The 55,035-nt window shown below is 55.6% G+C and carries 60 protein-coding genes and 1 other RNA gene; 30 read left to right on the top strand and 31 right to left on the bottom strand.

Features of this window, described 5'->3' with window-relative positions; all coding sequences use genetic code 11:
- Window positions 1-379 precede the first annotated feature (379 nt).
- The 5 genes from nrdF to C1Y41_RS09555 all read right to left on the bottom strand — a co-directional run bounded on the left by nrdF (window position 380) and on the right by C1Y41_RS09555 (window position 4,692).
- Window positions 380-1,339, bottom strand: a complete 960-nt coding sequence (gene nrdF / locus C1Y41_RS09575; protein ID WP_039385618.1) for a class 1b ribonucleoside-diphosphate reductase subunit beta — start codon at window positions 1,337-1,339, stop codon at window positions 380-382.
- A gap of 7 nt (window positions 1,340-1,346) precedes the next feature.
- Window positions 1,347-3,485 (bottom strand): class 1b ribonucleoside-diphosphate reductase subunit alpha, encoded by a 2,139-nt coding sequence (nrdE, locus tag C1Y41_RS09570; RefSeq protein WP_104085320.1) that lies wholly within the window; start codon window positions 3,483-3,485, stop codon window positions 1,347-1,349.
- Complete coding sequence (gene nrdI / locus C1Y41_RS09565; protein ID WP_039379768.1) at window positions 3,464-3,868, bottom strand: class Ib ribonucleoside-diphosphate reductase assembly flavoprotein NrdI; 405 nt, start codon at window positions 3,866-3,868, stop codon at window positions 3,464-3,466. Before nrdI ends, nrdE begins: the two co-directional genes overlap by 22 nt.
- Window positions 3,869-3,872: 4 nt before the next feature.
- Entirely contained in the window at window positions 3,873-4,115 is a 243-nt protein-coding gene (gene nrdH / locus C1Y41_RS09560; protein ID WP_094111733.1) for a glutaredoxin-like protein NrdH, read from the bottom strand.
- 262 nt (window positions 4,116-4,377) lie between these two features.
- On the bottom strand, window positions 4,378-4,692 hold the full coding sequence (locus tag C1Y41_RS09555; RefSeq protein WP_039379764.1) for a DUF883 family protein: 315 nt from the start codon (window positions 4,690-4,692) through the stop codon (window positions 4,378-4,380).
- Between the two features lie 148 nt (window positions 4,693-4,840).
- On the opposite strand from C1Y41_RS09555, the gene C1Y41_RS09550 reads away from it, so the two are divergent.
- From C1Y41_RS09550 to C1Y41_RS09535, 4 genes are all read left to right on the top strand, one after another.
- Entirely contained in the window at window positions 4,841-5,179 is a 339-nt protein-coding gene (locus tag C1Y41_RS09550) for a DUF2002 family protein (protein WP_039379762.1), read from the top strand.
- Window positions 5,180-5,311: 132 nt separating this feature from the next.
- The gene (mmuP, locus tag C1Y41_RS09545) at window positions 5,312-6,724 is read left to right on the top strand and encodes an S-methylmethionine permease (RefSeq protein ID WP_039379760.1); all 1,413 of its coding nucleotides are present in this window, start codon (window positions 5,312-5,314) and stop codon (window positions 6,722-6,724) included.
- Window positions 6,714-7,646 carry a homocysteine S-methyltransferase gene (mmuM, locus tag C1Y41_RS09540; RefSeq protein WP_104085319.1) on the top strand — a complete coding sequence of 311 codons (933 nt, stop codon included), beginning with the start codon at window positions 6,714-6,716 and terminating at the stop codon, window positions 7,644-7,646. The genes mmuP and mmuM overlap by 11 nt, the downstream gene beginning before the upstream one ends.
- A 99-nt stretch (window positions 7,647-7,745) precedes the next feature.
- On the top strand, window positions 7,746-8,168 hold the full coding sequence (locus tag C1Y41_RS09535) for a hypothetical protein (RefSeq protein ID WP_104085318.1): 423 nt from the start codon (window positions 7,746-7,748) through the stop codon (window positions 8,166-8,168).
- A 205-nt stretch (window positions 8,169-8,373) separates the two neighbouring features.
- Here the strand turns inward: C1Y41_RS09535 and speG are convergent, their stop codons facing one another.
- The 6 genes from speG to C1Y41_RS09505 form a co-directional block, all read right to left on the bottom strand.
- Window positions 8,374-8,919 carry a spermidine N1-acetyltransferase gene (gene speG / locus C1Y41_RS09530; protein WP_039379754.1) on the bottom strand — a complete coding sequence of 182 codons (546 nt, stop codon included), beginning with the start codon at window positions 8,917-8,919 and terminating at the stop codon, window positions 8,374-8,376.
- 105 nt (window positions 8,920-9,024) lie between these two features.
- Window positions 9,025-9,690, bottom strand: a complete 666-nt coding sequence (locus tag C1Y41_RS09525) for an ABC transporter ATP-binding protein (protein ID WP_039379752.1) — start codon at window positions 9,688-9,690, stop codon at window positions 9,025-9,027.
- Entirely contained in the window at window positions 9,683-10,516 is an 834-nt protein-coding gene (locus tag C1Y41_RS09520; RefSeq protein ID WP_104085317.1) for an ABC transporter ATP-binding protein, read from the bottom strand. Before C1Y41_RS09520 ends, C1Y41_RS09525 begins: the two co-directional genes overlap by 8 nt.
- On the bottom strand, window positions 10,506-11,363 hold the full coding sequence (locus C1Y41_RS09515; RefSeq protein WP_039379748.1) for an ABC transporter permease: 858 nt from the start codon (window positions 11,361-11,363) through the stop codon (window positions 10,506-10,508). The genes C1Y41_RS09520 and C1Y41_RS09515 overlap by 11 nt, the downstream gene beginning before the upstream one ends.
- Window positions 11,360-12,412, bottom strand: coding sequence for an ABC transporter permease (locus tag C1Y41_RS09510; RefSeq protein WP_104085316.1), 1,053 nt, complete (start codon window positions 12,410-12,412; stop codon window positions 11,360-11,362). The genes C1Y41_RS09515 and C1Y41_RS09510 overlap by 4 nt, the downstream gene beginning before the upstream one ends.
- Window positions 12,412-13,980, bottom strand: a complete 1,569-nt coding sequence (locus tag C1Y41_RS09505; RefSeq protein WP_094111730.1) for an ABC transporter substrate-binding protein — start codon at window positions 13,978-13,980, stop codon at window positions 12,412-12,414. The genes C1Y41_RS09510 and C1Y41_RS09505 overlap by 1 nt, the downstream gene beginning before the upstream one ends.
- A gap of 799 nt (window positions 13,981-14,779) precedes the next feature.
- Between C1Y41_RS09505 and mgtA the strand changes: the two genes are divergently transcribed.
- Together mgtA and C1Y41_RS09495 are read left to right on the top strand one after the other, a co-directional pair.
- Window positions 14,780-17,491: a magnesium-translocating P-type ATPase gene (gene mgtA / locus C1Y41_RS09500; RefSeq protein WP_104085315.1), complete on the top strand. Its 2,712-nt coding sequence runs from the start codon at window positions 14,780-14,782 to the stop codon at window positions 17,489-17,491.
- Window positions 17,492-17,646: 155 nt separating this feature from the next.
- Window positions 17,647-18,324, top strand: coding sequence for an SDR family oxidoreductase (locus C1Y41_RS09495; protein WP_104085314.1), 678 nt, complete (start codon window positions 17,647-17,649; stop codon window positions 18,322-18,324).
- 14 nt (window positions 18,325-18,338) lie between these two features.
- Here C1Y41_RS09495 and C1Y41_RS09490 read toward each other — a convergent pair whose 3' ends face one another.
- Together C1Y41_RS09490 and C1Y41_RS09485 are read right to left on the bottom strand one after the other, a co-directional pair.
- Window positions 18,339-18,998, bottom strand: a complete 660-nt coding sequence (locus C1Y41_RS09490) for an epoxyqueuosine reductase QueH (RefSeq protein ID WP_065648639.1) — start codon at window positions 18,996-18,998, stop codon at window positions 18,339-18,341.
- 121 nt (window positions 18,999-19,119) lie between these two features.
- The gene (locus C1Y41_RS09485) at window positions 19,120-19,476 is read right to left on the bottom strand and encodes a hypothetical protein (RefSeq protein ID WP_065650428.1); all 357 of its coding nucleotides are present in this window, start codon (window positions 19,474-19,476) and stop codon (window positions 19,120-19,122) included.
- Window positions 19,477-20,338: 862 nt separating this feature from the next.
- On the opposite strand from C1Y41_RS09485, the gene C1Y41_RS09480 reads away from it, so the two are divergent.
- Window positions 20,339-21,709 carry an FRG domain-containing protein gene (locus C1Y41_RS09480; RefSeq protein WP_104085313.1) on the top strand — a complete coding sequence of 457 codons (1,371 nt, stop codon included), beginning with the start codon at window positions 20,339-20,341 and terminating at the stop codon, window positions 21,707-21,709.
- Window positions 21,710-21,792: 83 nt separating this feature from the next.
- Here the strand turns inward: C1Y41_RS09480 and C1Y41_RS09475 are convergent, their stop codons facing one another.
- From C1Y41_RS09475 to C1Y41_RS09445, 7 genes are all read right to left on the bottom strand, one after another.
- Window positions 21,793-22,659 (bottom strand): hypothetical protein, encoded by an 867-nt coding sequence (locus C1Y41_RS09475; protein WP_233207417.1) that lies wholly within the window; start codon window positions 22,657-22,659, stop codon window positions 21,793-21,795.
- A 479-nt stretch (window positions 22,660-23,138) separates the two neighbouring features.
- Entirely contained in the window at window positions 23,139-25,454 is a 2,316-nt protein-coding gene (locus C1Y41_RS09470; RefSeq protein WP_104085311.1) for a primase-helicase zinc-binding domain-containing protein, read from the bottom strand.
- A gap of 9 nt (window positions 25,455-25,463) precedes the next feature.
- Complete coding sequence (locus C1Y41_RS09465; RefSeq protein ID WP_104085310.1) at window positions 25,464-25,811, bottom strand: DUF5375 family protein; 348 nt, start codon at window positions 25,809-25,811, stop codon at window positions 25,464-25,466.
- Window positions 25,801-26,067: a hypothetical protein gene (locus C1Y41_RS09460; RefSeq protein WP_104085309.1), complete on the bottom strand. Its 267-nt coding sequence runs from the start codon at window positions 26,065-26,067 to the stop codon at window positions 25,801-25,803. Before C1Y41_RS09460 ends, C1Y41_RS09465 begins: the two co-directional genes overlap by 11 nt.
- The gene (locus tag C1Y41_RS20445) at window positions 26,064-26,588 is read right to left on the bottom strand and encodes a host cell division inhibitor Icd-like protein (RefSeq protein ID WP_104085308.1); all 525 of its coding nucleotides are present in this window, start codon (window positions 26,586-26,588) and stop codon (window positions 26,064-26,066) included. The genes C1Y41_RS09460 and C1Y41_RS20445 overlap by 4 nt, the downstream gene beginning before the upstream one ends.
- 13 nt (window positions 26,589-26,601) lie before the next feature.
- Window positions 26,602-26,850 carry a hypothetical protein gene (locus tag C1Y41_RS09450; RefSeq protein WP_104085307.1) on the bottom strand — a complete coding sequence of 83 codons (249 nt, stop codon included), beginning with the start codon at window positions 26,848-26,850 and terminating at the stop codon, window positions 26,602-26,604.
- Window positions 26,847-27,104, bottom strand: coding sequence for an AlpA family transcriptional regulator (locus tag C1Y41_RS09445; protein ID WP_104085306.1), 258 nt, complete (start codon window positions 27,102-27,104; stop codon window positions 26,847-26,849). The genes C1Y41_RS09450 and C1Y41_RS09445 overlap by 4 nt, the downstream gene beginning before the upstream one ends.
- Window positions 27,105-27,220: 116 nt before the next feature.
- Between C1Y41_RS09445 and C1Y41_RS19900 the strand changes: the two genes are divergently transcribed.
- From C1Y41_RS19900 to C1Y41_RS09425, 5 genes are all read left to right on the top strand, one after another.
- Entirely contained in the window at window positions 27,221-27,409 is a 189-nt protein-coding gene (locus tag C1Y41_RS19900) for a hypothetical protein (RefSeq protein WP_146065233.1), read from the top strand.
- A gap of 215 nt (window positions 27,410-27,624) precedes the next feature.
- Complete coding sequence (locus C1Y41_RS09440; protein WP_104085305.1) at window positions 27,625-28,335, top strand: hypothetical protein; 711 nt, start codon at window positions 27,625-27,627, stop codon at window positions 28,333-28,335.
- Window positions 28,332-28,583, top strand: a complete 252-nt coding sequence (locus C1Y41_RS09435) for an ogr/Delta-like zinc finger family protein (protein ID WP_104085304.1) — start codon at window positions 28,332-28,334, stop codon at window positions 28,581-28,583. The genes C1Y41_RS09440 and C1Y41_RS09435 overlap by 4 nt, the downstream gene beginning before the upstream one ends.
- A gap of 366 nt (window positions 28,584-28,949) precedes the next feature.
- On the top strand, window positions 28,950-29,876 hold the full coding sequence (locus tag C1Y41_RS09430) for a ParA family protein (RefSeq protein WP_104085303.1): 927 nt from the start codon (window positions 28,950-28,952) through the stop codon (window positions 29,874-29,876).
- 2 nt (window positions 29,877-29,878) lie between these two features.
- On the top strand, window positions 29,879-30,274 hold the full coding sequence (locus tag C1Y41_RS09425; protein WP_104085302.1) for a hypothetical protein: 396 nt from the start codon (window positions 29,879-29,881) through the stop codon (window positions 30,272-30,274).
- 238 nt (window positions 30,275-30,512) lie between these two features.
- Here the strand turns inward: C1Y41_RS09425 and C1Y41_RS09420 are convergent, their stop codons facing one another.
- The 3 genes from C1Y41_RS09420 to smpB form a co-directional block, all read right to left on the bottom strand.
- A complete protein-coding gene (locus C1Y41_RS09420) occupies window positions 30,513-31,709 on the bottom strand; it encodes an integrase domain-containing protein (protein ID WP_104085301.1) in 1,197 nt (398 codons plus the stop codon).
- A gap of 183 nt (window positions 31,710-31,892) precedes the next feature.
- Window positions 31,893-32,272, bottom strand: a transfer-messenger RNA (tmRNA) gene (ssrA, locus tag C1Y41_RS09415).
- A 43-nt stretch (window positions 32,273-32,315) separates the two neighbouring features.
- A complete protein-coding gene (gene smpB, locus C1Y41_RS09410) occupies window positions 32,316-32,798 on the bottom strand; it encodes an SsrA-binding protein SmpB (RefSeq protein WP_065648644.1) in 483 nt (160 codons plus the stop codon).
- Between the two features lie 160 nt (window positions 32,799-32,958).
- On the opposite strand from smpB, the gene C1Y41_RS09405 reads away from it, so the two are divergent.
- Together C1Y41_RS09405 and C1Y41_RS09400 are read left to right on the top strand one after the other, a co-directional pair.
- On the top strand, window positions 32,959-33,393 hold the full coding sequence (locus tag C1Y41_RS09405; protein WP_039379733.1) for a type II toxin-antitoxin system RatA family toxin: 435 nt from the start codon (window positions 32,959-32,961) through the stop codon (window positions 33,391-33,393).
- Window positions 33,383-33,676, top strand: coding sequence for an RnfH family protein (locus C1Y41_RS09400; protein WP_199181690.1), 294 nt, complete (start codon window positions 33,383-33,385; stop codon window positions 33,674-33,676). The genes C1Y41_RS09405 and C1Y41_RS09400 overlap by 11 nt, the downstream gene beginning before the upstream one ends.
- A 54-nt stretch (window positions 33,677-33,730) precedes the next feature.
- Here the strand turns inward: C1Y41_RS09400 and bamE are convergent, their stop codons facing one another.
- The 3 genes from bamE to nadK form a co-directional block, all read right to left on the bottom strand.
- Window positions 33,731-34,081, bottom strand: coding sequence for an outer membrane protein assembly factor BamE (bamE, locus tag C1Y41_RS09395; RefSeq protein WP_104085299.1), 351 nt, complete (start codon window positions 34,079-34,081; stop codon window positions 33,731-33,733).
- A 185-nt stretch (window positions 34,082-34,266) separates the two neighbouring features.
- Entirely contained in the window at window positions 34,267-35,928 is a 1,662-nt protein-coding gene (gene recN / locus C1Y41_RS09390) for a DNA repair protein RecN (protein WP_094111712.1), read from the bottom strand.
- A gap of 85 nt (window positions 35,929-36,013) precedes the next feature.
- Window positions 36,014-36,892, bottom strand: a complete 879-nt coding sequence (nadK, locus tag C1Y41_RS09385; protein WP_065648649.1) for an NAD(+) kinase — start codon at window positions 36,890-36,892, stop codon at window positions 36,014-36,016.
- A 122-nt stretch (window positions 36,893-37,014) separates the two neighbouring features.
- Between nadK and grpE the strand changes: the two genes are divergently transcribed.
- Entirely contained in the window at window positions 37,015-37,593 is a 579-nt protein-coding gene (gene grpE, locus C1Y41_RS09375) for a nucleotide exchange factor GrpE (RefSeq protein ID WP_071667881.1), read from the top strand.
- Window positions 37,594-37,639: 46 nt separating this feature from the next.
- Here the strand turns inward: grpE and ung are convergent, their stop codons facing one another.
- On the bottom strand, window positions 37,640-38,317 hold the full coding sequence (gene ung / locus C1Y41_RS09370) for a uracil-DNA glycosylase (protein ID WP_104085298.1): 678 nt from the start codon (window positions 38,315-38,317) through the stop codon (window positions 37,640-37,642).
- 177 nt (window positions 38,318-38,494) lie between these two features.
- Between ung and grcA the strand changes: the two genes are divergently transcribed.
- Window positions 38,495-38,878 carry an autonomous glycyl radical cofactor GrcA gene (grcA, locus tag C1Y41_RS09365; RefSeq protein ID WP_039379718.1) on the top strand — a complete coding sequence of 128 codons (384 nt, stop codon included), beginning with the start codon at window positions 38,495-38,497 and terminating at the stop codon, window positions 38,876-38,878.
- A 184-nt stretch (window positions 38,879-39,062) separates the two neighbouring features.
- Here grcA and srmB read toward each other — a convergent pair whose 3' ends face one another.
- The gene (srmB, locus tag C1Y41_RS09360; protein ID WP_039379716.1) at window positions 39,063-40,391 is read right to left on the bottom strand and encodes an ATP-dependent RNA helicase SrmB; all 1,329 of its coding nucleotides are present in this window, start codon (window positions 40,389-40,391) and stop codon (window positions 39,063-39,065) included.
- 136 nt (window positions 40,392-40,527) lie between these two features.
- Here srmB and C1Y41_RS09355 point away from each other — a divergent pair, with 136 nt between their 5' ends.
- The 12 genes from C1Y41_RS09355 to acpS all read left to right on the top strand — a co-directional run bounded on the left by C1Y41_RS09355 (window position 40,528) and on the right by acpS (window position 50,982).
- The gene (locus C1Y41_RS09355; protein ID WP_104085368.1) at window positions 40,528-41,277 is read left to right on the top strand and encodes a tRNA1(Val) (adenine(37)-N6)-methyltransferase; all 750 of its coding nucleotides are present in this window, start codon (window positions 40,528-40,530) and stop codon (window positions 41,275-41,277) included.
- A 363-nt stretch (window positions 41,278-41,640) separates the two neighbouring features.
- Window positions 41,641-42,216, top strand: coding sequence for an RNA polymerase sigma factor RpoE (gene rpoE, locus C1Y41_RS09350; RefSeq protein ID WP_039379714.1), 576 nt, complete (start codon window positions 41,641-41,643; stop codon window positions 42,214-42,216).
- Between the two features lie 30 nt (window positions 42,217-42,246).
- A complete protein-coding gene (gene rseA / locus C1Y41_RS09345; protein ID WP_039379711.1) occupies window positions 42,247-42,906 on the top strand; it encodes an anti-sigma-E factor RseA in 660 nt (219 codons plus the stop codon).
- Entirely contained in the window at window positions 42,906-43,862 is a 957-nt protein-coding gene (rseB, locus tag C1Y41_RS09340; protein ID WP_094111709.1) for a sigma-E factor regulatory protein RseB, read from the top strand. The genes rseA and rseB overlap by 1 nt, the downstream gene beginning before the upstream one ends.
- A complete protein-coding gene (gene rseC / locus C1Y41_RS09335) occupies window positions 43,859-44,323 on the top strand; it encodes a SoxR-reducing system protein RseC (RefSeq protein WP_094111708.1) in 465 nt (154 codons plus the stop codon). The genes rseB and rseC overlap by 4 nt, the downstream gene beginning before the upstream one ends.
- Window positions 44,324-44,541: 218 nt before the next feature.
- Complete coding sequence (gene lepA, locus C1Y41_RS09330) at window positions 44,542-46,341, top strand: translation elongation factor 4 (RefSeq protein ID WP_039379703.1); 1,800 nt, start codon at window positions 44,542-44,544, stop codon at window positions 46,339-46,341.
- A gap of 9 nt (window positions 46,342-46,350) precedes the next feature.
- A complete protein-coding gene (gene lepB, locus C1Y41_RS09325) occupies window positions 46,351-47,322 on the top strand; it encodes a signal peptidase I (RefSeq protein ID WP_104085297.1) in 972 nt (323 codons plus the stop codon).
- 111 nt (window positions 47,323-47,433) lie between these two features.
- Entirely contained in the window at window positions 47,434-48,114 is a 681-nt protein-coding gene (gene rnc / locus C1Y41_RS09320; RefSeq protein WP_039379698.1) for a ribonuclease III, read from the top strand.
- A gap of 48 nt (window positions 48,115-48,162) precedes the next feature.
- Complete coding sequence (gene era / locus C1Y41_RS09315; RefSeq protein ID WP_039379695.1) at window positions 48,163-49,068, top strand: GTPase Era; 906 nt, start codon at window positions 48,163-48,165, stop codon at window positions 49,066-49,068.
- A gap of 3 nt (window positions 49,069-49,071) precedes the next feature.
- Entirely contained in the window at window positions 49,072-49,800 is a 729-nt protein-coding gene (gene recO, locus C1Y41_RS09310) for a DNA repair protein RecO (protein WP_039379693.1), read from the top strand.
- Window positions 49,801-49,870: 70 nt separating this feature from the next.
- The gene (pdxJ, locus tag C1Y41_RS09305; protein ID WP_094111706.1) at window positions 49,871-50,602 is read left to right on the top strand and encodes a pyridoxine 5'-phosphate synthase; all 732 of its coding nucleotides are present in this window, start codon (window positions 49,871-49,873) and stop codon (window positions 50,600-50,602) included.
- The gene (gene acpS, locus C1Y41_RS09300; RefSeq protein ID WP_039379688.1) at window positions 50,602-50,982 is read left to right on the top strand and encodes a holo-ACP synthase; all 381 of its coding nucleotides are present in this window, start codon (window positions 50,602-50,604) and stop codon (window positions 50,980-50,982) included. The genes pdxJ and acpS overlap by 1 nt, the downstream gene beginning before the upstream one ends.
- A gap of 11 nt (window positions 50,983-50,993) precedes the next feature.
- Here acpS and C1Y41_RS09295 read toward each other — a convergent pair whose 3' ends face one another.
- Window positions 50,994-51,245 carry a YfhL family 4Fe-4S dicluster ferredoxin gene (locus tag C1Y41_RS09295; RefSeq protein ID WP_104085296.1) on the bottom strand — a complete coding sequence of 84 codons (252 nt, stop codon included), beginning with the start codon at window positions 51,243-51,245 and terminating at the stop codon, window positions 50,994-50,996.
- Window positions 51,246-51,301: 56 nt separating this feature from the next.
- A complete protein-coding gene (locus C1Y41_RS09290) occupies window positions 51,302-52,141 on the bottom strand; it encodes a MurR/RpiR family transcriptional regulator (protein ID WP_071667885.1) in 840 nt (279 codons plus the stop codon).
- 200 nt (window positions 52,142-52,341) lie between these two features.
- Here C1Y41_RS09290 and yfhb point away from each other — a divergent pair, with 200 nt between their 5' ends.
- Both yfhb and tadA read left to right on the top strand, forming a co-directional pair.
- Window positions 52,342-52,980 (top strand): phosphatidylglycerophosphatase C, encoded by a 639-nt coding sequence (yfhb, locus tag C1Y41_RS09285; RefSeq protein WP_094112077.1) that lies wholly within the window; start codon window positions 52,342-52,344, stop codon window positions 52,978-52,980.
- A gap of 57 nt (window positions 52,981-53,037) precedes the next feature.
- Entirely contained in the window at window positions 53,038-53,532 is a 495-nt protein-coding gene (gene tadA / locus C1Y41_RS09280; RefSeq protein ID WP_071667886.1) for a tRNA adenosine(34) deaminase TadA, read from the top strand.
- Here tadA and mltF read toward each other — a convergent pair.
- Window positions 53,529-54,986, bottom strand: coding sequence for a membrane-bound lytic murein transglycosylase MltF (mltF, locus tag C1Y41_RS09275; protein WP_039379675.1), 1,458 nt, complete (start codon window positions 54,984-54,986; stop codon window positions 53,529-53,531). The two genes, tadA and mltF, sit on opposite strands and share 4 nt — an antisense overlap.
- Window positions 54,987-55,035: the final 49 nt, after the last annotated feature.

Genomic DNA, 55,035 nt, shown 5'->3' with positions numbered 1-55,035 from the left:
GACAACCCTTGCACAGAATATTTCCGGCAAATGCATCCTGACTATTGCCGCTAATTCCAGAGCCCACGAGGGATGAGCGCGGATCAATTTTTTCTGAATTTTTTGTGAAATTTGGCAGGTTTTAGTCAAATCGCTGCGTGAAATGCGGATAAATCGCGCTTTAACGGCACTGATATTAATTAAATAGCGGACGCTGAGTGTCGGAAATATTCCGGTGCGTTGATAGATAAGTAAGGCAGGATGAAACAGGAGATTGCGTTTGTCATAAGGACGTTCCGCAGGGCGCGTGAGGCCATTACGCGGAGTGGCGATCCGCAGAGCCGCCACTGCGTTGCATCAGGAGCGCCAGAGAGGACTACCCACCTGGCGCCAGAGCCGATTAGAAATCCCAGTCCTCATCTTCCGTTTCCACGGCTTTGCCCATGACATAGGAGGAGCCGGAGCCGGAGAAGAAGTCGTGGTTTTCATCTGCGTTCGGCGACAATGCCGCCAGTATTGCCGGGTTGACTGCTGCTATCTCCGCCGGAAACAGCGCTTCATAGCCCAGATTCATCAGCGCTTTATTAGCGTTGTAGTGCAGAAAGGCTTTTACCTCTTCCGCCCAGCCCGATTCCCCATACAGCGCATCGGTATAAGCCAGTTCGTTTTCATACAGCTCCAGCAGCAGATCGATAGCGAACTGCTGCAGCGCTTCACGCCGCGCGGCATCGGCGTGCTGCAGCGCCTGCTGATATTTATAGCCAATATAGTAACCATGAACCGCCTCATCGCGGATGATCAGGCGGATCAGATCGGCGGTGTTAGTCAGCTTGCCCCGGCTGGACCAGTACATCGGCAACCAGAAGCCGGAATAAAACAGAAACGACTCCAGGAAAACGCTGGCGATCTTTTTCTTCAGCGGATCGTCCGCCTGATAGTGCGCCAGAATGATCTGCGCCTTTTTCTGCAGCGCGGCGTTCTCTTCGCTCCAGCGGTAGGCAGCGTCAACGTCTGCCGTGTTGCATAGCGTGGAGAAAACCGAGCTGTAGGAGCGGGCGTGTACCGCCTCCATAAAGCTGATATTTGACAGCACCGCTTCTTCGTGCGGCGTGGCGGCGTCCGGCATCAGGCCCGGTGCGCCCACGACATTCTGAATCGTATCGAGCAGCGTCAGGCCGGTAAATACGCGGATAGTCAGCTGCTGCTGCGCCGGTGCCAGCGCCTGCCACGCAGGCAGATCGTTGGAAAGCGGCACTTTTTCCGGCAGCCAGAAATTACTGGTGAGACGGTTCCAGACCTCAAGATCTTTATCATCCTGCAGGCGATTCCAGTTAATCGCCTGAATAGCATTAAGTTTCATCATAACTTTACAGGGCGCAGGAGACGCAGCCCTCAACCTCCGTGCCTTGTAGCGCCATCTGACGCAGGCGAATGTAATAGAGCGTTTTAATGCCCTTTTTCCAGGCGTAAATCTGCGCTTTGTTGATATCGCGCGTGGTAACGTCGTCGCGGAAAAACAGCGTCAGCGACAATCCCTGATCGACATGCCGGGTTGCTTCCGCATAGGTATCGATAATCGCCTCAGGGCCAATCTGGTAGGCATCCTGATAAAATGCCTGGTTTTCATTGGTCATAAACGGCGCCGGATAATAGACGCGTCCGGTTTTACCCTCTTTACGGATCTCAATGCGTGACACAATCGGATGAATACTTGAGGTGGCGTGGTTGATGTAGGAGATAGAACCGGTTGGCGGGATCGCCTGCAGGTTCTGGTTAAACAGCCCGTGCTGCATCACCGCCGACCGCAGCGCCTGCCAGTCAGCCTGCGTCGGCAGGACAAGACCGGCATCGTCAAATAGCTGCGCAATGCGCGCGGTGCGCGGCTGCCAGCTGCACGTAATATATTTATCGAAGTACTCTCCGCTGGCGTAGTGAGACTGCTCAAACCCGTCAAAGCTGCGCTGACGCTCCCGGGCCAGCTGGTTTGAGGTACGCAGTGCGTGAAACGTGACGCAGTAAAAGTAGAGGTTGGTGAAATCAAGCGCCTCTTCTGAACCGTAGGCGATACCTTCCCGCGCCAGATAGCCGTGCAGATTCATCTGCCCGAGGCCAATAGCGTGTGAACGGCGATTGCCTTCGGCGACGGACGGCACCGAAGCGATCTCACTCATCTCTGACACGGCGGTGAGCGCCCGCACGGCCACCGCCACGGTGCGGGGGAGGTCACGGGAATCCATCGCGTGTGCGATATTCAGCGAGCCGAGATTACAGGAGATATCTTTGCCCGTGCGCCGGTAGCTGAGATCCTCATTCAGTTCGCTGGCGCTGTTGACCTGCAAAATCTCTGAACAGAGGTTGCTCATATTAATGCGCCCGGCAATCGGATTACTGCGGTTAACGCTATCCTCATACATGATATAGGGGTAGCCCGACTCAAACTGGATCTCTGCCAGCGTCTGGAAAAAGTCGCGCGGGTTGATATAGGTTTTGCGGATGCGTTCGTCCGCCAGCATCGCGTCATAGTGCTCGCTGATGCTGATATCGCCGAACGCTTTGCCATAGATGCGCTCAACGTCATACGGCGAAAACAGCGCCATATCCCGGTTCTCTTTTGCCAGCTGAAAAGTGATATCCGGGATCGTTACGCCCAGCGAGAGCGTTTTAATGCGGATTTTTTCATCCGCGTTTTCACGTTTGGTATCGAGGAAGCGCAGAATATCGGGATGATGGGCGTTCAGCCAGACCGCACCGGCCCCCTGACGCGCGCCCAGCTGATTAGCGTAAGAGAACGCATCCTCCAGCATCTTCATGACCGGGATCACGCCGGATGACTGGTTTTCGATACGCTTGATCGGCGCTCCCGCTTCGCGCAGGTTAGAAAGCAGAAACGCCACGCCGCCGCCGCGTTTAGAGAGCTGCAGGGCAGAGTTCACCGCGCGGCCAATCGACTCCATATTATCTTCAATACGCAGCAGGAAGCAGGAGACCAGCTCACCGCGCTGCTGCTTGCCGCAGTTCAGAAACGTAGGTGTGGCGGGCTGGAAACGGCCGCTCAGGATCTCTGTCAGCAGCGCTCGCGCCTGCTGCTCATCGCCACGCGCCAGCGTCAGCGCCACCATGCAGGCGCGCTGGGTGAAGGTCTCCAGGTAACGTTTGCCATCAAAGGTTTTCAGCGTATAGCTGGTGTAAAACTTCCAGGCACCGAGGAAGGTGTGAAAGCGGTGATCCTGCGCATCCGCTTCATCATGCAGGGCGCAGAGAAAGCGAAAGTCATACTGATTCAGGACGCTGGCTTCGTAGTAGCCTTCCTCAACCAGATAGCGCAGCCGCTCAGCAGCGGAGCTGAAGGTCAGCGTATTGGGCTGAACGTGCTGCAGGAAAAACTGCCGCGCCGCTTCGCGATCTTTTTCAAACTGAATATGACCCGCTGTGTCATACAGATTCAGCATCGCGTTCAGCGCGTGGTAATCGAGCTGCGTGCTGTTCAGGGTGTCTGCTGTTGCCAAAATTGGGTTACTCCTGCTTTAACCTGCGCAATGTCTTCCGGCGTGCCCATCATTTCAAAGCGATAAAGGCAGGGCACCTGACATTTACGCGCAATGATGTCGCCTGCCAGGCAGAAACCGCTGCCGAAATTGCGGTTGCCGGCGGCAATGACGCCGCGGATGCCGCGACGATTTGCGCTGTCGTTAAGAAACTGAATCACCTGGCGCGGGACGGCACCCTGCACACCGCCGCCGCCATAGCTCGGCACCACCAGAATATAGGGGTGGTCAACCTGCAGCCGCTGGTTAGCCTCTGCAGGAATGCGGTGCGCCGGCAGCGCCAGGCGGGTAATAAACCTGTGGGTGTTTTCTGACCGGCTGGAAAAATAGACCAGCGGATACATGGCGCTATTCACTTACCGCAGCGGAGTGCCGCAGCGCAGCAATTTTATCCGGACGGAAACCGCTCCAGCTGTCATCCGGCGTCATAACAACCGGCACCTGGCGATATCCCAGCGCTTTAATTTCTTCGAGCGCTTCCGGCGCGGTATCAAGGTTGATGAGCTGATACGTCATGCCGCAGCGGTCCAGGGCATTTTTAGTGGTATCACACTGGACACAGTTACTCTTAGTGTAAATAATAATGCTCATGATTCGCATTTCCTTTTAGTGACAGGAAGATAGCTGCTGTTGCCAGGCGCAACCGGCCATAAATCAATATGTAGCGTCTTTTGTATAATTAGATACTAGATGTGGTATTTGTGGCGGTCAACCCGATAACTGAAGGGGTATTGCTCTGACGGTACAACAACCCAGGCAGGCTGCGCTTTTTGCAATGGAAAAAATTTTTCTGGTCGCTGAAAGGCAAAAAAAAGCCCTGCATCAGCAGGGCTTTTTCAGAATCATGTGCCGGTTAGCGGCGGGACACCAGCAGTGCACCCAGAACCAGGCCTACGGCGGCACCCAGTCCTACGCCATGCCACGGCTTATCGCGTACGTAGGCGTCAACCTGATAGCCTGCATCGCGCGCCGCCTGGGAAACTGAACTATTGCCGTTCATTTTCGCGCGGGTCTGCTTCAGCAATTTTTGCGCCTTGTCGCGCGCGCTGTCGACTTCATCTTTGGCGTCGCTGCCATAAGACTTAAGCAACGCTTCCAGCGAATCAGCCAGATCGTTTACATCCTGATTGATATCAATGTCATCGTTTTTAGTGGTTCGATTAAACATTTTTCGCTCCCTTTGATTTAAAACGTAATACTAAGTGTAGACGATACGTGATTAAACGCAGCGCTATGCCAGGCTTTAGGGAAAATCCGAATGTCTGTACCCCAGGTCTGTTGTAAGGTTGCGGGGCTGTGAGAAGAGAGGAGCAAGCATGTATTTACGTCCGGATGAGGTTGCGCGCGTACTGGAAAAAGCAGGATTCGAAATGGATGTTCTGACGCCAAAAACCTATGGTTACCGTCGTGGTGAAAACTACGTCTATGTTAACCGTGAGGCGCGTCTGGGACGCACGGCGCTGGTGATCCATCCTACGCTGAAAGAGAAAAGCCAGCACTTTGCTGAGCCCGCCTCAGAGATGAAAACCTGCGATCACTACACGCAATTCCCTCTCTACCTGATGGGTGATTCACAGGAGCATTACGGTATTCCCCACGGTTTCAGTTCCCGTGTTGCGCTGGAGCGCTATCTGCAGGGCGTGTTTGGCGCCTGATTTTTTGCCCCGTTAACGCGGGGCTCTCCTGGCCTGCACCATCCCCGGTTTCTGCCACGTTGCAAAACGCAGCGCGGATGCGTATAACTCTGTATCCATATAGAAGTTTAGACGTCCATATGGATTATCAGTATGCAAAGCGCGAATACCCCTCCGCAGGAAAGTTTCAAACGCACGATGAAAGTGCGGCACCTGGTGATGCTGTCGCTGGGTGGCGTCATCGGCACCGGCCTGTTTTTCAATACCGGCTATATCATCTCAACCACCGGTGCAGCGGGCACGCTGCTGGCCTATCTGATTGGCGCGCTGGTGGTCTGGCTGGTCATGGCCTGCCTGGGCGAGCTGGCGGTAGCGATGCCGGAAACCGGCGCGTTTCACGTCTATGCCGCACGTTATCTGAGCCCGGCCACGGGCTATACCGTCGCCTGGCTCTACTGGCTCACCTGGACCGTGGCGCTGGGGTCGAGCCTGACCGCGGCCGGTTTCTGTATGCAGTACTGGTTCCCGACGGTGCCGGTCTGGCTCTGGTGCCTGGTGTTCTGCCTGGCTATCTATCTGCTGAATATCATCTCGACGCGCTTTTTCGCCGAAGGTGAGTTCTGGTTCTCAGTCATTAAAGTGGTCACCATCATCGCCTTTATTGTGCTGGGCGGCGCCGCGATGTTTGGCTTTATCCCGCTGAAAGATGGCTCTGCCGCGCCTGGCCTGCATAACCTGACGGCGTCAGGCTGGCTACCGCACGGCACGCTGCCGATTCTGATGACCATGGTGGCGGTAAACTTTGCGTTTTCCGGTACTGAACTGATTGGGATTGCAGCAGGGGAGACCGAGGATCCGCAGAAAGCGCTGCCGCTGGCTATCCGTACTACCGTCGCGCGCCTGATTATCTTTTTTGTCGGCACGGTGTTTGTGCTGGCGGCACTTATCCCGATGGACCAGGCGGGCATCGTCAAAAGCCCGTTTGTTCTGGTGTTTGAAAAAATCGGTATTCCCTGGTCGGCTGACATCTTCAATTTTGTGATTCTCACGGCGATCCTCTCCGCCGCTAACTCCGGCCTCTATGCCTCCGGACGCATGCTCTGGTCGCTGGCGAATGAAAATACGCTGCCGCGCTGTTTTGCGCGCGTGAACCGGCGCGGTATTCCGGTGCTGGCGATCACCATCAGCATGCTGGGGGGCCTGCTGGCGCTCTTCTCCAGCGTGATCGCGCCGGATACGGTATTTGTGGCGCTGTCGGCGATCTCCGGTTTTGCCGTGGTGGCCGTCTGGCTCAGCATCTGCGCCTCGCACTACGTTTTCCGCCGGCGCTACGTGCGTGCCGGCAAAGATATCAGACAGCTCGCCTGGCGCGCGCCATTCTATCCGGTGGTGCCGGTGCTGGGGTTTGTGCTCTGCCTGCTGGCGTGCGTGGGCCTGGCCTTCGATCCGTCGCAGCGCATTGCGCTCTGGTGCGGTATTCCGTTTGTACTGCTCTGTTATGCTGCTTACTATGTTACCCGGCGACGTAAACCCCTTAAGACGCAGGAGAGCAACCATGCCGCGTAACCCGATTGCTGAAGCACTCACCCAGACCCGTCCGCTGATCCTTGATGGCGCACTGGCCACCGAGCTGGAGGCGCGCGGCTGCGATCTGGCAGATTCCCTCTGGTCAGCAAAGGTGCTGATGGAGCAGCCGGAACTAATTTATGCCGTGCACCGCGACTACTTTGCTGCCGGCGCGCAGGTAGCGATCACCGCCAGCTATCAGGCAACGCCGCGCGGTTTTGCCGCGCGCGGTCTGGAGAGCGGCAAGGCGGGCGAGCTGATTCGCCTGAGCGTGACGCTGGCGCAGCGTGCACGCGATGATTATCGCGCCGCTTCCGGCACCACGGCGCCGCTGCTGGTCGCCGGTTCAGTGGGGCCGTGGGGCGCCTATCTGGCAAACGGGGCCGAATATCGCGGCGATTACGCGCTGCCGCCGGAAGAGATGAAAGATTTCCACCGGCCGCGCGTGGCGGCGCTGCTGGAAGCGGGTGTCGATCTGCTGGCGTGTGAAACGCTGCCGTCGTTTGGTGAAGCGCAGGCGCTGATCGCGCTGCTGGCTGAATTTCCGCACAGCAGCGCGTGGTTTTCGTTTACGCTGCGTGATGCAGAGCATATCAGCGACGGCACGCCGCTTGAGAGCGTGATGAAGGTGATTAACGCGGCACCGCAGGTGGTGGCGGTGGGGATCAACTGTATCGCGCTGGAGAGCGTCACGCCGGCGCTGCGGACGCTGCAGGCGCTGACGCAGAAGCCGCTGCTGGTCTACCCTAACTCGGGCGAGCAGTATGATGCAGAGAGTAAAAGCTGGCACTCGGCACCCTCTGGCTGCACGCTGCAGGAGAAGTTTAGCGAATGGCAGCAGGCGGGTGCGCAGCTGATTGGCGGCTGCTGCCGGACGTCGCCTGAGGATATCCGGGCAATTGCTGCCTGTTGTCAACGCTGAATAAGCACAAAAAAAGCACACTGATAGCGCGATTGTCGTCAGTGAAAAGCCAGAGAGCACGGTTTACACTGTGCTCTCTGACTCTGATGCGGATCTGCTATGAACCTGCGACACACTCTTCCCGCCTGCGCGCTGCTGCTAAGCGGCTGCGCCACTATTGTCGGTACAGATATGCAGCCGGTAAAAATTGACTCCATTCCGCAAGGCGCCCGCTTTACGGTACAGGATGAGACCGGACGCGCGGTGGCGCAGGGCTACACGCCCCAGACAGTAGACCTGGCAAAATCAAACGGCAGTTACTTTGGCAAAAAACATTATCAGGTCATGCTGGAAAGCCCGGGCTATGTCCCGCTGACGCTGCCCATTGAGGCGAGTGCCAATCTCTGGTACGTGCTGGGGAATATTCCGCTGCTCGGCTTCCCGGGCTGGCTGGTGGTCGATCCGTTCTATGGCGGGATGTATACCCTGAAGCCGGATCATCCGCAGCCGGTACTGAACGTAACAGGCGCGCGCGGCCGCTAGCCCCCGCGGGTTCGTGGGGGGCGCATTCATGCGCTCCTGGCAGATTCCCGGCAACGTCGGCCAGGGCGCCATTAATGGCGCCCCTACGAAGGGTTCAGGTGCCGTAGGGGGCGCATTAATGCGCCCCTGGCATAATGTTCAGGTGCCTCAGGATTACCGTAGAGGACGCATTCATGCGCCCCTGCAAACCTGTAAAATTCGCTGCTTACTGGGCGGTGGGCTTGACCATGGCGTTGCCGGGTTTATGCTGGGCGAGATACTGCTGCTGAAAAATACACATGCGGATGGTGTTACGGTATTCACCGTTGATAAAAAATTCATGCTTCAGCACGCCTTCAACTTCGAAGCCCAGCTTACTGTAGATATGAATCGCTTTCTCATTCTCCTGATCAACAATCAGATAGAGCTTGTAGAGATTCAGCACGGAAAAACCGTAATCCATTGCCAGCCGGGCCGCCTTGCTGGCTAAACCTTTCCCCTGATGCCCCGGCGCGATGATGATCTGAAACTCCGCGCGGCGGTGCACATGGTTAATCTCCACCAGCTCGACCAGTCCCGCTTTTTCCTCTTCATACTCGACCACAAAGCGTCGTTCGGTCTGATCGTGAATATGCTTGTCATAGAGGTCGGAGAGCTCAACAAACGCCTCATAAGGCTCTTCAAACCAGTAGCGCATTACGCTGGCATTGTTATCCAGCTGATGAACAAAATGCAGATCTTCCCGCTCCAGAGGGCGTAATTTCACCGTCATAACAGTTCCTGAATGTTTAGTGGAGTGCGCCTGAATACGAGGTGCGCATAAATGCGCACCCTGCAGATGTGATGCAGGCATATGCGACCCGGGACCCGTGCGCCGTTAGCCCACGATCCGTCCCTGCGCCATATGCGCCGCGCGGTCGCACATATGATCGATAACGTCCGGATCGTGGCTGACCAGCACCATGGTCAGCCCGTCGTTCTGTTTGAGATCGTTCAGCAGGTTGAGGATCTCCGCCTGAACTGACATATCCAGCGCCGATGTCGGTTCATCCAGCAGCAGGATTTTAGGTTCCAGCAGCAGCGCGCGCACAATCGCCACGCGCTGGCGCTGTCCGCCCGAGAGCTGATGCGGATAGCGGTTCGCCAGCGCCGGATCGAGACCCACGTGACGAAAGCCTGCGTCGATGCGGTCATCGATATTATCGCGCTTTAACAACTTCAGCGGCTCCGCCAGCGTGCGGCGCAGGCGATGGCGCGGATGCAGCGAGGCATACGGATCCTGAAACACCATCTGCACATCGCGTCGCAGCTGGCCGGTAAAGGCTTTGCCCGGCTGGACTGCCGTCTGCGCCAGCGTCATCTCGCCCTGCCAGTGCGGATTCAGACCGGCCAGCACCCACAGCAGCGACGATTTGCCGCAGCCGGATGGGCCAACCAGACCAAAACACTCACCGGCAGCGACCTGCAGGGAGACGTCGTGCACCACGGTACGCAGCTCATAGCCGTGCTTATGGGCAACGCTCAGGTTTGATAACTCAATCATTCTCTCTCTCCAGCGCGGCGCGATCCAGCACCGGCAGACGTTCGCCGTGCGTCGCCTTACCGGGACGACAGGCCCACAGCGTGCGGGTATAGGGGTGGGTAGCATGAGAGAGCTGTGCGGCAGGCAGCGTATCAAGCAGCCGGCCCTTATACATCACCATCACCCGTTCGCAGTGCTCTGAGACCTGCTGCAGATCGTGACTGATCAGCAGCAGCCCCATATTACGCTGCTCAACCAGCCGGCGGATCAGCGCCAGCACCTGATCGCGCATGGCGTGATCGAGCGCGGAGGTTGGCTCGTCGGCAATCAGCAGTTCCGGATCGGTAATCAGCGCAATCGCCAGCATCACGCGCTGACCCATGCCGCCGGAGAGCTGGTGCGGATAGCGCTTCATCAGCTGACGCGGTTCAGGCAGGCCAACGGCGGCCAGCATCTCACACACTTTCTCGCGTCGCTCAGCGCGGCTCAGCTTGCGATGCAAAATCAGCGGCTCTTCTACCTGCCAGCCGATGGTGCGCGTCGGGTTGAGCGCATATTTCGGGTCCTGCATCACCATCGCTACTTTTCCGCCGCGCAGCGTGATCCAGTCACGCTCCTGCAGACGCTGAGCATCAGCACCGGCAATATGCAGACGTTCAGCCTGCAGCTGCAGGGAAGGGGAGAGCAGGCCCATCAGCGAGCGTGCGGTAAGCGATTTGCCGGAGCCGGATTCACCGACCAGCGCCACGCGTTCGCGGCCAATCTGAAAGCTGATGTTATCCACCAGCAGTGATTCGCCGCTGCGGATGCTCAGCCCGCGGGCATCAATTAATAAATCATTTTGCATGGCGGGTATCCAGTCGATCGCGCAGGCCGTCGCCTGTCAGGTTAAACGCCAGGCTGGCGAACAAAATCGCAGCGCCGGGCGCAGCCGCCACCCACCACTGATCGAAAATAACTTTACTGCCTTCGGCAACCATTGAGCCCCATTCGGCGGTAGGAGGCTGTACGCCCATACCGAGGAAGCCGAGACCCGCAGCAGAAAGAATAATACCGCCGAGGCTGAGTGCAGCACGCACGACGGCAGTCGGCAGGCAGAGCGGCAGAATATGGCCGAACATCAGCCGCAGGCCGGTGATCCCCTGCATGCGCGCGGCGGCAAGATAGTCGCTGCGGCGCAGCGCCAGCGTCTCTGCACGCGCCTGGCGGGCAAATGGCGGCCAGCTGGTCAGTGCCAGCGCCAGCGCGCCGTTCATCAGGCCCGGACCGAGCATGGCGACCAGCGCCAGCGCAATCACCAGGTTCGGCAGCGACAGGAAAATATCGGTAATGCGCATCAGCACGCGCTCGGTCCAGCCGCCGACGTAACCGGCGGTAATACCAATCAGTAATCCCACCGGGATCGTCAGCACCAGGATCAGCGACACCAGCAGCAGCGTCGGGCGCGCGCCGTAAATCACGCGCGACAGCAGATCGCGGCCAAAGCCGTCGGTGCCAAACCAGTGCAGCGCGGAGGGCGGCAGCAGGCGCTGGTTGATGGTCTGCACATTCGGATCAAACGGAGCCAGCCAGGGTGCCAGCAGCGCCATCACAATCAGAATGACCACCAGCGTCAGGCCGATGGAGAGGGAAGTCACGCGCGCCCGACGACGACGCGGACGCACGCTTTCCAGTTCGTGAAGTTGTTGAGTCATCGGGTTCTCGGATCGGTTAACCAGGTCAGGGCGTCAGCCACGGCGTTAAGCAGAATAAAGCAGCCGCCAATCAGCAGCGTGGCGCCAAGGATAGCCGGCACATCCGCTGAGAACAGAGCGTTGGTCATATAGCGGCCCACGCCCGGCCATGCGAATACGGTCTCTGTCAGCACCGAGCCTTCCAGCAGCGTGGCATAGGAGAGCGCAATCACGGTGATCAGCGTACCGGTGACGTTGGGCAGAATATGACGCAGCAGGATGCGCGTGCGGCCCGCACCTTTTGCGCGTGCCAGTACCACATACTCTTTGCTGCTCTCTTCGAGCAGCGCCGCACGCAGCAGACGGGTAATGCCTGCCATCGCCAGCAGACCGAGGATCACGACCGGCAGCCAGAGGTGCGCAATCGCGTTACGGAACATCTCCGGATCGCCGGAGAGCCAGCTGTTGATCAGCACAAAGCCGGTTTTGGGTTCCAGCGTATAGACCCAGATATCATCCAGCTGGCCCGGTCCGGCTGACCAGTGCAGCACCGCGTAGAACAGCAGCAGGCCCAGCAGCCCAAGCCAGAACACCGGCACCGAATAGCCCAGCAGCGAAATAAAACGCGCCACGTTGTCGATAACACTGCCCGGCTTCCACGCCGCCAGCAGCGCCAGCGCCACGCCAAACACGGCGGCAAAGATCATCGCGCAGGTGGCCAGCTCAATCGTGGCCGGGAAGGTACGCAGCAGGTCGGCGCTCACCGGCTGATTCGTCAGATGAGAGAGACCCAAATCGCCGCGCGCGAGGTGGCTGATATAGCGCCAGAACTGTACCAGCACCGGCTGGTCAAGTCCGAGATCGTGCCGCACCTGCGCGTAGGTCGCTTCGCTGGCGTGATCGCCGGCAATCTGCTGCACCGGATCGACCGGTGAGAGGTGCGACAGCATAAAGGTAAACGCCAGCAGCCCGAGCAGCGTCACCAGCAGCGAGAGCAGGCTGGTGACAAGGCGGCTGCCGCGCTGCCAGAGTGACCGGGCGAACCCGGTCTGTGAAGCAGATACGGACATTATTTAGAGACCTGCGCGTAATAGACCATATCGGGGTTGATGCCCTGCACATAGCCTTTCAGATTGTCGCGCAGCGCAACCAGATTACGCGCCTGCAGGCCAATCACGTACGGGGAGTTTTTCAGCACTTCGCGCTGCATCGCCTGGTACAGCTCTGCGCGTTTGTTGCTGTCCGCTTCCGCCGTGGCAGCCAGCGTCTGCTTGCTCAGCTCCGGAATGTGCCAGTCAGAGCGGTAGGCGATGGTTTTGCTGCCATCTTCCGGGTTATAGGCAAATGAGGCGGCGTTGGTGTTGGGATCGAAGTAATCGGCACCCCAGGCGTTTAGCGTCGCTTCAAACTGATGCGCTTTAACGCGCGTTGAGACTTCAGAGCTGAGGCCCGGCTGCACCTCAACTTTTACGCCACCCTTCGCAAAGCTGCCCTGCAGCGCCTGAGCGATATCAAGATAAGGCGGCTGGTTGCTGGTGGAGAGCGTAAAGCTCACATTGGTCAGGCCCGCTTTCTTCAGAATCGCTTTGGCTTTTTCCGGATCGTAGCTGTATGGCGTTTCATTCAGCGCGCCTAAGAAGCCTTTCGGCAGGAAGGTCTGATGCACTTCAAACTGCCCTTTCAGCAGGTTATCGGCAATGCCTTTATAATCGAACAGGTAGCGTGCCGCTTCCCACAGCGCCGGGTTTTTCAGCACCGGATCTTTGCCGACGTTAAACTGAATGTAATAGAGCGACGCCATCGGGATCGCGTCAGTTTTGACGCCCGCCTTGCCTTTTAGCGCGGCAATCTGGTCAGCGCCTAGGTTACGTGCGATATCCACATCACCCTGTTCCAGCAGCAGGCGGCGCGCCGCAGGCTCCGGTACGTTTTTGATCAGAATGTTCTTCAGCTTCGGCGCGCCGGCGGGAGAAGAGGGGTTTGCTGTCAGCAGAACCGCTTCATGCAGCACGACTTTGCGGATCTGATACGGGCCGCTGCCGGCAGAGTGAGTGCCCAGCCACGCATGACCGAAATCACCGTTTTTCGCATTAGCCTGCGCCGTTTTTTCATCGATGATAGAAGAGACCGGTGCCGAGAGCAGGCTCAGCACATAGGCCGGGCTGACGTTAGCGTTCCAGCTGATCTGTACGTGCTGGTCATCCACCTTTTTCAGGAAGCTATCAACGTTATCTTTATTCCAGCCGAGCTGCGTCAGGATAAAAGAGGGATCAAGATTGAGTTTAACCACGCGACCCAGCGAGAAGATCACATCTTCCGGGCGCAGCGGGTTGCCGCTGGCAAAGGTCGCATCTTTACGCAGCTCAAACGTCAGGCTGCGGTTATCGCTGCCCGGCTGCCATGAGGTCGCCAGGGTCGGTTTCAGGTCGGTCGGGTTTTGCGGATCGGACTGAACCAGGCGCTGATAGATATTAGTGAATGACTGTACCGTGGTGAGTTCAAAGCCCTGCGCCGGATCGAAGCTGTCAGCATCATCGGTAGACTGTGCAATCACCAGCGTATCTTTGGGTGTGACAGCGTGCGCAGAGAAGGCGGCCACCAGCGACAGCGCCAGCAGTGAGGGAATAATTTTTTTCATGTTGTTTCCTTGCCTTAAAAAAGTAACGCGAGTTTACGAGAGCGTACCAGTGAAGAATAGTCTATTTATGGCTATGCATATGCTTTTAGGTTCTAAGCCCGGCGGTTCTGTTATAAGGGTTATGGCCGCTAATAACCAGCATAGTACGCATCAGATACGCTTTTTCAGAAATGTTTCAGCTCCGGCTTTTCTCCCGATGAATGGGGCGACTGTCGCAGATCGTTAATAGCCTGCTCAACCAAACGGCAACAAAATTTAGATAAAACGCTCATGCGCTATATTCACCTTTACTTCATTAACTGCGTAAATATAATAACGGCAATTAACTATCTGGAGGATCTCGTTGAACAGTCAACTTTATCGATGGCGATACAGGGCAAGCTGAAGCACGGATCCTTTTCCTGCTGCTTGCCACTCTGGCGGGCGGCACGTTCTGTTTTCTGCAGAATGCTCCCGGACACTCAATGCTGATAACCAATACAGGTTCGCGGGAGTTATTATGTCTCTGATTTACAACGCGCTATTTCCACCGCCCCGATGCGCACGCTGATCCTCAGCGTGCACCTGTCTGCTGCGCGTTAAACCTGACTTCGCATTTTCAGTCAGAGATTACGCCATACAAATTCACTGGCTCACTTTTATCTGGTGCGGGATCGTCACGCTTTTTATTAATTAAAAGCGCGTCATCTTTTTGCCCGATAATTGCGGGTTCAGCGTGCTGATTAATTATCAGGCTCTCTGTTTATTATGCGTCTGGCGCAGGATAGCGCTTGCCTGAATAACACCATCGGGGTGTCACATGAACAATATGAAATATAATCTGCAGCGGAATAACCGGAAAAAGGATCTGCAGTCGCCGCGTTACCGTATTGAACAGGAAGCAGGCTTTACTGCGGATGAAACGCTGGTACGGCTGTGCAGTCAGGCTACCGGCCTGACCGAAGAAGAAGCTGCGGCACGCCTGCGCCGCTATGGCCCTAACGATGCCCGGCATATTGACGCGCCACCGGCGCTGCTGCAGCTGCTGCAGGCGTTCAGTAATCCATTTATCTATGTGCTGATGGCGCTGGCCGCGGTGAGTTTTTTTACTGACTACTGGATCCCGCGGCGGCAGGGCGGGGAGACCGACCTGACCGGGATCGCGATTATCATCACTATGGTAACGCTGAGCGGATTACTGCGTTTCTGGCAGGAGTTTCGCACCAGTAAAGCAGCCCAGGCGCTGAAATCGATGGTGCGCACTACCGCAACGGTGATACGGCGTACGTCGCTGCAGGCGTCGCCGGTACGCAGGGAAGTAGATACCGGCTCGCTGGTGCCGGGCGATATCGTTTGTCTTTCCGCGGGCGATCTGGTGCCGGCCGATCTCCGCCTGCTGGAGTCGCGCGATCTGTTTATCAGTCAGGCGATCCTGACCGGCGAGTCGCTGCCGGTAGAAAAATATGACGTCACCGGCCATGTCACCAGTAAAGCGGCGGGCGGATGCGAACAGAGCGCGTCGCTGCTTGAGTCAGGCAGCATCTGCCTGATGGGCACCAGCGTGGCCAGCGGCTGCGCAAAAGGGGTGGTCGTCGCCACCGGCAGCGATACCTATTTCGGCAGTCTGGCAAAATCGCTTACCGGTAAACGCAGCCAGACGGCGTTCGATCGCGGGGTAAACAGCGTCAGCTGGCTGCTGATCCGCTTTATGCTGGTTATGGTGCCGGTGGTACTGCTGCTTAACGGCTTCACCAAAGGGGACTGGCTGGAAGCCTCTCTGTTTGCGCTGGCGGTCGCGGTGGGTCTGACGCCGGAGATGCTGCCGATGATTGTCAGCTCTAATCTGGCAAAAGGGGCTATCGCCATGTCGCGGCGCAAGGTGATTGTGAAACGCCTGAACGCGATTCAGAACCTGGGCGCGATGGATGTGCTGTGTACGGACAAAACCGGCACGCTGACGCAGGACAACATTACGCTGGCACAGCACGTCGACTGCGCCGGGGTGGAGAACAGCCGCGTGCTGATGCTGAGCTGGCTCAACAGCCTTTATCAGAGCAGTACCGCGAATCCGATCGATCGCGCCATTCTGCACTATGGCGGCGCGCGCCTGGGCAGTGCAGTCAGCGACGCGTGGAGCAAAATCGATGAGCTGCCGTTTGATTTTGTCCGGCGGCGCGTGTCGGTCGTGGTACACAACCGCCGGCTTAATCAGCAGCTGCTGATCTGCAAAGGTGCCGTTGATGAGATGCTCAGCATCGCGGTGGCAGAGCGTGAGGGCAGGCTGATTCAGCCGCTGGATGAGGCCCGGCGCGCGGAGCTGCTGGTGCTGGCGCACGGGTATAATCAGCAGGGTTTTCGCGTGCTGCTGGTGGCAAGCCGCGTACTTAAAGAGCCGGGTCTGCAGCAGGCGCTGAACGTTGCGGATGAGCAGAACCTCATTATAGAAGGGCTGCTGACGTTTCTGGACCCGCCTAAAGCCAGCGCCGCGCCGGCGGTCAGCGCGCTGCGCGATAACGGCGTCGCGGTAAAAGTCCTGACCGGAGATAACCCGGTGGTGACCGCGCGCATTTGTGCAGAGGTGGGTATCGACAGCGGCGCCATCGTAACCGGTGAGCAGCTGGCGCGGATGAGCGACGAGCAGCTGGTACAGGCTGTGCAGCAGAGCGCGGTGTTTGCCAGACTCACGCCACTGCAGAAGGCGCGCATTGTGACGGCGCTGCAGCAGCAGGGGCATACCGTCGGCTTTCTGGGCGACGGCATCAATGACGCCCCGGCGCTGCGCGCGGCCGATGTCGGGATCTCCGTAGACAGCGCGGCGGATATCGCCAAAGAGTCCTCCGATATCATTCTGCTGGAGAAAGATCTGCTGGTGCTGGAGGAGGGGATCATCAAAGGGCGCGAGACCTTCGGCAATATCATCAAGTACCTCAACATGACCGCCAGCTCTAACTTTGGCAACGTGTTCTCGGTGCTGGTCGCCAGCGCGTTTATTCCGTTTCTGCCGATGCTGGCGATCCACCTGCTGATTCAGAACCTGATGTATGACATCTCGCAGCTGGCGATGCCGTGGGACAAACTGGACAAAGAGTTTCTGCAGAAGCCGCGCAGGTGGGACGCGCGTAATATCAAACGGTTTATGCTGTGGATTGGGCCGACCTCCTCCCTGTTCGACATCACCACCTTTGCGCTGATGTGGTATGTGTTTGCCGCGAATACACCAGAGATGCAGTCGCTGTTTCAGTCGGGCTGGTTTGTCGAGGGGCTGCTGTCACAGACTCTGGTAGTGCATATGCTGCGCACCCGCAAAATCCCGTTTATTCAGAGCCGCGCCGCGCTGCCGGTATTGCTGACCACCGCCTGCGTCATGGTCGCCGGGATCCTGCTGCCGTTCTCATCGCTGGGAGCCAGCATCGGCCTGACGCCGCTGCCGTGGTCCTACTTTCCGTGGCTGGTGGCAACCCTGTGTGGTTACTGCCTGGTGGCGCAGGGCATGAAAACCCTCTACATCAAACGTTTTGGTCAGTGGTTCTGATCTGCAGGAGGAGCGATGAAAAAGCCGGAACTGACAAAGGTGGTCTGCCACCTGGTGTTAATGATGACGGTGATTACCGTGCTAACGTTAGTGTTACGTTAGTTCATCGCGGGCAGCATACGCTGCCCGTTTCGCTATTTGTCCGGGAGAAAGGTATGAGCCAGTCACAACGCGCGTTGATTATCGGTGCTTCAAAAGGGATCGGGCTTGCGGTGGTACAGCAGTTTTTACAGGCGGGCTGGGACGTGACCGCCACCTTCCGCCGCACGGCGGTCTCATACCAGCACGAGCAGCTGCGCTGGCTGGCGCTGGATATCACCGACGGCGCGGCGCGTGCGGCGCTGCTGCAGCAGTTACAGGGTGAGCAGTTTGATGCGGTGCTGATCAACGCCGGCATTTTTGGCCCGGATGTGCAGCAGCTGCAGCAGGCAGAGGATGCGGAGCTGAGCGAGCTGTTTCTCACTAATGCGGTAGCCCCGGTGCGGCTGGCGGAGAGCCTGCTGCCGCTGCTGCGTGATAAGCAGAGCGTGGTAGGGATCACCACGTCACAGCTGGCGAGCCTGAATGAAAACCGCGTCGCCGCGATGCCGCTCTATTCGGCCAGCAAGGCGGCACTCAATATGCTGAGCCGCGCGCTGGCAAAAGAGATGCGGCCGCAGGGGGCGACGCTGCTGTCGCTGCATCCGGGCTGGGTGAAAACCGATATGGGTGGCGAGAACGCCGATATCACAGCGGAAGAGAGCGCGGCAGGGCTGGTTACGCAGCTGCAGCGCTATCGCGGCAAGGGCGGTCATCACTACCTTGATTACAAAGGTGACGCGCTCGCCTGGTAATGTTTCGGGCCGGTTTACGCGTCGTCAGGCGCGTAATACTGCACCCCGATCTCAATGCGTTCGCGGCCGCCGGCCACGCGGTGACGGTTGGTATCGCGCAGTGAATAGATGCAGCCGCAATACTCCTGCTGATAGAAGCGCTCGCGCTTGCTGATCTCAATCATGCGCGACGAGCCGCCGCCTTTACGCCAGTTAAACTCCCAGTAGAGCATATCCGGATAGTGCGCCGCCGCCCGCACGCCGCAGTCGTTAATCTGCTTCATATCTTTCCAGCGTGAAATCCCGAGCGAACTGGTGATCACCGGAAAGCCGTGCTCGTGCGCGTAAAGCGCGGTGCGTTCAAAGCGCATATCGAAACACATGGTGCAGCGTACGCCGCGTTCCGGCTCCCACTCCATGCCGCGCGCGCGCTCAAACCAGTTATCTTTGTCGTAGTCAGCATCCACAAACGGCACGCCAAACTGCTCAGCAAAGCGGATATTCTCCTCTTTGCGCAGCTCATACTCTTTCAGCGGATGAATATTCGGGTTATAGAAGAAAATGGTGTAGTCGATGCCGGAGGCGAGCATCGCTTCCATCACTTCGCCGGAGCAGGGCGCACAGCAGGAGTGCAGCAGCACTTTATTGTGTCCGCCGGGCAGCGGCAGCGGCTGACGTGTGAAGGTTTCAGACATAAGTAACCGTTAAGCTTGCAGAGAATAGGCGTAGTGTAGGGAGTTATGGTGCCGGATGCAAAATGCGACAGCGGAAAAACAAAAAGGCCGCAGAGCGGCCTTTTTATCACAGCAGTGCAGCTTACTCGCTGACTTTCTGTTTCAGATCGCTGGCACCTTCTTTGGTTTTGTTCCAGCCTTTCTGTGCGCCTTCTTTGGTCGCATCCCAGCCTTTCTCAGTCCCTTCTTTGGTCTTGTTCCAGGTTTTCTGGGTGCCTTCGCTGGCTTTGCTGGTCATGCTGTCGCTTTCGCCTTTCGCCGCGTGCTTCGCTTTAAGACGCTGCTCTTCGCCCTGATGCTGCGCCTGATGCAGTTTCTCTTTTGCGGTGTTAGCGCCAGCCTGAGCGTTAGCGACCGTATCGTCAGTTGCGTGTGTAGTAGCCGCAAACGCGGAAGAAGCCAGCAGGAAAGCAGATACAGCAATAATGGTCTTTTTCATCATAGTCCCTCATTTAACGTATTTGGTGATATGAGCGTAGTTAAGAGTGGCACACTGAGCAACGTTGCGCTCCAGGATAAAACTGTAAGTGAATGAAAACGTGCTGAGGGGTTAGGTTAGCTGTGAAAGTAGCTGCAGGGTATTGTTGCTCAGGGGCCGGTTTTGAAATGGTGAATGCAGGTTTTGGGGTGATTTATGGTTTGGATAAGTGGGGAAGTCGTATGGGGGGATAGATAGGGAAGAAAATGAAAAGTGCGGTATGGTAAGCCTGGGTTGATAAGCAGCAGGTGCAAAAGCCTGAAGGATTTAGTCGTGCAGGCTTTCGGCTGGCGGAGTCTGAATTCTTACCCCAACTTGCTGTATTAGTGTGTTTTTTATGAATTCAACTTTGGTTGGTATACCTAAGCGTATACCAATGCCGTTTCGTCTGTGGCTTTTGACAGCTGGTAAGTTAAGAATGTATGAAACTAAATAGACAGGTTGTCTTCAGAAAAAAAAGATTTTATGAAAAAGTGTTCACCCTGTTCACCTTTGATTTTTATTTTTAATAATCATAATCTTATATGGTGATTACTTAGATGGGTACTCTTCACCACTCTTCACCCGAGGTGAACACTATTCCCCTTCAGACGTAAAAGTATGATGGCAATGTTTGGATTTTCGTCCACTGCGGAAGATGGCCGGTTTCACTGCTTGGCTGAAAAGAACCTATCGCCTACGTTGCAAGTCGGCTTTGAGCGAGAAGCCGACATTGCTAACAGCGTTCTATGTGAACCAGCGGGGCACAGGTCACGTAATGTTTAAAAATCCACCATTTCTGGCATAATGAAAATACAATGTAATTCATGTAAGGATGACATACATGTTGAATCTTATCGTGGTCGGTAATCCCGATTATCACAGTTTTTTCTCTGACAATATCGGTGAAGCGTCTTTTCCGGTTTCGCGGCTTTTTGAATCCACCCCTGACTCACTCAGAAATAAACTGCTCCCCCTGACCAGCAAAACCTATCAGTTTCTTCAGGAACTGCCGGTCATCTTTATGACAGAGCCAGAGTTTGAAGTTGATGAGGAAGACAATACAGGCGGTTATTACAGCCATATCCGCATTGGAAGAATAAGTAACATCAGAGCAACAACTATAAACCGGGAAAAAGTTCTGGCTTTTAACTATAAGTTAACCGGTTTAATCGGCAAAGAGTTCTTAACCAGTGAAAAAGAATACGTCAGGAAGCTGGAGCTAGGCAGCTTTGGGCTGAACAGAAATTTCTGGGCAGTCAAGGATATAGACGTTAAAGAGTTTTTCGATATATTAGGCCTCAGTGTATTAGCCCCTGAAGCTTCCGCTGCGGTTAAAACCGAAGCACCTGACAATAATGAAGACCTTGAGGTAATTTCGGATATCAATCAATATCTGGAAATCATACTGAATCATCCTCAGGAAAATAATGAAGAGGTGTTTTACCGGGGTCACTCCGACATCAGCTATCAGCTAGAACCTTCGCTGTTTCGCAAAAATACGCAGGGTAACTATCGCTACCGACATCACGAATCGGATATGATTACCGAGCTGCTGACGGTTCAACCCGCCGAGTTCAGAGATGACCGCTATATGCTGGATAAGCTTGTACGCATGCAACATTATGGCTTACCCACGCGCCTGCTTGACGTCTCAACTAACCCGCTTATCGCACTCTATTTCGCGTGTTCCAAAATCAAACGAGACAAAGATGGAAATGAAATTGATGGCAACGTCATTATATTAACAGCACCCAAAAGTGAAATTAAGTTTTTCGACTCTGATACTGTAAGTTGTATAGCCAACATTTCCCGGCTTCCATCACGTATCAAAAGCAACCTGAATACCAGCTTGGCAACTCAGGCATTTAATGCCACCGAAGAGTGCGGGCATTTGCTTCATCTGATCCGTGATGAGAAGTCCTATTTCAAAAGCATTATCGATCCAGCACATTTGAGTAAAATCGTTCTGGTTAAAGGGCGCCTCAGCAACGCCCGCATTTCTTCTCAGTCTGGAGCGTTCCTCTTATTTGGCGAAAACGTGGACCTGCCAGAAACGGGGCTAAGTACGCTGAACGTCAGAAAACTGGTGATTAGAAACAAGGAACGCTTGATGCAGCAGCTCACCCGCTTCGGCATCAACGAAAGTACGGTTTATCCGGGTATAGAGAAAGCTGCAACGGAAATCGCCAAACTCTACGATGGTCGGAGCTGATAACAGATAGGCATACGGTGCCACTGTATGCCTTCCCAGTGCTACCTGTCGCGTATTTCTTTTGGAAAAAGACGTACTCCTAATTAGAACGGAATATCATCGTTCTTAAAGGCATCATCAGAGATGAGTGCACCTTCGGGCAGAGGTATATTACTTACAGTATATAAATTAAGAATATCTTCCCGATCCATAAACATTATCTGGCTTCTTTTGCTGGCATCAAGTTTCTCGCCTAGCCAATTCCTCGCCTGTTTAGTAATTTCTCCGCCGGCAACAATAAAGGCATGATCTACCAGCACCTTTCTGTTTGTTTCCGGGTCAAATATTTCATGGCCAAGCATCATCAGTACCTGGTTGTGGATTTCTGCCACGTTTGAATTTGTAGCTTTGCTGACGCCGGACGCATCCAGCTTGCCTTTTTTTGCCTGAATGCCGAAATAAAGAACATGCTGAGTTGGCAGTGTGAACTTCATCCAGATGTCTTTCCCGTATTCCAACGCTTTATCTTTATGTCCCGCTGCTGTTATCCGGTGAAAACCGAGTTGCCGGAATAAAGGGAGGAGTACCTCTTCTATCAGTTCATCTTCAGAGCAGGTATCAAGAAAAACGGTCAGTAATGTTCTGCGCTTTATTTCGTGAGGCGTTAAGGGCCGGTGAGGATTACTACTTACTGAAACTGTTTTGGTGCCAATATGGCGTATATACAAAATATTATCGTCACCATAGAATGCCTCATAGCCTTCCCGCATCAATGGCTTGTTCAGTTCTTCAAGCGCTTTTGATCTTGCGGGATCGTCATCCATGGCATCTTCTTTTAACATTAAAGTCCTGAGTACATGAACAAACTTTTCCGGTAAAGTATGGGCCTTTGGCGGTGGCTCATTAAGAAGTTCTTCAAGCCTCTGGGCCGTCCATGCCCACCGCGTTGATCCGTCATGAATAACCTCCATGTCGCAGTCCTGGAAAAATTCAGTGATGCGACTGCTTGAGCGATACAGGAATGCCGTATTATCTCCGATGAGACATTCCGCGAGAGCCCTGAGATTTCTGTCCTTAAATTTCATGTGTAATAATCTCCCCCTGTTCAGTATATAGAATTAATTGTAGGCACCGTTTGTTCGGGTAACTGTTAGCGATTCCCTACTCATTACCACTAATTTACAAAAGAAACGCCCGAGGTAGTAATTGGGCGGGTATCACTGGTGGAACCTTCATACAGCAAGTGTATCCGCCATCATAATGATGTTAAAACGTCCCAGCTACGGGATTAACGGCCTCGCGTGAAGCAAACTTGATCCGGCGCGCTTTTTTCATTTTCTGAGGGCAGAAAAATCAAGTGACCCTTGCTCCTTGAACAACACTGATGGTTGTTAATTAATTCCGCTTATGGCACAAACCGGCTGGAGCCGGTTTGGTCTTTTCGTATGATTTATGCATCGCAGCGGGGCAGCCAGTCGGCCTCGCAGTCTTCACTCAGCTCCAGGCTGGTCTGGATGCCGTTCTTCGTCTTGCGCTTCAGCAGCTCAATCTCGTACTCCTTCAGCGTCTGCGGCACCGCCTGGCCGAAGGCAGTCAGGCTCATGGGATGCTGATGGCCTCTGGCCTCCATAAAGGACAGGTAGGCGTGATAGAGATAGCGACGCGGATTCATGGGGCGGATATTGGCGTTGCCGATAAACAGGCCCGTCGGCGTGCTCAGCGGCGTCAGGTAGCCGCAGAAATCGACCAGCGGGTCGGCGCTGCGCTTGATTTCCAGCGCCTCCTCTGACGACTGCTGCGCCTGTAACAGTTCGCGGGCGTCGTCCGGGCGGGTGAAGCGCTGCATCAGGTGGCGAACGATAACCGCCAGTTCACCGGCAATCTTTTCCAGCAGCTGCGGGTCGCGCTCGTTTGCCGGTATCACGTCCGGGAACGGCAGGATTACCCGGCGACGCGACACGCCGCCGCTGCGGTCGCTGAAGCGCATCGGGTTATTGTTTACCGCCAGTATCACCGCCGGGATATGCGTTGAATAGGCGTCGCGGTACTTCGGGTCAATCGCCACGGCGTCGCCGCCGGTTATCGCCTTGATGCCCGCGCCGTCGCCGCTCCACTTCTCCTGGTCCGGCAGGATTATTAAGGAGTAGCCCACGACTGAAGCCCGCTCGCGGGACGATTCCAGCGTGTCGATGGTGGCCGCCGTGGTGTTGTCCTCTCCGGCCAGCAGGCGGGCAATCGACGCCATCACGCTTTTCCCGCTGCCGCCGGGGCCGGTGACCTCAAGGAACAGCTGCCAGTCGTAGCGGTTTGCCAGCACCATAAATAACGCCGCGAGAATACGCTCCTGCTTTGCCTCATTGCGTCCGGCCGCCCGCGTCAGCCACTGCCAGAAGTTCGGGGCGTCGTCCGCCAGGTTCTCACCCGCTTTCGGCGTGGTGTAGTTGACGCTGTTGATGGTTCTGAGCCAGTGCTCTTTTTTGTGTGGGCCAAAGGTGCCGGTGGCGGTGTCATACACCCCGTTGCGAAAACCAATGAGCCGCCGGGCCGGTGCGCCCATCTGCGGCACCATCAGCTTGAGGGTGTCCACGATGCCGCCGATACCGGTTGCCGAGAACGGTGCGCGCACCTTCTGAAACAGCGCGGCAATCTCCCGGCTGAGCACGCGGTACGGCAGCACCTGCCACGCGCCGCCCTCGTAGCGGCACAGGTCTTCCCCCACCATTGGTACGGCCAGCGTGTTGAGGTAGTGTGCGGCCAGCAGCTCGGCCTTCTGGCTGGCGCTCATGGCCTTCAGGTCGGCCTCGCTTACCGACTCAAACGGGCTGAGCGCTTTCGGCTGCGTGAACGCGGTCAGCATGGCCTGAGTGGTCATATCACCTTCTGCCTGAAAGACGTCATTCCAGTCGCCGGTGACGGGCGGCAAAGCTGGTTTGCCGTTGCAGCGCTTTGCCGCCGCTTCGGCGCGCAGCTGGCCGGTGCCGTTCTCATCATTATCAGCGGCAATCATTATCATCGCGTCCGGGTATTCCGCGTGCAGGCGCTCAGCCAGCGCGGGCAGGTTGTTGGCGCTCAGGGCGACATAAACCGCCTGCCCGGTAAGCCGGTGCACTGTCAGGCCGGTGGCGTACCCTTCGGTCAGCCAGAGCGTGTCGCCGGGTTCGCCCAGGTGGTGGAATGCCTCCTTCACCTGGCCGCCCGCCAGCGTGCGTTTGATGCCTTCAGCGTTAACTAGCTGGGCGTTGACCGTGTTGCCGGTAAAGTCCGTCAGAGGCACAAGCAGGTCGCCCGGCTGATAGGTGGTATCGCTGATGCGCTTTGCGGCGGTCAGCGTCAGGGCGGATACATCAGCCAGACCTTTGGCGCTCAGGTAGGCGTTACCAGTGTTCGCTTTCGCACCGGCGACAAGCCGTGAAGCCTCTTTTGCGGCGTTAAGGCGCGCCCGCGCCTTTTCTTCGTCGATTTTCTCCTGAGGGGTAACCGGCTTAGCCGGCAGCATGCCAATCAGCCCGGCTACCCGGCAGGCGGCCTCCTTTGTGTTCACGTCCAGCGCCTTTTCAACCAGCGCCAGCCCGTCGCCCGCGCCGCACTGATTGCACACCCACGTGCCGCGCCCGGCCTGATTGTCAAAGCGAAAGCGGTCTTTGCCGCCGCAGACCGGGCACGGCGAGTGCTGACCGGCGGCGTTGATGCTGATACCCAGCGCGGGCAGCAGCTGCGGCCAGTGACCGGCGGCGGCGCGCACGGTGTCGGTGACGATATGTTTCATGCGGCCTCCTTAATGCAGCGTGGCTTTTGAAGTGGCCAGGCGGCCGCACAGCAGTTCGTCCATCATGGTTTCCCCCATGAGCGTCAGCCGCGGCGCGGCGACCAGCACATCAGGCTGTACCATTTCGCTGAGCATGGTGCAGGCCATGTCCATGCCGTTCTCCGGGCCGTACTTGCGCACGTAATAGCTTTCCAGCTCCAGCGCGATGGTCATCTGCACCTCATCAAGCGAGGCGGAGACAGCGAGGCCGTAGCGTTCGCAGGCGGTCAGGTAGCCCTGGGCAACGGCGCGGCGGTAAACAGCGGTACGCACCTCAACGGGCAGGCAGGACTGATTATTAAAATTGTTAGTTGTCACGGGAGACCTCCATATCGTTAAGCATGACGGATTCACAGGTGCTGACCACCTTACCCAGCTGGTCGGTCAGCAGCGCCACCACGGACGCCAGCGCGTTGCCGTCGGGGCCGTCCTTACGGTTGCCGGAGCACTCGATAACGTCCAGCATGTCGAGCACGGTCACGCCCACGCTGTGGGCATGCTGAAGGCGCAGGAAATCGGCGTGCGGAATGGGGTAGCTGTCGTGGTTATTGAGCCGGGCGGACAGGGTATTCATGCGGCCACCTCGCAGAACGGCCGGCGTCCGGCAAAGGACAGCACGTAATCGCGGGCCAGCAGTCGGCGGGCGGCGGATTCGGTTTCGGCGGTGGTGCGCAGCATGCAGGGACGGGCGGCGGTATCGGCGCGGCGCACGGCGGCAAAAAGAAAGGTGAACTGCATGCGTGCAGAAATGAGGGTTGCGGCCATAGTGGCTGACTCCTTTGTTAGCTTGTAAAAGCTACCACCGAAGTTCTCACGCTTGGGTGGCAGCCCGGACGGGGGTGAGAAACCGGCAACAAAGGAAACCGGCCAGCCCGAAGGCTGCCCCGCCCGGGCCACCATTATTAAAGCGGCACAGCGGCACAAGAACCGCTGCCCGATAAATGGGTGCACTGAGGCGATGACACAAAAAAACACGCGTGGCGCGTGCTGTGTCGCCTTTGTTTTGCTCGGGTTCTCACGCCCGGCTACCGATTTTGCGGCAGCGGGAAAACAGTACACCGGCGGCTCGCCAGAAAAAAGCCTTTTTTTACGCATCGGGCCTTTTTCCTCAGCAATCGGTCAGGACGTGATCGGATTGCGGCGGATTTGATCGGAAGTTCTCACTTTGCTCACCTCTGTTCGCCTTTGCGGGCTTCGGCTTTTCGGTGAGCACGGAAATATGGCCGTGGCGGCCGCTGTTAAATGCGGGCAGCGTGGATTTTTTGCCAGCGACGGCGGAAAGCAGGCTTTCGGCCACGTACACGGCCTCTTCCTGGCTCAGCGGATAGGTTCGGGAGCCGAAGTTAAGCTTAATCATGCCGCACCTCCGGCACGCTGTGCGATGCGGGCCTGCATCCAGTCGTCAATCTCCGACGCCAGCCAGGCGACGTTCTTGCCGCCCAGCGAAATCTGTGACGGAAACTGCTCGCGGCAGATTAAGTCGTAAATGGTGGAGCGTGACAGGCCGCAGGTGCTGATAACTTCCGGCAGGCGCATAAAGCGGTCGCGGGGGTAGTGCAGGTCGTTCACGGACGGCGTTGCCGGGGCGGGTTGTGGAGCGGTGGAAAGCATGGTGTTACCTCGTTTTGTATCCGGGCGGCGCTGGCCGGTTCCGGTCGTGTTGTGCTGGTAACCCCCTATTGTGAGAATATTTTTGCCCGTGTAAACAAGCCGCCGTCCGGTGGTAAATGAGCAAAAAAGCGTTCTGTTACACCCTGTTTGCCACCGTATGCCAAAGAGTGCCAGAGAGTGCCATTTATAAAAAACTGACCGGAAATTCAGATTCATTAATAGCTAAAAACTCTAAAAAAATGCTCGCCAGAAAAAGGCGGTTTCAAAACCGGGTGAACAGTGGTGAACACCCGGTGAACAGTTAATTCTGAAGTGTTCACCCCTTTACTTACTGTATTTATTATCTTTTTTCTTAAGGTGAAGAGTAGTGAACAGTTTTATATAAAATTAAAAGCTCAGCAGGGGCTGTCAGGTCAGAATGTAACCGTGTTTGCTGAGCGACAGGCAGACAGCAATGAAATGATTTGTCCGGTGGTGAACGACAGAATAGCGACATACTTTACAGACAGAGAGAAAAGCTATGAGCACCCCGGAAAAGAGCGGCACCCTGGCAGCCTTTGAGCAGGCCCGTACCGCCCATCTTGAAAAGATGAAAGAGTACAATGCCATCTGCGACGATATCACCCGCTGCACGAAAGAGCGTGAGGCGGCCATTGAGGCCGGAAAGGAAGCTGAAACTAACTGGCGGATGCGCTTTCGCAGCCTGCGTGGCAACCTGACCGACGAGCTGAAGGCGGAGCACAGCCAGCGCATCGCCAGCCGGGAGCTGGCCGACGAGTTTACCGGGCTGATTGACGAGCTGGAGCTGGATAAGCAGTTTGCGATGATTGGCAGCTGCAATACCGGCCTGTCATACATCGATTCGCACCGGGCAGCCTTTAATGAATTTGCCGATGCGACCTGGCAGTCGGCGCTGCGTAACGTCAGCCCGTCGCTGCTGTGGGCCATCCGCCTGCGCCTTCAGCGTGAGAAGGTTAATCCCCGTGACGACGACGAGCGCAGCGACGTACAGGTCGTGGCGGAGCTTATCGGGAATGCGCTGACCCGTGCGGCCGCTGCGCTGCCCGAGAAGATGCTGACGGAAGCACCGGTGCTGGAAAATATCGGCCTGTGGCGCCCGGCGCTGACCGGCGTGGATATGAAGCTGTACAGAAGTCCGTTATCCCGGCAGATTCTCATTAAGGCGCTGCATGAGAAACGCGCCAGGCTGAAAGGGGGCAACGCCAAATGATGCACTGTCCGTACTGCAAAAGCCCGGCGCACGCAAGGTCGAGCCGTTATATGTCTGAACAGGTTAAGGAGCGCTATCACCAGTGTACCAACCTCGACTGCTCCTGCACCTTCAAAACGAATGAGAGCATTACGAAAGTGATTACCGCGCCGCCGCAGCCCGAACCGGTCCCCGCAGTAAACCCGGAGCCGGTAAAAGAGCGCCAGACTATCGGCCGCTACGGTTTATCCTTCCGTACCCTCCATTAACCACAATGGCCGCTGAAACAGCGGCTTTTTTGTTGCCGCCTTTCGTCCTTTCAACGCCTTTTTCTGGCCAGCCCGGGTTGTAAATAGCGATGCATGCATAAGGTGCATGGATTTGCATGCAAAATGCGGGACTACTGACACCCTTTCAACCCACGCCCGGCGCGGTTTTGCCCAGCTCATGCAACTGCATAAAAAACGATGCATAAAGCGGGCAGGCGAGGCGGGGGTAGCATTGCGCGCGGGGAAGTTTCGCGATATCAGATAAGAATGAAGTTCGCTAACATGTGTGTTTAGTCAATTGCTTTTTTTCCTAAAAGAATTATCTTATAAGCCCTATTAATCATTTGAGCCAAAGGAATGTTTAGCATGCAAATAGTATCGATTATTAACTATAAGGGTGGCGTTGGAAAAACGACCGTTACATCTAACTTGGCAGCAGAGCTCGCTTTTAGAGGAAAGAAAGTATTGCTTCTGGATATGGATGCTCAGGCTAGCCTGACATTCTCTTTTTTAACCCCAGACTTTTGGGACAAAAATCTTAAAGAAAACAAAACTATTAAAAACTGGTTTGACTGCATTAGCCAAGGCGAGCAAACAATGCCTTTATCAGAATTAATGATAAGGCCAGAAGTAGTTAACAGGCGGTTGAGTAAAAATGGTGGGTGTATAGATTTAATTTCGTCTCACTTGGGACTAATCAACGTTGATTTAGAATTAGCAACATTATTAGGAGGGGCCAGTCCAGCGCAAACACAAAAAAAATATTTGAAAGTGCATGGAAAATTGAGAGAGGAATTACAGTCCTTAGGCAGAGAAATGAGTTACGATATTGTGCTAATCGACTGTCCGCCAAATTTCAATATTGTAACGAAAAATGCTTTGATCGCCTCTGATAAAATTCTTATACCAGCAAAACCAGATTACTTGTCAACTCTAGGTATAGACTATCTTAAAAGAAGCGTTTTTTCTTTGGTTAAAGACTTCAATTTCTATGCTGAAAAAGATGAGGAGTTTGAAGCTGCTGCCCCTCAAATATTGGGCGTTGTGTTTACAATGATCCAGATAACATCCGGACAACCGATATCGGCGCAAAAACAATATATAGCTCAAACTAAGCGTCTCGGCGTGCCAGTTTTTGATACTATGTTTCGCGAGAATAAAACTATTTTCTCTGATGCCCCTAGAAGTGGCATACCAGTAGTATTAGTTGGGTATTCTAATCCAACTTATTCTGATATCGTTGCCGAGATAGAAGATTTTGTTGAAGAGTTTAATGAAAAGCTTGGAGAATAATAATGAGTGAGTTCAAAAACTTTGCGATAGTATTTAAAGAATTACAAGATGCTTTGAGTTACCTTACGGAGTCAGAATTTGAAAAAATTGCTTCTGGATCGTATCAATTATCTATCCGACTCCAAAAGAAAAAAATAAGCACAATGAATGATAAAGTAGAAAAGGCAACTCCTAACTATGAAAGTATATTGAATGCTTTATCAGCAATAACTAACCGAGAGGATGGTGTAGAATTTCTTAATTCTCACTTCAAAACAAAATCTGAAATGGAGCGTTTCGCACGGTCAATTGACGTTGCAGTAATGAAAACTGATAAGCTAGATAGAATTAGAGACAATATCATTGAGTCTACCATAGGGGCTCGATTAAGATCAGAAGCAATTCAGAATAAAAGTTAACACTATTTATACCTCAACAGTAAAACACCCACTGGGCTAATTAAACTATAGCCCAGTGAAAATTTACTTCACGATTAATACGTAAAAGAACTGAATTTTTCATTTTCATAAAATTGTATTTTTATGCAGGTATATGATGGTTCGCTATTATTTTTTCAAGTGCTGGTAAGAAGTTGATAAAGTCATTCAAAAAAAGTTGATGTTATAACTTTAAGAGGTCACAAATGATAATAATAAATTACTGGTTGCTGATTTTAACGAAGTTCCCCCACCAGTCCATTAATTTGTACCTTTTTTCTAAATAAGTAGAGCGGTTATAGGCTCTTCTAACCTCATTTCTATCGGTATGAGCTAAAGCTGCTTCAATTACATCGGCATTGAAACCCTGTTCATTTAACGCTGTACTAGCAATAGAACGTAATCCATGTGCAACAAGTTTCCCGCCATAGCCAATTCGCTTTAAAGCAGCATTTGCCGTCTGACTGTTCATTGGTTGCTTAGGATCATTCCTGCTAGGGAATAGATGTTCACGATGAGAACTGATAGGCTTCATCACGTCCAAAATCTCTAATGCCTGAGATGATAGAGGGACAACGTGCTCTCTTTTTGCTTTCATTCGTTCGGCTGGAATCGTCCAGAGCTTTGCATCAAAATCGATCTCTACCCACCGAGTACCGGAAGCCTCAGAAGGGCGCACAAGCGTCAGGAGCTGCCATTCAATTAGGCAGCGAGTGGGAACGGATAGATTCGACATCATTAGCGAACGCATAAGCTTTGGCAGTTCTTCTGGCCGCAGCGTCGGCATATGCTGCTTTTTGGGCTTCTCAAACGCCATTCCGATGCCAGATGCAGGGTTAGCATCAATCAGCCCGGTATTAACCGCATAAATCATAATCTCATTGATACGCTGAACCAGACGACGAACGGTTTCAAGAGCGCCTCTAGCCTTAATCGGCTCTAAGGCTTCAACCAGCTTGCGGGCTTTGATTTCCTGCACGGGAATCTCGCCAATGGCAGGAAAAACATCTTTCTCAAGAGAACGCCAGATATCCTTAGCGTAATCCGGCGTAACGCTGGCTTGTTTCAAAGCAAACCAGTTAGCGGCCAGGGTTGAGAAAATGCTGTCTAGCGCAATCTGCTGTTGTTCTGTTACCTGCTCGGCCTGCAATTGCGGATCGATGCCATTAGCCAACAATGAGAGGTAATCAGCGCGCAGGCGTCTGGCATCTGCCAGTGAAAGGGCAGGGAAGGCACCCAAGCCCATCATGGTGCGCTGCTTTGTAGCTGGTCGCTGATAGCGAAAACGCCAGAGCTTCTTTCCGGTGGTTTTTACCACCATGAAAAGTCCATCGCCATCATGCAGCGTCAAATCTTTATCAATGGCTTTGGATCGGAGAACTTCTGTGTTGGTGAGAGGGCGCGTAGTCCTTGCCATAAAGGCGTTCCTTCGTGAATTGGTATACGTTTTTAGGATACATCTTACCGTATACCAATACGTATACCAATAATCACTGGATTTAGCCGGAACGCTGCGGACTATTGCAGACACAAAAAAGCCCGCTAAGGCTTATGCCATGCGGGCTTTCCGTACTTCACCGGACGTATCCGGATCAAGATTTGGTGGAGCTGGCGGGAGTTGAACCCGCGTCCGAAATTACTACACCGTCGGTACTACATGCTTAGTCGGTCTTTACATTCGCCTGGCAGCTGCGGACAGACACGCCACTGACAGACTAGCCTGATTGGTTTTAACGCTTCAACCCCAGGCAGGGCATCCACGCGATCTCTTTTGGGTTTGACCTCTCTTGATCCCCGTCCTAAGAGCGGAGGCTAGGGAGAGAGGACACCTTCAGTTTATTAAGCTGATTAAGCTGCGAAAGCAACAGGTGCGTAGGTTTCGTCGTTTGCGACTATTTTTTTGCGGCTTTTTACGAGGCAAACCGCCCCTCGGCATGCACCTTGGGTTTCGCGAATCCCGTCGAATCCAGAATCAGCCCCAAGTTCTAAAACTGTAGCGCAAATCTATAAAAGAATCCAGTGCTTAACGGCTGGCGCTCTTCATAATTCGTGCTTTATCCATTTTCCACTCGCGATCTTTGATATCAGAGCGCTTATCGTGCTCTTTCTTACCGCGTGCGACGCCGATTTTGAGCTTGGCCCAGGCGTTTTTCCAGTAGAGCGAAAGCGGTATGATGGTATAACCGTCGCGGTTAACGCTGCCAAACAGTGAAGCGAGCTCGCGCTCTTTCAGCAGCAGTTTGCGGGTGCGCGTAGGGTCGCATACCACGTGCGTTGAAGCACCGATCAGCGGCTGGAACGTGGCGCCAAACAGAAACGCTTCGCCGTCGCGTAGCATGATATAGCTTTCGCTGATATTGGCTTTACCGGCGCGCAGTGCTTTGACTTCCCATCCCTGTAACGACAGACCCGCTTCGAACTCCTCTTCGACGAAGTATTCGTGGCGCGCGCGTTTGTTGAGGGCAATGGTGGCTGAACCGGGTTTGTGAGCTTTTTTCTTTGTCATAGTGCGGCGTAGTCTACATTACTCAGTTTGTGGGCGCATCCCCATGTCCTGCGGGGCGGTAAAAAACATCCTATTTTAGCACAGCTGGCAAAAGCATGAATTTTTGTTTAATGGCCTAAAATGGTACAATTCAATGGTTTTGTGACCAACAGGAACCCTTATGGCTCAGATTAGCCGCTCAGCGCTGGTCCCCTATAGCGCTGCACAGATGTACCAGCTTGTGAATGACGTGGATGCCTATCCTGAATTTCTTCCTGGCTGCACCGGCAGTCGCGTGCTGGATAACAGTGGTCATCAGATGACCGCTGCGGTCGATGTCTCAAAAGCGGGCATCAGTAAAACCTTTACCACGCGTAACACGCTGACTGATAATCAGAGCATTCATATGCAGCTGGTTGACGGCCCGTTCCGTAAGCTCACCGGCGGCTGGAAATTTATCTCGCTGGGTGATGACGCCTGCAAGGTTGAGCTGAGCCTCGACTTTGAGTTCACCAATATGCTGGTTGAGATGGCATTCGGGCGCGTGTTTAAAGAGCTGGCAAACAGCATGGTGCAGGCGTTTACCCAGCGTGCCAAAGAGGTCTATCGTGACTAAGATCCGTGTGGAGGTGGTTTATGCGCTTCCGGATAAGCAGTATCTGCGTGAGGTTACGCTGGAGCAGGGCGCCACGGTAGAGCAGGCGATAGAGGCATCGGGCCTGCTGCAGCTGCGCCGCGATATCGATCTGGCAAAGAATAAAACCGGGATCTTCAGCCGGCCGGTTAAGCTTGGTGACACGGTTGAAGAGGGCGATCGGGTTGAGATCTACCGGCCGCTGATTGCCGATCCGAAAGAGCTGCGCCGCCAGCGTGCTGAGCGTGCTGCCACGAAGAAATAGCTGACGTTGAGCATTAAAAAAGGCGCCCCGGGCGCCTTTTTTATTGTCATCAGCTTAATTATCTTTCTGGCCAGCGAGCCGCGGCTTGTTATCAATGTTCGTCAGGACACCGCTGCGATCAAAGGTCAGCGTCAGCGTCTGCTGCTTCACGCGCTCGTGACCAGGCTCCTGGCGGAAAATGTAATACCAGACGTTGCTGCCAAAGGGATCATGCATCATCGGGGTGCCCAGCGTATAGGCTACCTGCTGCTGCGTCATGCCGGTGTGGATCTTGGCAACATCGTTAGCGGCCAGGTAATTCCCCTGATTGATATCCGGACGATAGACAACGCGCTCCAGCGTGGAGCATCCGGCGGTTGTCATCAACATTACCACTGCCGCAGCAGTCAGCGTCTTAAAGCGCATCTGTACATTCCTTTTTTCGGGCCAAACGCCTTTCAGCAGGCAGTTTTGTTGCCATTACATTCTGAACTCTGCACGCGGCAGGCTTTTATTATGGCGATATCACTGCCGATGATAATAGACCTTTTCCCGGTTGGGAACCTCTACAGAGCATGCATATGACCATCAGGCCGGAAAAAAGTGCGGTCTCAGGCTGCTAAAAGTTCTTTAGCGTTCGCCAGCGTGTTACGCGTGACTTCGCTGCCGCCTAGCAGACGAGCCAGCTCCTGCAGACGTGCCCGCTTATCCAGCGGCTGCATATGCGTTTCCGTCATCGCGCCGTCGGTCTCTTTGCTGACAAAGAAGTGCTGATGACCGCAGCCAGCAACCTGCGGCAGGTGCGTTACACACATAACCTGCGTCGACTCACCCAGCTGACGCAGCATCTTGCCGACAACAGCAGCAGTAGGCCCGCTGATACCGACATCCACTTCGTCGAAAATCATGGCCGGGGTTTCCATCTTCTGCGCGGTGATCACCTGAATAGCGAGCGCGATACGCGACAGCTCACCACCCGAGGCGACTTTACCGAGCGGCTGCAGCGGCTGGCCGGGGTTGGTTGTCACCCGGAAATCGATGCGGCTGGCACCTTCGGCCGTCAGCTGATCGGGATTGAACTCCAGCACAATCGCAAACTGCCCGTGCGGCATCGCCAGGGTACGCATGCTTTGCGTAATGAGATCGCACAGCTCCTGAGCAGATTTTTCACGCTGATGATGCAACGCTTCAGCGCAGGTGATAGCGGCTTTGTGATGCATTACCACATCATGCTGCAGACTCTCCTGATCGCTCTCCTGCTGCGACAGCAGCTCCGCCTCTTCCAGCAGCTGCTGATGCAGGGCCGGCAGCGCTTCAGGCGCAACGTGATGCTTGCGCGCCAGTGCAATCTGCCGCGACAGCCGCTGCTCCAGCTCGTAAAGGCGATTGGGATCAAGATCGAGACGTTCGCAGTAGTGACGCAGTTCGTCGCTGGCTTCGCTCAGCTGAATCGCCGCTTCTTCCAGCAGGTTAAACACGCCGCTGACTTTATCATCCAGCGAGACCAGCTCGCTGAGCATGTTGCGGGCGCTGTAGAGCAGGCTCTGCAGGTTGGTATCTTCACCATCGGCAAGAATATGCAGCGCCTGCTGGCTGGTAGAGAGCAGCTGTCCGCTGTTAGCGAGACGCTTGTACTCTTCGTCAATCTGCTCATACTCTCCCGCCTGCGGGGCAAACTCGTTCAGCTCTTTCAGCTGATACTGCAGCAGCTCGCGGCGCGCTTCACGCTCCTGCGACTGCTGCTGATGCTGCGCCAGCACACGGCAGCTGTGATGCCAGCGCTGGTAGTGCTGACGCATCTCCGTCAGCAGCCCGTCATGCGCCGCGTAAGCATCAAGCAGATGCTTCTGATGATCGGTTTTCAGCAGCAGCTGATGCGCGTGCTGACCGTGGATCTGAATCAGCAGCTGGCCCAGCTCGCGCAGCTGTGAGAGCGGTACGGCCGTGCCGTTGATGAAGCCGCGCGAGCGACCATCCGCGCTGATAACGCGACGCAACAGGCACTCATTACCGTCATCCAGCTGATTATCAACCAGCCAGCGCTGCGCTGACGGCGATAATTTCAGCTGAAAGCGGGCACAGATATCAGCCCGGCTTGCGCCCTGACGCACCATATCCGCTTCCGCCCGTCCGCCGAGGCAGAGGCCCAGCGCATCAATGGCAATAGATTTACCTGCGCCGGTCTCACCGGTGATCGCTGTCATACCGCGATGAAAGTCGATCTCAAGCTCACGAACGATTGCGAAGTTACTGATGGTCAGTTGTGCCAGCATACAATCACCTGTATAGAAAAACAGATATGGTTTTTCGTACAGTATAAACTGGTTTTTTAACCAGTAAAGTAGCCAGCACTGATTTCTAGAACAATTTTTTCGACCAGCCGAGTTTTGAGCTTAATGTGTTGAAGTAGTTATAGTTTTTAGGATGAATAAGATTAAGGTGGCTGCTGCTGCGCCGGATCAGCACATCTTCACCCTCCTGAATCGGCAGGGCAATCTGGCTGTCACAGCTGATCTCCAGATCGCTGCGCAGCGAGGAGAAACGCAGGCGAATGGTACTGTTGCTATTGATAACCAGCGGGCGCGACGACAGCGTGTGCGGGAACATCGGCACCAGCACAATCGCATCAAGCGAAGGGGTAAGAATAGGTCCGCCTGCGGAGAGCGAGTAGGCGGTGGAGCCGGTAGGGGTGGAGATAATCAGGCCATCTGAACGCTGCGAAAAGGCGAACACTTCGTCAATATAGACCTCAAACTCAATCATATGCGCCACTTTGCCAGGATGGAGCACCACTTCATTGATGGCGCTGCCAATGCGCGGTGAGCAGGTATCGCGGCAGACCTGCGCCTCAAGCAGAAAGCGACTCTCCACAAAGTAGTCGCCCTGAAGAACATCATCCAGCTGCTGCTGCGCGTTATCCGGATCGAGGTCGGTCAGGAAGCCCAGATTGCCACGGTTGATGCCAATCACTTTAATGTCATAGCGTGCCAGCACCCTGGCCGCGCCCAGCATATTGCCATCGCCGCCAACCACCACGGCCAGATCGGCCTGCTGGCCTATTTCCGCCAGCGTGCCGGTCTTTACATCGGTTAAGCTCAGCTCGCGCGCAATCTGCTGTTCGACAATTACCTCATATCCCTTATCGGTCAGCCAGCGCCAGAGCATCTCATGGGTGGTTAACGCGGTAGGATGGCGCGGATGACCCACGATTCCGATGCAGCTAAAGTGTGTGTTCATGTGGCGGGTATTCCTCATAAGCCAAAACGGCCTGGCAATGTGATGGGTTCACTTGAAACCGTCAAACTGATCCCCATAATAAGCCAACCAGCGAAATGAATGTGCAAAACGCGGAGAAATTCATGAGTAGTAAAGAACAGAACACCCCAAACGAGCAAGTCTCAGACGAAATTCAACAGGATCAACAGCCGGCGGACGCGGAGACAGCAACTGAGGTGGATCCGCGTGATGAGCGCATTGCGCAACTGGAAGCGGAGCTGACCCAGGCGCAGGGCGGCGTGCGCGAAGCGCAGCTGCGTGCGCAGGCGGAGATTGAAAACATCCGTCGCCGTGCAGAAATGGATGTCGAAAAAGCGCATAAATTTGCGCTGGAAAAATTTGCCAACGAGCTGCTGCCAGTGATTGATAGCCTGGAACGCGCGCTGGAAGTGGCTGATAAAGAGAACACCGGGCTCGCCTCAATGATTGAAGGCATCGAGCTGACGCTGAAATCCCTGCTGGGCGCGGTGCGCAAGTTTGGCGTTGAAGTGGTGGGCGACACCCACGTGCCGTTTAACCCGGATCTGCATCAGGCGATGTCGATGATGGAATCGGATGAGGTTGAGCCGAACCATGTACTGATGGTAATGCAGCGTGGCTATACCCTGAATGGTCGCCTGCTGCGTCCGGCCATGGTGGCGGTCTCTAAAGCCAAAGCCTGAGCAGAGTAGTGCATCACAACGGCCGCCTGACGCGGCCGTTGTTGTTTCAGGGGAGGACTGGCGTCCAGTCGATCGGCGTTTCTCCCGCCTGGCTGAGCAGTGCGTTGGTCTGCGAGAAGTGCCGGCAGCCAAAAAAACCGCGATGCGCTGAGAGCGGAGAAGGATGGGGAGCTTTCAGCACGTGATGACGCTGCGCATCAATGATGCTGCCTTTCTTCTGCGCGTGCGATCCCCACAGCAGAAAAACCACGCCCTCACGGTGCGTATTGATGGCATCGATCACCCGGTCAGTAAACGTCTCCCAGCCAAGCCGCGCGTGCGAGTGTGCTTTGCCCGCCTCAACGGTCAGTACCGTATTCAGCAGCATTACCCCCTGGGTGGCCCAGCTCTCCAGAAAACCGTGCTGCGGCCGCTGAAAACCCTCAATATCCTGTTCCAGCTCTTTGTACATGTTAAGCAGAGAGGGCGGGATGGCTACGCCGGGCAGCACTGAAAATGCCAGGCCGTGAGCCTGATTCAGCCCGTGATAAGGGTCCTGACCAAGGATCACCACTTTGATATCGCCCAGTTCGGTCAGTTTAAACGCGTTAAACACATCTTTCTGTGGCGGATAAACGGTCACGCCCGCCGCCCGCTGCTGCGCAACCGCCTGCAGCGTCTCTTTGAAATAGGGCTTCTCTTTTTCATCTGCCAGCACATCGTGCCAGGTCAGCTTGTCACTCATGGTTAACTCCTGACGATAGTTTTCCTTAGCTTAGCTGCTTCAGCGCGGGAGCAGAAGGATTAACCCCGCCGTTTCAGCTTGATGCAGGTCAAGGCACCGGCGGCGTCCCGGTGATATACCAGCCTGTCTATCTGTCAACGGCGTTCAGAGACAGAACGCCCCTTTCTGGAGATCGCTATGATTACCGGCATTCAAATTACCCAAACCCATAACCCGCTACTACTGAACTCATTCTGGCTGCTGGATGAAGAGGCGGGACAGGCGCGCTGTCTGTGCGCCAGAGGCCTCTATGAGGAGGATCAGGTGGTTGCCCTGAGCGAGCTGGGCGAGATGGCATACCGTGAAGTGCCCCTGGAGCAGAAACCGCAGGTGCGCGTTGAGGGCGGACAACATCTTAACGTCAATGTACTGCAGCGGGAAACGCTGGAAGATGCGGTTAAGCATCCCGAAAAGTATCCACAGCTGACCATTCGCGTATCCGGTTATGCCGTACGGTTTAATGCCCTGACGCCAGAGCAGCAGCGCGATGTGATCACCCGTACCTTTACAGAGAGCCTGTAACTGAAGTAGCGATGAAAAGTTGCTCATGCTGCAGGCCAGTGCGGAAGCGGTCCGGAACGCATGCGTTGATTAAAATGCGACATTTACCGGCGTTCGCGCTGACCCGCCTGTCAGTGGCCCTTAAGGCCAGCTGAACGTAAAAAAAAAGCGCCGGTTCAGGCGCTTTTTTTACTGCGGTGACGTTTTATTCCGCACCTGACTCCGGCGTGGTTGATCCGCTTGGCTTGCGGCGTTTACCCACGTTTTTGGTGTCACGATGGCGTTTTTTCACGCGCGGCTTTTCGTCTTCTTTCTCTTTCTTCTCTTTGCGTTTGGCAAGCGCCTTTTTCGACGGCTTTCCGGTGACTTTAGCACTCGGCGCACGCGACTCAGGGCGCAGCTCATCAATCACGCGTGATTTCAGCGGCTCATTAACGTAGCGGCTGATTTTACCCAGCAGAACGTGATCGTGCGCCTCAACCAGCGAGATAGCGATCCCTTTGCGTCCGGCGCGGCCGGTACGGCCAATGCGGTGCAGATAGGTATCTGCCGTACGCGGCAGGTCAAAGTTGATCACGTGAGTCACGTCATCAATATCGATACCGCGCGCCGCAACGTCAGTGGCAACCAGCACATTGACGCGACCATCGTTGATGCGTTTAATCGCTTCATTACGGTTCGCCTGTACCATCTCCCCTTCGAGGTAGCTGCTGCGCAGGCCCGCTTCATGCATCCAGGTCACCAGCTCGTGCAGACGTTCACGCTTGCGCACAAACACAATCGCACGCTTCACTTCCGGCTGCTTTAACAGGTGCACCAGCAGTTTGGTCTTGTGCTCAAGGTTATCAGCACGGTAGTACCACTGCTGAATGCGTTTGCGTTCGCTTTTGCTCGGGTCGGCTTCAATCGCGACCGGATCGTTGAGCAGGCGTTCAGCAAAATCTTTGATGTGCTCGCCTTCCAGCGTGGCGGAGAAGAGCAGCGTCTGTTTGCGCCAGCGCGTCTCACCGGCGATGGTCTCGATATCCTGGGCAAAGCCCATATCGACCATGCGGTCCGCCTCATCGAGAATCAGTGTTTCTACCGCGCGGCAGTCAAAGTTCTCTTCTTTGATGTACTGCAGCAGACGGCCGGTGGTCGCCACCACAATATCCTGATTTTCGCTGAAGACTTCAGCGTGGTTCATATAGGCAACGCCGCCGGTGATGGTGGCGATATCCAGATGGGTATGCTTCGCCAGCTCACGCGCCTGATCGGCCACCTGCATCGCCAGTTCGCGGGTAGGGGTGAGGATCAGGATACGCGGCGGACCCGACTTCTTACGCGGGAAGTCCAGCAGATGCTGTAATGCGGGCAGCAGATAGGCGGCGGTTTTCCCCGTTCCGGTGGGTGCCGAACCTAACACGTCACGGCCTTCCAGCGCGGCAGGAATGGCTTCAGCCTGAATGGCCGTCGGGCGCGTGAAGCCTTTTTCCTGCAGGGCATCCAGCAGGCTTTCGTCGAGTTCGAGTTCGGAGAATGTGGTTACTGTCATGTTCTACCTCAGTTTGGGGCGCTGATTATAGACAGATCGGCCGCAATCTTCATCTGTTTGTGTTCATCAGACGCAGATGAATTCATCATGCGACCACGTTACACTCTCGCCAGATAACAATTCAATGGCCGAAAGCATGTCTCAGTACCAGCCGCCAGCACGGGCGACATTAAGAAAAGATGGGTTTACGTTTAAACAATTTTTTGTCGCACACGATCGCTGTGCAATGAAGGTTGGCACGGATGGCGTGCTGCTGGGGGCGTGGGCGCCGGTGGCCGGGTCACGGCGTATTCTGGATATTGGCTGCGGCAGCGGGCTTATCGCCCTGATGCTGGCGCAGCGCACGCCGCAACAGGTTACGCTGGATGCGGTCGAGCTTGATAGCGAAGCCGCCGCGCAGGCGCAGGAGAATGTGCAGGCGTCGCCGTGGGCCGCCCGTATCAGCGTGCATCAGGCCGATATCCTTAACTGGAGCCACCAGTGCGAAAAGCGCTACTCGCTTATCGTCAGCAATCCGCCTTTTTTTGTGCCCGGCATGGCCTCGTCCAGCGCAGCACGGGACGCGGCGCGCAGTACTGCTACGCTCGATCATGCCGCGCTGCTGCAGTGCGCGGCACAGCTTATCGAAGAAGAGGGGCTGTTTTGCGTGGTGTTGCCGGTGAATAGCGGCGAGGCGCTGGTGCAGCTTGCCCGCGCTGATGGCTGGCATCTGCGGCTGCGCTACGACGTCGCGCCTTACGCACAGCGGCCGCCTAACCGGCTGGTACTGGGCTTTTCACCTGCGGCGGGCGAGCTGATACAGGAGCGGCTGGCGATACGCAATGAAGACAAAAGCTATTCCGCTGACTGGCTGAGCCTGGTGACAGACTTCTATCTTTTTCGCTGAGTATTGACTGTCACCGTACTGCAGCAGCGGTCGCGATCTGTCGTTACGATCGCAGGATCCCTGCTGCATCGTGTTGCAAAGTGGCGAATTTTGCGCGCTGCCGTCAGCTATGCTGAAAAGAAGAGTAATAAAGATGAAAAAGAGATCGCCTTACGCTACTCTGCCAGCACCGATCGGCACTGCATAAGCTATTGAAAGCGGGTCAGCCGCTACGTCATAACGGGTTGCAATGCCGCGACGAAAAAACAGGTCGTAGTGAACTTCAGGCCAGAACAGAACTCAAAGCGCATGCTTGCTCACGGGTATGAGATGTGCTGGCAGTCCACTTACGCATAAAAGAGTTTTGGGGAGACATTACCTCGGATGAGCGAGCAGTTAACGGATCAGGTTCTCGTTGAGCGGGTTCAGAAAGGAGATCAAAAGTCCTTTAACTTACTGGTAGTCCGATACCAGCATAAAGTGGCGAGCCTGGTTTCACGCTATGTCCCTTCGGGTGACGTGCCCGATGTGGTACAGGAATCATTTATCAAAGCCTATCGCGCGCTGGAGTCGTTCCGCGGGGATAGCGCTTTTTACACGTGGCTTTACCGCATCGCGGTAAACACGGCAAAAAATTATCTGGTGGCTCAGGGCCGTCGTCCGCCTTCCAGCGACGTAGATGCAATTGATGCAGAAAACTTCGAAAGTGCGGGCGCGTTAAAAGAAATATCGAACCCTGAGAACTTAATGTTGTCTGACGAACTGAAACAAATTGTTTTTCGGACAATTGAGTCACTTCCTGAAGATCTCCGTATGGCTATCACGCTCCGGGAGCTGGATGGTCTGAGTTATGAAGAGATCGCTGCCATTATGGATTGCCCGGTTGGTACTGTCCGATCGCGCATATTTCGTGCCCGGGAAGCCATTGATAACAAAGTTCAACCGCTTATCCAACGTTAGTGATAACGGCTACTGAAAGGGTACCAAGGCATGCAGAAAGAAAAACTTTCCGCTTTAATGGATGGTGAAACGTTAGACAGCGAGCTGTTGTCCTCGTTGTCAAAGGATGTCGAACTTCAAAAAAGCTGGGAGAGCTACCATCTTATTCGCGACACCCTTCGCGGGGATGTAGGCGAAGTGCTGCATTTTGATATCTCCGCCCGCGTGGCCGCAGCCATTGAAAATGAACCGCTGCGCCCTGCGGCAACACCGCTGATCCCTGAAGCGCAGCCGGAACCGGCACGCTGGCAAAAAATGCCGTTCTGGCGTCGCGGTGGCAGCTGGGTGGCATCAGTCACGCAAATTGGCGTAGCCGCCTGCGTATCACTGGCGGTAATTGTTGGCGTGCAGCATTACAACGGCTCTTCTGCCGGTGGGGCAGCAGAATCCTCAGATGCTCCGGCGTTCAATACGCTGCCGATGATGGGTAAAGCATCACCGGTAAGCCTGGGCGTACCGTCTGATGCCTTTGAAACCAACAGTTCAAATCAGCAGGTTCAGGATCAGCGGCGTCGCGTTAACGCCATGCTGCAGGATTATGAACTGCAGCGCCGTCTGCATGCCGATCAGGTACAGTTTGAAAACAGCGTACCGCAGCAGGCGCAGGCCACCGTTCCCGGAACGCAGTCGTTAGGAACTCAACAGCAGTAATGAAGCAGCTCTGGTGCGCCGTTAGCCTTATGGCCGGCAGCCTGCTCTGGACATCAACCGCCCCGGCACAGACGTCGTCTTCCGGGGCGTTGTTACAGCAGATGGAGCAGGCGACTCAAAATCTCAATTATGAATTTGCGTATATTAATGTCTCACGACTGGGCATTGAGTCTCTGCGCTATCGTCACGCCGTGGTGGATAAGCGCGTCTTTGCGCAGCTGCTGCAGATGGATGGTCCGCGCCGTGAAGTGATCCAGCGCGGTAACGACATCAGCTATTTTGAACCCGGGCTGGATCCGTTTTCACTGCCGGGCAACCATATTATCGACGCGCTGCCTTCACTGATGTTTGCTGATTTCTCCCGGCTGGGTCAGGCGTATGACTTTGTGCCGGTAGGGCGGTCGCGTATGGCTGACCAGATGTGTGAAGTTGTGCGTATTGTCTCCCGTGACGGTACGCGCTACAGCTATGTGGTCTGGCTGGACGTGGATACCAAACTGCCGCTGCGCATCGATTTACTGGATCGCGATGGTGAAACGCTGGAGCAGTTCCGCGTTATCAGCTTTGCAGTGGATGAGGGCGTGCGCAATCTGATGCAGGGGCTTGAGAAGGCAAATCTGCCGCCGTCGCTCTCCCTGCCGGCGGGAGACAAAGTGGAGCTTAACTGGCAGCCTGGCTGGATACCGGCAGGCATGAAGCTGATTTCGCAGAGTCGTCGCGCAATACCCGCTATGAATAAAACCGTTGAATCGCGTCTCTACAGCGACGGGCTGTTCAGTTTTGCCATTAACATTGCGCCTGCCGATAAAAATAGCGTGCCTCAGCAATTGCGCACGGGACGTCGTACGGTGCAGACCGTTGTGCGCGATAATCAGGAGATCACCGTGGTGGGCGAATTACCGCCCGCAACCGCGAAACGTATCGCCAGCGCTATTGATGCAGGGGCAAAGAAATGATGAGAGAGTGGGCCACCGTGGTGGCATGGCAGGATGGCGTTGCCACGCTGCATTCCGAAGCGAAAACTTCCTGCAACAGCTGTTCAGCGCGTAAAGGCTGTGGCAGCCATGCGCTCAACAAGCTGGGGCCGAAGAACGCCCATGTCATGACCATTCCCAGCGCTGAGCCGCTACAGCCGGGTCAGCGCATTGAGTTAGGCATTCGCGAAAGCAGCCTGCTCGGCTCAGCGCTGCTGGTCTATATGACGCCGCTGTTTGGTCTGTTTGCTGTGGCTGGCCTGTTTCAGATGCTGTTTCACAGCGACCTCGCGGCCGCCTGCGGGGCGCTGCTTGGCGGCGTGGGGGGATTTATCATTGCTAAAGGCGTCTCATCCCGCTACGCCGGACGCGAAGCCTTTCAGCCGGTGATCCTCAGCGTTGCGCTTCCGCCTGATGCGCTGCGGGTTGAAGATGTCAGCTGATGCCGCCCGGGCCGCCTGCTGTGCGGCCTTTTCATTTCCCGCTTACCCGCTGAATTCTGTTGCAAATCCCACAGGTTCCATTCTTTAACGCGCGGCGTTAACAGTGTAATATGCGACGTCATTAATGAGGCCGACAGGGTTCCGGGTAAAGATCGCTTGCCTGAATGTGTCTGTGCTCACGTTTTCAACTGATTCTCTACGTGAAGATATTCATATAAATGAAGCACATACGAAATTTCTCTATTATTGCTCACATTGACCACGGCAAATCAACGCTCTCCGATCGTCTGATTCAGATTTGTGGTGGCCTGAGCGATCGTGAGATGGCGGCGCAGGTTCTTGATTCCATGGATCTGGAGCGCGAGCGCGGCATTACGATTAAAGCGCAGAGCGTCACGCTCGATTACACAGCGCCAGACGGTGAAACTTACCAGCTCAATTTTATCGACACCCCGGGCCACGTAGACTTCTCGTATGAAGTTTCCCGCTCGCTGGCGGCCTGTGAAGGGGCGCTGCTGGTGGTCGATGCAGGACAGGGCGTTGAAGCACAGACGCTGGCGAACTGCTATACCGCCATGGAAATGGATCTGGAAGTGGTACCGGTACTGAATAAGATCGACCTGCCCGCTGCCGATCCTGAGCGCGTAGCCGAAGAGATTGAAGATATCGTGGGTATCGATGCCGTAGATGCCGTGCGCTGCTCGGCTAAAACCGGCATCGGCGTGCCGGATGTGCTGGAGCGCCTGGTGCGCGATATTCCGGCACCGGAAGGCGATCCGGATGGCCCGCTGCAGGCGCTGATCATCGACTCCTGGTTCGATAACTACCTTGGCGTTGTTTCCCTGATCCGTATTAAAAACGGTACGCTGCGCAAGGGCGAGAAGGTCAAAGTCATGAGTACCGGTCAGGTTTATAACGCTGACCGCCTGGGTATCTTCACACCCAAACAGGTTGACCGCACCGAACTGAAGTGCGGGGAAGTGGGCTGGCTGGTGTGCGCCATCAAAGACATTCTGGGTGCGCCGGTGGGCGATACGCTGACGCTACAGCGCAACCCGGCAGATAAAGCGCTGCCTGGCTTCAAAAAGGTCAAACCGCAGGTTTATGCCGGTCTTTTCCCGGTGAGTTCAGATGACTATGAGTCATTCCGCGACGCGCTCGGCAAGCTGAGCCTGAACGACGCCTCTCTGTTCTATGAGCCAGAGAGTTCAACCGCGCTGGGCTTTGGTTTCCGCTGCGGCTTCCTGGGTCTGCTGCATATGGAGATCATTCAGGAGCGCCTGGAGCGCGAGTACGATCTCGATCTGATCACCACTGCGCCAACGGTTGTGTATGAAGTGCAAACCACCGATGGCGAAGTGGTATATGTTGACAGCCCGGCCAAGCTGCCGCCGCTCAACAATATTGAAGAGCTGCGTGAGCCGATTGCAGAGTGTCACATGTTGCTGCCACAGGAGTATCTGGGTAACGTGATTACCCTGTGCGTGGAGAAGCGCGGCGTGCAGACCAATATGGTTTACCACGGCAACCAGGTCGCGCTCACCTACGATATCCCGATGGCTGAAGTGGTACTCGACTTCTTCGACCGTCTGAAATCGACATCGCGCGGCTATGCGTCGCTGGACTACAACTTCAAGCGTTTCCAGGCGTCAGACATGGTGCGCGTGGACGTATTAATTAACGCAGAGCGCGTTGATGCCCTGGCGCTGATCACCCACCGTGATAACTCGCAGTACCGCGGTCGCGAGCTGGTGGAGAAGATGAAAGATCTGATCCCGCGCCAGCAGTTTGATATCGCGATTCAGGCGGCGATTGGCAACCATATCATTGCGCGTTCGACCGTGAAGCAGCTGCGCAAAAACGTTCTGGCAAAATGCTACGGCGGTGACGTCAGCCGTAAGAAAAAACTGCTGCAGAAACAGAAAGATGGTAAGAAACGCATGAAGCAGGTCGGCAACGTTGAGCTGCCGCAGGAAGCTTTCCTCGCCATTCTGCATGTCGGTAAAGACAGCAAATAAGGAACCACAATGGCTAACATGTTCGCCCTGATTCTGGTTATCGCTACGCTGCTGACCGGCATCATCTGGTGTATCGATCGCGTGAAGTGGGCACCTGAGCGTCGGGCAAAACAGGCCGCTGCACAGGCGCAGGCGGGTAACTCGCTCGACAGCAAAACGCTGGCGAAAGTGGCTGCGCAGCCAGGCTGGATTGAAACGGCGGCATCGGTATTTCCGGTGCTGGCGGTGGTACTGATTGTACGTTCATTTATTTTTGAACCCTTTCAGATCCCCTCCGGCTCAATGATGCCAACGTTGCTGATTGGCGACTTTATTCTGGTGGAGAAGTTTGCCTACGGTATTAAAGATCCCATTACGCAGACCACGCTGATCCCGACCGGACATCCAAAGCGCGGCGATGTCGCCGTGTTTAAATATCCGAAAGATCCCAGCGTTGACTACATCAAGCGCGTGATTGGTCTGCCGGGCGATAAAGTGGTGTTTGATCCGTTCAGTAAAACGCTGACCATCAATCCCGGCTGCGGTAACGGCAAATGTGATACGGCGCTGCCGGTCACCTATACCAATATTGAGCCAAGCGACTTTATCCAGACGTTTAGCGGCTTTGACGGCAACGAGACCGGCAACGGCTTCTTCCGGAAACCGCAGGGTGAAACGCTGCGCGGTGGCCTGCGTCTCGGGACGCGCAAAGAGACGCTGGGCGATGTGACGCACAATATTCTGCTGGTGAATGAGGCGCAGAGTCAGGCGAACATGTACTATCAGCAGCCGGGCCAGCCGCAGGCGACCTGGGTGGTACCGCAGGGTCAATATTTCATGATGGGCGACAACCGTGACAACAGCGCCGACAGCCGCTACTGGGGCTTTGTGCCTGAGAAGAATCTGGTCGGTAAAGCGGTCGCTATCTGGATGAGCTTTGAAAAACAGGAAGGTGAGTGGCCGACAGGCGTACGCCTGAGCCGTATCGGCGGCATTCACTAAATACGGGTGGCTTCCTGTCTGACAGGAAGCCACTGCACACGAAACAGAACGCGCTGCTATCAGCCCTGTTTCGTATGCAGAGTTACAGACGCACAGAACAACTGGAATCGCATGAACCCCATTCTCATTACTAAGCTGCAGCGCAAACTGGGCTACACTTTTACTCATCCGGAACTTTTGCAGCAGGCCCTGACACACCGCAGCGCCAGCAGCAAGCATAACGAACGGCTTGAATTTTTAGGCGATTCAATTCTCAGCTATGTGATTGCCAACGCGCTTTATCACCGCTTCCCGCGCGTGGACGAAGGCGATATGAGCCGCATGCGCGCCACGCTGGTGCGCGGCAATACGCTGGCTGAGATGGCGCGTGAGTTTGAACTGGGCGAGTGCCTGCGTCTTGGACCAGGCGAACTGAAAAGCGGCGGCTTCCGTCGCGAGTCGATCCTTGCGGATACGGTAGAGGCGCTGATTGGCGGCATCTTCCTCGACAGTAATATCCAGACCGTTGAGAAGCTGATTCTCGACTGGTATCTGAACCGTCTGGAGCAGATAAGCCCGGGCGATAAACAGAAAGATCCCAAAACGCGCCTTCAGGAGTATCTGCAGGGTCGCCATCTGCCGCTGCCTTCCTATCTGGTGGTGCAGGTGCGGGGCGAAGCGCACGACCAGGAGTTCACCATTCACTGTCAGGTGAGTGGCATGGCCGATCCGGTCGTGGGCGTAGGCTCCAGCCGCCGCAAAGCGGAACAGGCTGCCGCCGAACAGGCTTTAATTAAGCTTGGACTCGAATAAATTGTTTTACGACAGCGCCATCCCGGCGCTGACTAAGTCAGGACCCGAATGAGCGAACACGAAACTTATTGCGGCTTTGTCGCGATTGTAGGCCGGCCCAACGTCGGTAAATCAACCTTACTGAACCAGCTGCTGGGGCAGAAGGTCTCGATCACCTCACGCAAACCGCAAACCACGCGCCACCGTATTATGGGCATCCACACCGAGGGCGCTTATCAGGCGATCTACGTGGATACACCCGGGCTGCATATGGAAGAGAAGCGGGCGATCAACCGCCTGATGAACCGTGCTGCCAGCAGCTCAATTGGCGACGTGGAGCTGGTAATTTTCGTCGTGGAAGGCACGCGCTGGACGCCGGATGATGAGATGGTGCTCAACAAGCTGCGCGACGGCAAAGTCCCGGTGGTGCTGGCGGTGAATAAGGTGGATAACATTCAGGATAAAAGTATTTTGCTGCCGCACCTGCAGTTCCTGAGCCAGCAGATGAATTTCCTCGATATCGTGCCTATCTCTGCTGAGAATGGCAAAAACGTCGATACCATCGCAGCGATTGCCCGTAAGCGTCTGCCGCTGGCGGAGCACCACTTCCCGGAAGATTACATCACCGACCGCTCACAGCGCTTTATGGCTTCGGAGATCATCCGCGAAAAGCTGATGCGTTTCCTCGGTGCCGAACTGCCTTACTCTGTGACCGTTGAGATCGAACAGTTTGTGGCCAATGAGCGCGGCGGCTACGACATCAATGGCCTGATTCTGGTAGAGCGTGAAGGCCAGAAGAAAATGGTAATTGGCAATAAAGGCTCTAAAATCAAAACAATCGGCATTGAAGCGCGGCGTGACATGGAAGAGATGTTTGAAGCCAAAGTGCACCTTGAGCTCTGGGTGAAAGTTAAATCGGGCTGGGCAGACGACGAACGTGCGCTGCGCAGCCTGGGCTACACAGACGATCTGTAACTGATGGAAGGCTGGCAACGCGCGTTTGTGCTGCATAGTCGCCCCTACAGCGAAACCAGCCTGCTGCTCGATCTCTTTACGGAAAGTCAGGGCCGCGTTCGCGTCCTGGCTAAAGGCGCGCGCTCGCGTCGCTCTCAGCTGAAAGGCACCCTGCAGCCTTTTACGCCGCTGCTGGTCCGCTGGGGCGGACGCGGTGAAGTCAAAACGCTGCGTAATGCCGAAGCGGTTTCGCTGGCGCTGCCGCTCAGCGGCATCACGCTCTACTGCGGTCTTTATGTCAATGAACTGCTGTCGCGCGTGCTGGAGCAGGAGATCCCCTTTTCTGAACTCTTCTTCGATTACCTGAACTGTATTCAGGAGCTGGCCGCCGGCACCGCCTCGCCGGAACCGGCGCTGCGCCGTTTTGAGCTGGCGCTGCTCGGGCATCTCGGCTACGGCGTCGATTTTCTGCACTGCGCCGGCAGCGGCGAGGCGATCGATGACGCCATGACCTACAGCTACCGTGAAGAGAAGGGCTTTATCGCCAGCCTGGTGCTGAATCAGCGCAGCTTTACCGGTCACCAGCTGCGCGCCATTGAAGCGCGCAGTTTCCCCGATGCCGATAGCCTGCGGGCCGCCAAGCGCTTTACGCGCATTGCGCTAAAGCCCTATCTCGGCGGCAAACCGCTGAAGAGTCAGGAGCTGTTTCGCCAGTTTATTCCAAAGAAGAAACCCGATGCGCCGCAGGCGTAGCGGCGGTCAGACCACCTGAACGTATCGTCGCGATACACTGCACTGACATTAAATAAAGAGAAGCGTAGTTATGGCTGAGTTGCTGTTAGGCGTCAATATTGATCATATCGCTACCGTACGTAACGCGCGTGGCACCCACTATCCCGATCCGGTACAGGCCGCTTTCGTGGCCGAGCAGGCGGGCGCTGATGGTATTACCGTGCATCTGCGTGAAGACCGCCGGCATATCACCGATCGCGATGTGCGTATCCTGCGCGATACCATTCAGACGCGGATGAACCTGGAGATGGCGGTCACGGATGAGATGATCGCCATCGCCTGTGACATCCGGCCGCACTTTGTCTGCCTGGTGCCGGAGAAGCGTCAGGAGGTCACCACGGAGGGCGGCCTGGACGTGGCGGGCCAGCAGGCGAGCGTCAGCGCAGCGGTACAGCAGCTGTCAGAGGCGGGCATACTGGTGTCACTGTTTATCGATGCCGACCGCCGGCAGATTGACGCAGCGGTTGCCAGCGGCGCGCCTTATATCGAAATTCATACCGGCGCATACGCTGAAGCGCCGGAAGGGCAGGCGCGTGACGCCGAGCTAATGCGTATTCGCGAAGCAGCGCACTACGCTGCCTCTCTCGGGCTGAAGGTCAATGCCGGCCACGGACTGACTTATCACAATGTGCAGCCCATTGCGGCGCTGCCGGAGATGCATGAGCTGAATATCGGCCATGCCATCATCGGCCGCGCGCTCTTCAGCGGGCTGGCAGATGCGGTAAGCGAAATGAAGCAGCTGATGCGGGAAGCGCGGCGCTGATGGCGATTCTTGGCCTCGGCAGCGATATCGTGGAAATTGAGCGCATCGCCGGCGTTATCGAACGATCCGGCGATCGCCTGGCGCGCCGCGTACTGAGTGACGCGGAGTGGCAGCAGTATCAGGCGCATCAGCAGCCGGTGCGTTTCCTTGCCAAGCGCTTCGCCGTAAAAGAGGCGGCGGCCAAAGCCTTTGGCACCGGGATCCGCGGCGGACTGGCGTTTAATCAGTTTGAGGTGTTCAACGATGCGCTGGGAAAACCGGGTCTGCGCTTTTTTGAGCAGGCGAGCATCATTGCTGAACGGCTGGGCGTGCAGCGCGTGCACGTGACGCTGGCTGATGAGCGCCACTACGCCTGTGCCACGGTGATCATCGAGGACTGAGCGTTACGCGCTCAGTGCGGCCAGAGCTGTACGAATTTCTCCCACAGCGCGTCGCGGCTTTCGGCGCGCTGCGGGTCGCTGATAATCGTATTGTCGATAGGACAGACGCTCTGACAGGTTGGCGTTTCATAATGCCCCACGCACTCGGTGCAGCGCGCCGGATCGATTTCATATATCGCCTTACCCAGCGCGATAGCCTGATTGGGACACTCCGGCTCACACATGTCGCAGTTAATACATTTCGCCGTAATCAGTAACGCCATTCTTCACGTCCGTTAATCCTCATTAAAAACGCGGTCATTATAAGCTGGTTTAACGCTTATATCAGCTTTTTCACCAGCGCTTCGCTGTGGCGAATGTGGCTCGATGCCCGCTCCGGATCGTGCTGCACCAGCGCCATAAACAGCAAATCTGTCAGGGCCAGCTGGGCGCTGGTTGAGGAGATTGCCGCGCTGCGCGTGCTCTGCTCCTCTGCAACGGTATAGAGGCAGATTGACGCGCACTGCTGCAGCGCATTTGGCGTAAAACCGGTAAAGGCCACCACATCCGCACCGATAGCGGCTGCTTCCTGTGCCGCCAGATTGATTTCGCGTCGTTCGCCGGTGTAGGAGATGGCCAGCAGGACATCGCCCGGCGCCATCGCCTGAACGCTGGCGAGCAGGGCGTGCATATCCTGCTCTGCCACCGCGTTAATACCGATTTTCATCAGTTTCCAGGAGAAATCTTTCGCCACCAGACCGGATGCCCCGATACCCACCAGCAGAATGCGGTTGGCATTCTTCAGCAGATGCAGCGTCTCCATCAGCTTCTCTTCGCTGTTAATATCCAGCGTGGCGCGGATCGCGGAGATCTTCTCCGTCAGCAGCTTCTCTCCCACGATCTTCAGCGGATCGTCGCTGAGGATATGATTATGCACGGTGATCGCATCGCGATCCGCCAGCGATTCGCTCAGCGCCAGCTTCAGTGCCGGAAAGCCTTTATAACCCAGCTTCTGCGCAAATTTCACCACGCTCGACTGGCTGACGCCCGCCTCTTCAGCCAGCTTCTGCGAGCTGAGATGGCGCGCCCGATCGGGCTGTGACAGTAAAAAGTCGGCCAGCCGGCGCTCATTCAGCGCCAGCCGGGGATAGAGCTGACGGATTCGCAGCAGTGAACTCATGGTCGATCCTTACTCCCGGTTTTATAGCATGGCGCGGCTAACCTCTCCGCAGCATGCGCAGCAATAGTCAATACTCCGTGACACCAAGAATAAACTATTCAGTGGGCTTTGTAGCTAGCGGAATTAAAAATCACAGCTTCGCTAAGCGCGGTTGCTGGCTACACTGTAGAGCAGCAACTGATTTAAAAAAGGAGAGGGGTTTGACACAGGACTCGCAACGTCGCGTCGTATTTTTCGACCTGGATGGCACGCTGCATCAGCAGGATATGTTTGGCACCTTTATGCGCTTTTTACTGCGCCGGCAGCCGCTGAATCTGCTGCTGGTGGTTCCGCTGCTGCCGGTTATTGGCCTCGGGCTGCTGATTAAGGGCCGGGCAGCGCGCTGGCCAATGAGTCTGCTGCTCTGGGCAATCACGTTCGGGCACAGCGAAACGCGCCTGCGCGCGCGTGAAGCGGAGTTTGCGCAGTGGTTCCGCGAGCGGGTAGTGGCGTTTCCGGTGGTGCAGCAGCGCCTGACCGATTACCTGCAGAGCAACGATGCCGATGTGTGGCTGATTACCGGCTCACCACAGTCGCTGGTGGAGCAGGTCTATTTTGACTCCGCTTTTCTGCCGCGTGTGAAACTGATTGCCAGCCAGATGCGGCCAGGACGCGGCGGACGCGTGCTGGCGATGCGCTGCCTGGGCCACGAAAAGGTCGCGCAGCTGGAAGAGCAGATTGGCACGCCGCTGCAGCTCTACAGCGGCTATAGCGACAGCAAGCAGGATAACCCGCTGCTGTTTTTCTGCCAGCATCGCTGGCGCGTAACGCCGCGCGGTGAACTGCAGCAGCTGGAGTGAATCGCGCGGCGTTTTTGTCTATAATGCGCCGCCTTTTGATTCTGCAGGAGTTACCCGGTGAAGCCACAAACTGATGAATACTGGATGCGTTATGCGCTGCAGCTGGCGCAGCGTGCCCGGGAGCAGGGTGAGGTGCCGGTCGGAGCCGTGCTGGTGCAGGGAGATAAAGTCATAGGCGAGGGCTGGAACCGGCCGATTGGCCAGTGCGATCCCACCGCACACGCGGAGATCATGGCGCTGCGCCAGGGCGGCAAAGTGCTGGATAACTATCGCCTGCTGGATACCACGCTCTATGTCACGCTGGAGCCGTGCGTCATGTGCGCCGGCGCCATGGTTCACAGCCGCATTACCCGCCTGGTCTACGGCGCGAAAGATATTAAAACCGGCGCGGCCGGTTCGCTGCTGGATGTGCTGGGGCACCCGGGGATGAATCATCAGATTGAGATCGCCTGCGGCGTGCTGGCGGAGGAGTGCGCCGGCATGCTGAGCGACTTTTTTCGTATGCGACGCGAGCAGAAGCGCGCGCTGCGTCAGGCACAGCGCGCAGATTAGTTCATGGCAATTTTAGGCTCAACCGCCGGATAGCCGGCGCCCAGCTCCGCTTCCAGCGCTGAACGCTGCGCCAGGCGGCGCTCCTGCTCCTGCAGATAGCCCACCAGACTTAGCTGATACTTGCGGATATTCTCCACGTAGTTATACGCTTCATGCCCGCGCGCATAGCCGTAGGCGGTTTGCGCATAGTAGCGCTTCTGGCTGAGCATCGGCAGACGCAGTTTTACATCCGCCCAGCTGTCAGGGTTACCGCCCTGTTTTGCCGTCAGCCGGCGCACGTCGAGCATGTGCGCATATCCCATATTGTAAGCTGCCAGCGCAAACCAGATGCGCTCGTCATCAGGCACGCTCGCCGGCACTTTATCCATCATGCGCTGCAGATACTCACTGCCGCCGCGAATGCTCTGCTCCGGATCGAGCCGGTCATCAACGTTAAGACTATCCGCCGTGTTGCGCGTCAGCATCATCATGCCGCGCACGCCGGTGGGCGAGGTCGCCTGCGGATTCCAGTGCGACTCCTGATAGGAGATCGCCGCCAGCAGGCGCCAGTCCATGCTCGCCGCATATTTCTCAAACAGCGGTTTGATATCCGGCAGCGTATTGTCAATTGCGCGCAGGAAGGTGCGGGTATCAACATAATCAAACGTGCCAACGTGACCGAGATACTTCTCCTCCAGCCGCGCCATGGTGCCTTCTTCACCCATCTGGCTGTAGAAATCGAGCATGGCCGCGTTGAGGCTGCTGTCAGCATTGCGCGGCAGATACCAGGTCACTGGCTCTTCATCGGTAATATCAAAGGCTACCGCCAGCTGCGGATGAATACGCTGCAGCAGGCCCACGGTCACCGAGTCGCCTACCGTGTAGTCAAGCTTGCCGTCAGCCACCGCCTCCAGCAGCGCTTTCTGTCCCTGATCGGTGGCGATAGCCCAGTCGAGATCGGGATAGCTGTTGGCTTTTTCTGCCCGCAGCGTGGAGAGATAGGCTGAGCCGGACTGCACCACCAGACGGCCTTTCAGGTCGCCCAGCGTGCGCGGACGCGGTTTATCGATACGGTAAACCAGCTGCTGCGACACCGAATAGTAGCTGGGACCGGCCTGATAGTGCGCCAGACGCTCACTGTTATAGATAAGCCCGGCGGCGAGCAGATCGGCTTTTCCGTCATCGAGATCGTCAAACAGATCGCCCAGGCTGGGTCGCACAGTGACTTCCAGCCTGACGCCGAGGTAGTCTGCAAAGCGCTTTGCCAGCTCGTAATCCATGCCAGCCGGTGCCTGATTGACGGTGTAATAGGTCAGTGGCGAATTGACGGTGCTGATGCGCAACACACCGCGTGATTTGATCGCTGTCAGCGCGTCCCGATCGCCCCCGTACCAGGGGATTGCCGGCCACAGCGCCAGCGCCAGCAGCACGGTGATCAGACCGATAAACAGATAATTTAATTTTAGGCGTTTCAAATGGTTGTCTCTTAATGGCTCACAGGCCTCTGTCCTTTAAAGGCAGTAT

It is taken from the genome of Pantoea sp. ICBG 1758 (genome assembly GCF_002928325.1).
In the GTDB taxonomy this organism is placed as follows: Bacteria; Pseudomonadota; Gammaproteobacteria; order Enterobacterales; family Enterobacteriaceae; genus Pantoea; species Pantoea eucrina.
The sequence above is the reverse complement of the archived record's forward strand: the minus strand, read 5'-3'. Positions and strand labels throughout refer to the sequence as shown.

Excerpts from the sequence above, each read along its gene's own strand:
- nrdH (WP_094111733.1), bottom strand. The coding sequence starts at position 4,115 with ATGAGCATTATTATTTACACTAAGAGTAACTGTGTCCAGTGTGATACC.
- C1Y41_RS09295 (WP_104085296.1), bottom strand. The coding sequence starts at position 51,245 with ATGGCGTTACTGATTACGGCGAAATGTATTAACTGCGACATGTGTGAG.
- C1Y41_RS09515 (WP_039379748.1), bottom strand. The coding sequence starts at position 11,363 with ATGACTCAACAACTTCACGAACTGGAAAGCGTGCGTCCGCGTCGTCGT.
- ung (WP_104085298.1), bottom strand. The coding sequence starts at position 38,317 with ATGAGTGACAAGCTGACCTGGCACGATGTGCTGGCAGATGAAAAAGAG.
- C1Y41_RS09495 (WP_104085314.1), top strand. The coding sequence starts at position 17,647 with ATGAGCCAGTCACAACGCGCGTTGATTATCGGTGCTTCAAAAGGGATC.
- speG (WP_039379754.1), bottom strand. The coding sequence starts at position 8,919 with ATGACGGTGAAATTACGCCCTCTGGAGCGGGAAGATCTGCATTTTGTT.
- pdxJ (WP_094111706.1), top strand. The coding sequence starts at position 49,871 with ATGGCTGAGTTGCTGTTAGGCGTCAATATTGATCATATCGCTACCGTA.
- rseC (WP_094111708.1), top strand. The coding sequence starts at position 43,859 with ATGATGAGAGAGTGGGCCACCGTGGTGGCATGGCAGGATGGCGTTGCC.
- nrdI (WP_039379768.1), bottom strand. The coding sequence starts at position 3,868 with ATGTATCCGCTGGTCTATTTTTCCAGCCGGTCAGAAAACACCCACAGG.
- C1Y41_RS09445 (WP_104085306.1), bottom strand. The coding sequence starts at position 27,104 with ATGCTTTCCACCGCTCCACAACCCGCCCCGGCAACGCCGTCCGTGAAC.
- C1Y41_RS09505 (WP_094111730.1), bottom strand. The coding sequence starts at position 13,980 with ATGAAAAAAATTATTCCCTCACTGCTGGCGCTGTCGCTGGTGGCCGCC.
- C1Y41_RS09510 (WP_104085316.1), bottom strand. The coding sequence starts at position 12,412 with ATGTCCGTATCTGCTTCACAGACCGGGTTCGCCCGGTCACTCTGGCAG.
- C1Y41_RS09450 (WP_104085307.1), bottom strand. The coding sequence starts at position 26,850 with ATGATTAAGCTTAACTTCGGCTCCCGAACCTATCCGCTGAGCCAGGAA.
- acpS (WP_039379688.1), top strand. The coding sequence starts at position 50,602 with ATGGCGATTCTTGGCCTCGGCAGCGATATCGTGGAAATTGAGCGCATC.
- C1Y41_RS09470 (WP_104085311.1), bottom strand. The coding sequence starts at position 25,454 with ATGAAACATATCGTCACCGACACCGTGCGCGCCGCCGCCGGTCACTGG.
- grcA (WP_039379718.1), top strand. The coding sequence starts at position 38,495 with ATGATTACCGGCATTCAAATTACCCAAACCCATAACCCGCTACTACTG.
- C1Y41_RS09420 (WP_104085301.1), bottom strand. The coding sequence starts at position 31,709 with ATGGCAAGGACTACGCGCCCTCTCACCAACACAGAAGTTCTCCGATCC.
- C1Y41_RS09550 (WP_039379762.1), top strand. The coding sequence starts at position 4,841 with ATGTATTTACGTCCGGATGAGGTTGCGCGCGTACTGGAAAAAGCAGGA.
- C1Y41_RS20445 (WP_104085308.1), bottom strand. The coding sequence starts at position 26,588 with ATGCGTAAAAAAAGGCTTTTTTCTGGCGAGCCGCCGGTGTACTGTTTT.
- lepB (WP_104085297.1), top strand. The coding sequence starts at position 46,351 with ATGGCTAACATGTTCGCCCTGATTCTGGTTATCGCTACGCTGCTGACC.
- C1Y41_RS09475 (WP_233207417.1), bottom strand. The coding sequence starts at position 22,659 with ATGGAGGTTATTCATGACGGATCAACGCGGTGGGCATGGACGGCCCAG.
- recO (WP_039379693.1), top strand. The coding sequence starts at position 49,072 with ATGGAAGGCTGGCAACGCGCGTTTGTGCTGCATAGTCGCCCCTACAGC.
- C1Y41_RS09460 (WP_104085309.1), bottom strand. The coding sequence starts at position 26,067 with ATGAATACCCTGTCCGCCCGGCTCAATAACCACGACAGCTACCCCATT.
- rseA (WP_039379711.1), top strand. The coding sequence starts at position 42,247 with ATGCAGAAAGAAAAACTTTCCGCTTTAATGGATGGTGAAACGTTAGAC.
- mmuM (WP_104085319.1), top strand. The coding sequence starts at position 6,714 with ATGCCGCGTAACCCGATTGCTGAAGCACTCACCCAGACCCGTCCGCTG.
- smpB (WP_065648644.1), bottom strand. The coding sequence starts at position 32,798 with ATGACAAAGAAAAAAGCTCACAAACCCGGTTCAGCCACCATTGCCCTC.
- C1Y41_RS09425 (WP_104085302.1), top strand. The coding sequence starts at position 29,879 with ATGAGTGAGTTCAAAAACTTTGCGATAGTATTTAAAGAATTACAAGAT.
- nadK (WP_065648649.1), bottom strand. The coding sequence starts at position 36,892 with ATGAACACACACTTTAGCTGCATCGGAATCGTGGGTCATCCGCGCCAT.
- C1Y41_RS09485 (WP_065650428.1), bottom strand. The coding sequence starts at position 19,476 with ATGAAAAAGACCATTATTGCTGTATCTGCTTTCCTGCTGGCTTCTTCC.
- srmB (WP_039379716.1), bottom strand. The coding sequence starts at position 40,391 with ATGACAGTAACCACATTCTCCGAACTCGAACTCGACGAAAGCCTGCTG.
- C1Y41_RS09430 (WP_104085303.1), top strand. The coding sequence starts at position 28,950 with ATGCAAATAGTATCGATTATTAACTATAAGGGTGGCGTTGGAAAAACG.
- C1Y41_RS09440 (WP_104085305.1), top strand. The coding sequence starts at position 27,625 with ATGAGCACCCCGGAAAAGAGCGGCACCCTGGCAGCCTTTGAGCAGGCC.
- rpoE (WP_039379714.1), top strand. The coding sequence starts at position 41,641 with ATGAGCGAGCAGTTAACGGATCAGGTTCTCGTTGAGCGGGTTCAGAAA.
- lepA (WP_039379703.1), top strand. The coding sequence starts at position 44,542 with ATGAAGCACATACGAAATTTCTCTATTATTGCTCACATTGACCACGGC.
- bamE (WP_104085299.1), bottom strand. The coding sequence starts at position 34,081 with ATGCGCTTTAAGACGCTGACTGCTGCGGCAGTGGTAATGTTGATGACA.
- mmuP (WP_039379760.1), top strand. The coding sequence starts at position 5,312 with ATGCAAAGCGCGAATACCCCTCCGCAGGAAAGTTTCAAACGCACGATG.
- era (WP_039379695.1), top strand. The coding sequence starts at position 48,163 with ATGAGCGAACACGAAACTTATTGCGGCTTTGTCGCGATTGTAGGCCGG.
- C1Y41_RS09490 (WP_065648639.1), bottom strand. The coding sequence starts at position 18,998 with ATGTCTGAAACCTTCACACGTCAGCCGCTGCCGCTGCCCGGCGGACAC.
- C1Y41_RS09520 (WP_104085317.1), bottom strand. The coding sequence starts at position 10,516 with ATGCAAAATGATTTATTAATTGATGCCCGCGGGCTGAGCATCCGCAGC.
- C1Y41_RS09355 (WP_104085368.1), top strand. The coding sequence starts at position 40,528 with ATGTCTCAGTACCAGCCGCCAGCACGGGCGACATTAAGAAAAGATGGG.
- C1Y41_RS09480 (WP_104085313.1), top strand. The coding sequence starts at position 20,339 with ATGTTGAATCTTATCGTGGTCGGTAATCCCGATTATCACAGTTTTTTC.
- C1Y41_RS09290 (WP_071667885.1), bottom strand. The coding sequence starts at position 52,141 with ATGAGTTCACTGCTGCGAATCCGTCAGCTCTATCCCCGGCTGGCGCTG.
- C1Y41_RS09435 (WP_104085304.1), top strand. The coding sequence starts at position 28,332 with ATGATGCACTGTCCGTACTGCAAAAGCCCGGCGCACGCAAGGTCGAGC.
- grpE (WP_071667881.1), top strand. The coding sequence starts at position 37,015 with ATGAGTAGTAAAGAACAGAACACCCCAAACGAGCAAGTCTCAGACGAA.
- mgtA (WP_104085315.1), top strand. The coding sequence starts at position 14,780 with ATGAACAATATGAAATATAATCTGCAGCGGAATAACCGGAAAAAGGAT.
- rseB (WP_094111709.1), top strand. The coding sequence starts at position 42,906 with ATGAAGCAGCTCTGGTGCGCCGTTAGCCTTATGGCCGGCAGCCTGCTC.
- C1Y41_RS09525 (WP_039379752.1), bottom strand. The coding sequence starts at position 9,690 with ATGATTGAGTTATCAAACCTGAGCGTTGCCCATAAGCACGGCTATGAG.
- C1Y41_RS09535 (WP_104085318.1), top strand. The coding sequence starts at position 7,746 with ATGAACCTGCGACACACTCTTCCCGCCTGCGCGCTGCTGCTAAGCGGC.
- rnc (WP_039379698.1), top strand. The coding sequence starts at position 47,434 with ATGAACCCCATTCTCATTACTAAGCTGCAGCGCAAACTGGGCTACACT.
- C1Y41_RS19900 (WP_146065233.1), top strand. The coding sequence starts at position 27,221 with ATGAGCAAAAAAGCGTTCTGTTACACCCTGTTTGCCACCGTATGCCAA.
- recN (WP_094111712.1), bottom strand. The coding sequence starts at position 35,928 with ATGCTGGCACAACTGACCATCAGTAACTTCGCAATCGTTCGTGAGCTT.
- C1Y41_RS09555 (WP_039379764.1), bottom strand. The coding sequence starts at position 4,692 with ATGTTTAATCGAACCACTAAAAACGATGACATTGATATCAATCAGGAT.
- nrdF (WP_039385618.1), bottom strand. The coding sequence starts at position 1,339 with ATGAAACTTAATGCTATTCAGGCGATTAACTGGAATCGCCTGCAGGAT.
- C1Y41_RS09405 (WP_039379733.1), top strand. The coding sequence starts at position 32,959 with ATGGCTCAGATTAGCCGCTCAGCGCTGGTCCCCTATAGCGCTGCACAG.